Origin of the sequence: Mycobacterium sp., assembly GCF_046095365.1 — a bacterium.
Lineage (GTDB): Bacteria > Actinomycetota > Actinomycetes > Mycobacteriales > Mycobacteriaceae > Mycobacterium.
The window spans coordinates 1-43,322 of the sequence record NZ_JBJTJF010000114.1 but is presented as its reverse complement, the minus strand read 5'-3'; the positions used below and the strand labels follow the sequence as shown (position 1 = coordinate 43,322).

Annotated in this window: 41 protein-coding genes, 1 pseudogene and 1 riboswitch; of the genes and pseudogenes, 10 read left to right on the top strand and 32 right to left on the bottom strand. The window is 70.8% G+C overall.

Annotated features, from left to right (window positions below):
- From ACKOQ4_RS09585 to ACKOQ4_RS09550, 8 genes and pseudogenes are all read right to left on the bottom strand, one after another.
- A partial coding sequence (locus ACKOQ4_RS09585; protein ID WP_526291181.1) for an amidohydrolase family protein occupies positions 1–629 on the bottom strand: 629 nt, incomplete at its 3' end.
- Positions 629–2,122, bottom strand: coding sequence for an MFS transporter (locus ACKOQ4_RS09580; protein WP_526291179.1), 1,494 nt, complete (start codon positions 2,120–2,122; stop codon positions 629–631). The genes ACKOQ4_RS09585 and ACKOQ4_RS09580, both read right to left, overlap by 1 nt.
- A 39-nt stretch (positions 2,123–2,161) precedes the next feature.
- Positions 2,162–3,769 (bottom strand): annotated as a pseudogene (locus ACKOQ4_RS09575) (MFS transporter).
- Positions 3,770–3,802: 33 nt separating this feature from the next.
- A complete protein-coding gene (gene cobA, locus ACKOQ4_RS09570; RefSeq protein WP_526291177.1) occupies positions 3,803–5,038 on the bottom strand; it encodes a uroporphyrinogen-III C-methyltransferase in 1,236 nt (411 codons plus the stop codon).
- A 9-nt stretch (positions 5,039–5,047) separates the two neighbouring features.
- Positions 5,048–6,418: a cobyrinic acid a,c-diamide synthase CobB gene (locus ACKOQ4_RS09565; RefSeq protein WP_526291175.1), complete on the bottom strand. Its 1,371-nt coding sequence runs from the start codon at positions 6,416–6,418 to the stop codon at positions 5,048–5,050.
- 4 nt (positions 6,419–6,422) lie between these two features.
- Positions 6,423–7,037 (bottom strand): cob(I)yrinic acid a,c-diamide adenosyltransferase, encoded by a 615-nt coding sequence (gene cobO / locus ACKOQ4_RS09560; RefSeq protein WP_526291173.1) that lies wholly within the window; start codon positions 7,035–7,037, stop codon positions 6,423–6,425.
- A 14-nt stretch (positions 7,038–7,051) separates the two neighbouring features.
- Positions 7,052–8,896: a VWA domain-containing protein gene (locus tag ACKOQ4_RS09555; protein ID WP_526291171.1), complete on the bottom strand. Its 1,845-nt coding sequence runs from the start codon at positions 8,894–8,896 to the stop codon at positions 7,052–7,054.
- A complete protein-coding gene (locus tag ACKOQ4_RS09550; RefSeq protein WP_526291169.1) occupies positions 8,893–9,360 on the bottom strand; it encodes a GNAT family N-acetyltransferase in 468 nt (155 codons plus the stop codon). Before ACKOQ4_RS09550 ends, ACKOQ4_RS09555 begins: the two co-directional genes overlap by 4 nt.
- Before the next feature lie 111 nt (positions 9,361–9,471).
- Here ACKOQ4_RS09550 and ACKOQ4_RS09545 point away from each other — a divergent pair, with 111 nt between their 5' ends.
- Positions 9,472–10,464 carry an alpha/beta hydrolase gene (locus tag ACKOQ4_RS09545; RefSeq protein WP_526291167.1) on the top strand — a complete coding sequence of 331 codons (993 nt, stop codon included), beginning with the start codon at positions 9,472–9,474 and terminating at the stop codon, positions 10,462–10,464.
- Between the two features lies 1 nt (position 10,465).
- Here the strand turns inward: ACKOQ4_RS09545 and ACKOQ4_RS09540 are convergent, their stop codons facing one another.
- From ACKOQ4_RS09540 to ACKOQ4_RS09530, 3 genes are all read right to left on the bottom strand, one after another.
- Positions 10,466–11,974: a carotenoid oxygenase family protein gene (locus tag ACKOQ4_RS09540; protein WP_526291165.1), complete on the bottom strand. Its 1,509-nt coding sequence runs from the start codon at positions 11,972–11,974 to the stop codon at positions 10,466–10,468.
- Positions 11,975–12,040: 66 nt separating this feature from the next.
- The gene (gene nicT, locus ACKOQ4_RS09535) at positions 12,041–13,120 is read right to left on the bottom strand and encodes a Nickel transporter NicT (protein ID WP_526291163.1); all 1,080 of its coding nucleotides are present in this window, start codon (positions 13,118–13,120) and stop codon (positions 12,041–12,043) included.
- Positions 13,121–13,124: 4 nt separating this feature from the next.
- Positions 13,125–13,287: riboswitch (cobalamin riboswitch) on the bottom strand.
- Complete coding sequence (locus tag ACKOQ4_RS09530) at positions 13,270–13,725, bottom strand: Fur family transcriptional regulator (RefSeq protein WP_526291161.1); 456 nt, start codon at positions 13,723–13,725, stop codon at positions 13,270–13,272. (Overlaps the previous riboswitch by 18 nt.)
- Positions 13,726–13,857: 132 nt before the next feature.
- Between ACKOQ4_RS09530 and nicT (ACKOQ4_RS09525) the strand changes: the two genes are divergently transcribed.
- Complete coding sequence (gene nicT / locus ACKOQ4_RS09525) at positions 13,858–14,910, top strand: Nickel transporter NicT (RefSeq protein ID WP_526291193.1); 1,053 nt, start codon at positions 13,858–13,860, stop codon at positions 14,908–14,910.
- Here nicT (ACKOQ4_RS09525) and ACKOQ4_RS09520 read toward each other — a convergent pair.
- The 4 genes from ACKOQ4_RS09520 to ACKOQ4_RS09505 are packed head-to-tail and all read right to left on the bottom strand — an operon-like array spanning position 14,882 to position 19,086.
- Positions 14,882–15,655, bottom strand: a complete 774-nt coding sequence (locus ACKOQ4_RS09520; RefSeq protein WP_526291191.1) for a 3-oxoacyl-ACP reductase — start codon at positions 15,653–15,655, stop codon at positions 14,882–14,884. The two genes, nicT (ACKOQ4_RS09525) and ACKOQ4_RS09520, sit on opposite strands and share 29 nt — an antisense overlap.
- Before the next feature lie 11 nt (positions 15,656–15,666).
- Entirely contained in the window at positions 15,667–17,034 is a 1,368-nt protein-coding gene (locus tag ACKOQ4_RS09515) for an aldehyde dehydrogenase family protein (RefSeq protein WP_526291159.1), read from the bottom strand.
- Positions 17,031–17,762: a gamma-glutamyl-gamma-aminobutyrate hydrolase family protein gene (locus ACKOQ4_RS09510; protein WP_526291189.1), complete on the bottom strand. Its 732-nt coding sequence runs from the start codon at positions 17,760–17,762 to the stop codon at positions 17,031–17,033. The genes ACKOQ4_RS09515 and ACKOQ4_RS09510 overlap by 4 nt, the downstream gene beginning before the upstream one ends.
- A gap of 4 nt (positions 17,763–17,766) precedes the next feature.
- Positions 17,767–19,086, bottom strand: coding sequence for a glutamine synthetase family protein (locus ACKOQ4_RS09505; RefSeq protein ID WP_526291187.1), 1,320 nt, complete (start codon positions 19,084–19,086; stop codon positions 17,767–17,769).
- A 199-nt stretch (positions 19,087–19,285) separates the two neighbouring features.
- Here ACKOQ4_RS09505 and ACKOQ4_RS09500 point away from each other — a divergent pair, with 199 nt between their 5' ends.
- Entirely contained in the window at positions 19,286–20,842 is a 1,557-nt protein-coding gene (locus tag ACKOQ4_RS09500; protein ID WP_526291157.1) for an amino acid permease, read from the top strand.
- Here ACKOQ4_RS09500 and ACKOQ4_RS09495 read toward each other — a convergent pair whose 3' ends face one another.
- The 5 genes from ACKOQ4_RS09495 to ACKOQ4_RS09475 form a co-directional block, all read right to left on the bottom strand.
- Positions 20,843–21,406, bottom strand: a complete 564-nt coding sequence (locus ACKOQ4_RS09495) for an alpha/beta fold hydrolase (RefSeq protein ID WP_526291155.1) — start codon at positions 21,404–21,406, stop codon at positions 20,843–20,845.
- Between the two features lie 64 nt (positions 21,407–21,470).
- Positions 21,471–22,133, bottom strand: a complete 663-nt coding sequence (locus ACKOQ4_RS09490) for a hypothetical protein (RefSeq protein WP_526291153.1) — start codon at positions 22,131–22,133, stop codon at positions 21,471–21,473.
- Positions 22,134–22,137: 4 nt separating this feature from the next.
- On the bottom strand, positions 22,138–23,643 hold the full coding sequence (locus ACKOQ4_RS09485) for a cobyric acid synthase (protein WP_526291151.1): 1,506 nt from the start codon (positions 23,641–23,643) through the stop codon (positions 22,138–22,140).
- Positions 23,640–24,491, bottom strand: a complete 852-nt coding sequence (gene map / locus ACKOQ4_RS09480) for a type I methionyl aminopeptidase (RefSeq protein ID WP_526291185.1) — start codon at positions 24,489–24,491, stop codon at positions 23,640–23,642. The genes ACKOQ4_RS09485 and map overlap by 4 nt, the downstream gene beginning before the upstream one ends.
- A gap of 5 nt (positions 24,492–24,496) precedes the next feature.
- Complete coding sequence (locus tag ACKOQ4_RS09475; RefSeq protein WP_526291149.1) at positions 24,497–25,141, bottom strand: DUF1707 domain-containing protein; 645 nt, start codon at positions 25,139–25,141, stop codon at positions 24,497–24,499.
- A 113-nt stretch (positions 25,142–25,254) separates the two neighbouring features.
- Between ACKOQ4_RS09475 and ACKOQ4_RS09470 the strand changes: the two genes are divergently transcribed.
- Positions 25,255–25,644: a QcrA and Rieske domain-containing protein gene (locus ACKOQ4_RS09470; RefSeq protein ID WP_526291147.1), complete on the top strand. Its 390-nt coding sequence runs from the start codon at positions 25,255–25,257 to the stop codon at positions 25,642–25,644.
- On the opposite strand, the gene ACKOQ4_RS09465 is transcribed toward ACKOQ4_RS09470, so the two are convergent.
- The 5 genes from ACKOQ4_RS09465 to dxr all read right to left on the bottom strand — a co-directional run bounded on the left by ACKOQ4_RS09465 (position 25,645) and on the right by dxr (position 32,199).
- On the bottom strand, positions 25,645–27,453 hold the full coding sequence (locus ACKOQ4_RS09465; protein ID WP_526291145.1) for a penicillin-binding transpeptidase domain-containing protein: 1,809 nt from the start codon (positions 27,451–27,453) through the stop codon (positions 25,645–25,647). It lies immediately after the preceding gene.
- Positions 27,454–27,620: 167 nt separating this feature from the next.
- Positions 27,621–28,475, bottom strand: coding sequence for a GNAT family N-acetyltransferase (locus tag ACKOQ4_RS09460; RefSeq protein ID WP_526291143.1), 855 nt, complete (start codon positions 28,473–28,475; stop codon positions 27,621–27,623).
- 48 nt (positions 28,476–28,523) lie between these two features.
- Positions 28,524–29,714 (bottom strand): flavodoxin-dependent (E)-4-hydroxy-3-methylbut-2-enyl-diphosphate synthase, encoded by a 1,191-nt coding sequence (gene ispG / locus ACKOQ4_RS09455; protein ID WP_526291141.1) that lies wholly within the window; start codon positions 29,712–29,714, stop codon positions 28,524–28,526.
- A gap of 9 nt (positions 29,715–29,723) precedes the next feature.
- Positions 29,724–30,965 carry a M50 family metallopeptidase gene (locus tag ACKOQ4_RS09450; RefSeq protein WP_526291139.1) on the bottom strand — a complete coding sequence of 414 codons (1,242 nt, stop codon included), beginning with the start codon at positions 30,963–30,965 and terminating at the stop codon, positions 29,724–29,726.
- 10 nt (positions 30,966–30,975) lie between these two features.
- Entirely contained in the window at positions 30,976–32,199 is a 1,224-nt protein-coding gene (gene dxr / locus ACKOQ4_RS09445; protein WP_526291137.1) for a 1-deoxy-D-xylulose-5-phosphate reductoisomerase, read from the bottom strand.
- A 24-nt stretch (positions 32,200–32,223) separates the two neighbouring features.
- Between dxr and ACKOQ4_RS09440 the strand changes: the two genes are divergently transcribed.
- The 4 genes from ACKOQ4_RS09440 (at position 32,224) to ACKOQ4_RS09425 (ending at position 35,473) form a co-directional block, all read left to right on the top strand.
- A complete protein-coding gene (locus tag ACKOQ4_RS09440; protein WP_526291135.1) occupies positions 32,224–32,988 on the top strand; it encodes a fasciclin domain-containing protein in 765 nt (254 codons plus the stop codon).
- A 136-nt stretch (positions 32,989–33,124) separates the two neighbouring features.
- Positions 33,125–33,721, top strand: coding sequence for a fasciclin domain-containing protein (locus ACKOQ4_RS09435; protein ID WP_526291133.1), 597 nt, complete (start codon positions 33,125–33,127; stop codon positions 33,719–33,721).
- Positions 33,722–33,815: 94 nt separating this feature from the next.
- Positions 33,816–35,162: a cryptochrome/photolyase family protein gene (locus ACKOQ4_RS09430; RefSeq protein ID WP_526291131.1), complete on the top strand. Its 1,347-nt coding sequence runs from the start codon at positions 33,816–33,818 to the stop codon at positions 35,160–35,162.
- 44 nt (positions 35,163–35,206) lie between these two features.
- A complete protein-coding gene (locus ACKOQ4_RS09425) occupies positions 35,207–35,473 on the top strand; it encodes a DUF2631 domain-containing protein (protein ID WP_526291129.1) in 267 nt (88 codons plus the stop codon).
- On the opposite strand, the gene rlmN is transcribed toward ACKOQ4_RS09425, so the two are convergent.
- The 4 genes from rlmN to pyrH are packed head-to-tail and all read right to left on the bottom strand — an operon-like array spanning position 35,474 to position 38,809.
- On the bottom strand, positions 35,474–36,592 hold the full coding sequence (rlmN, locus tag ACKOQ4_RS09420) for a dual-specificity RNA methyltransferase RlmN (RefSeq protein ID WP_526291127.1): 1,119 nt from the start codon (positions 36,590–36,592) through the stop codon (positions 35,474–35,476).
- 17 nt (positions 36,593–36,609) lie between these two features.
- Positions 36,610–37,461, bottom strand: a complete 852-nt coding sequence (locus ACKOQ4_RS09415; RefSeq protein ID WP_526291125.1) for a phosphatidate cytidylyltransferase — start codon at positions 37,459–37,461, stop codon at positions 36,610–36,612.
- 22 nt (positions 37,462–37,483) lie between these two features.
- Positions 37,484–38,041, bottom strand: coding sequence for a ribosome recycling factor (frr, locus tag ACKOQ4_RS09410; protein ID WP_526291123.1), 558 nt, complete (start codon positions 38,039–38,041; stop codon positions 37,484–37,486).
- A gap of 24 nt (positions 38,042–38,065) precedes the next feature.
- Complete coding sequence (gene pyrH, locus ACKOQ4_RS09405; protein WP_526291183.1) at positions 38,066–38,809, bottom strand: UMP kinase; 744 nt, start codon at positions 38,807–38,809, stop codon at positions 38,066–38,068.
- 206 nt (positions 38,810–39,015) lie between these two features.
- Here pyrH and ACKOQ4_RS09400 point away from each other — a divergent pair, with 206 nt between their 5' ends.
- Positions 39,016–39,648, top strand: a complete 633-nt coding sequence (locus ACKOQ4_RS09400; RefSeq protein WP_526291182.1) for a TetR family transcriptional regulator — start codon at positions 39,016–39,018, stop codon at positions 39,646–39,648.
- On the opposite strand, the gene ACKOQ4_RS09395 is transcribed toward ACKOQ4_RS09400, so the two are convergent.
- Genes ACKOQ4_RS09395 through rpsB form a run of 3 tightly spaced genes read right to left on the bottom strand, consistent with a single transcriptional unit; the run spans position 39,627 to position 42,736 of the window.
- The gene (locus ACKOQ4_RS09395; RefSeq protein WP_526291121.1) at positions 39,627–41,042 is read right to left on the bottom strand and encodes an amidase; all 1,416 of its coding nucleotides are present in this window, start codon (positions 41,040–41,042) and stop codon (positions 39,627–39,629) included. The two genes, ACKOQ4_RS09400 and ACKOQ4_RS09395, sit on opposite strands and share 22 nt — an antisense overlap.
- Before the next feature lie 22 nt (positions 41,043–41,064).
- Complete coding sequence (tsf, locus tag ACKOQ4_RS09390; protein WP_526291119.1) at positions 41,065–41,880, bottom strand: translation elongation factor Ts; 816 nt, start codon at positions 41,878–41,880, stop codon at positions 41,065–41,067.
- 1 nt (position 41,881) lies between these two features.
- On the bottom strand, positions 41,882–42,736 hold the full coding sequence (gene rpsB / locus ACKOQ4_RS09385; RefSeq protein ID WP_526291117.1) for a 30S ribosomal protein S2: 855 nt from the start codon (positions 42,734–42,736) through the stop codon (positions 41,882–41,884).
- 264 nt (positions 42,737–43,000) lie between these two features.
- Between rpsB and ACKOQ4_RS09380 the strand changes: the two genes are divergently transcribed.
- A partial coding sequence (locus tag ACKOQ4_RS09380; protein WP_526291115.1) for a M23 family metallopeptidase occupies positions 43,001–43,322 on the top strand: 322 nt, incomplete at its 3' end.

The window sequence follows — 43,322 nt, the reverse complement described above, 5'->3', positions numbered from 1 at the left end:
GGCACCACCCCGGGCAGGAAGGCGGCCATCGCCGTGAGCGTCGCCTGGGTCTCGTAGCCGACACCGCCGGCGGTCCCGTCCGGACGGCGCGTCCAGCGGGCATCGGGCTTGTCCGGCGGAGGGATCGCGCCCTTCCAGCCGAACAGGACCGTGGCTCGGGAGTTGAAGTACAAAGCGTGGCCGGTGATGTCGAAGATGAGCACCGGGTGGTCGGGAAAGTAGGTGTCCAGGGCGGCCCGGTCGGGCATCGGGATGGACAGCAGCAGCCGGTCCAGGCCGTTGAACAGAAGCGGCTGACCGGTGGGTGTCTCCCGGCGCAATCTGGCGAACAGCGCCTCGACGTCGGCCCAGGTGGGGAAACCCACGAAGGGGGCGATCCAGTGCGCGGGCTGCTGGCAGAGCACCGCAGCCGGGACCGGGTGGTCGTGGGCCTGGATGAAACCCGGCATCAGGACCTGCGGGCCGAGATCCTGCACCGGGGCCTGCGGGGCCCGGGCCCGGCACTGGGCCAGCGAACCCACCGCCGCGATCGTGCCCGAGTCCAGGTCTACGGCGACCGCTTCGGCCCGGGGCTCGGCGGGGTTCATCGTGATCACCGACGACGGACTGAGGATCGTCCGGGCCCCCATCAGAGTTCGCCCGCCTCGACCGCCTCACGGGTGTGCTGGGCGGCGGCGATCTGACCCGCCGAGTAGCCGATGAACAGCGCGCTGATGCCGACCAGCACCGCGACCGCGGCGATCCACAGCAGCGAGTAGGTGTATCCGGCGTCGAGGGCGTCGAGTTGGGCGGGGGTCATATCGGCCACCGGGCCGGTGGTGCCGCCCAGGTAGAGCGTCCGGGAGGTCTGCACCGCCTGGATGACGACGAGCACGAGCGGGCCGCCGAGATTCTGGACCATCAGCGTGATGGCGCTGATCGGGCCGATCTCGCGCGGGCCGACGTTGGCCAGCGCGCACAGCGGCAGCGTCACCGAGATGACGCCGATGCCGAAGCCGCCGATCAGGATCGGCATCAGCAGATCGGGGAAGTACGGGATGGCGCGGTTGAGCGTCGATCCGAAGATCATCGCGCCCAGCACGAAGGCGCCGCCCCCGATGATCAGCCAGCGCGGCGCGACGTATGGGGCGATCCGCGCGGTGAGCAGGTTGCCGAAGCCCAGTGCCAGGGCGAACGGGATGAACGCGATCCCGGCGTGTAACGCCGAGTACCCCAGGACGTCCTGCACGTAGAGCCCGATCATCACGGTCAGGGCGAGCATCACCCCGCCGGCCAGGAACAGCGAGACGAACGTCGCCACCCGGTTGCGGTCGCGGAACAGCCACAGCGGCACCAGCGGGTGCTCGGCGCTGCGCTCGACGACGAAGAAGGCGATGCCCAGCAGCACGGCCGCCACACCGGCGCCGATCACCCACGGGTCCGCCCAGCCGCGCGGCGGGCCCTGGGTGAACACCAGCACCCCCGCGGTGCACCCCAGGGTGGCCAGCAGCGCGCCGGCGATATCGAGCTTGAGCCGCTCGTGTCTGGTCTCCTCCAGCCGGGTCAGCGCGATCCACACGATGAGCACGCCGATCGGGAAGTTGATCAGGAAGGCCAGCCGCCAGGAGATGACGGTGAGCGCGCCGCCTACCACCAGACCGAGCACCGAGCCCAGACCCTGCATGGCCGCCGACATGGCCATCGCCTGGTTGCGGGCCCGGCCGGGGGCGTAGGTGGTGGCGATCAGCGCCAGACCGGTGGGCGCGGCCACCGCGGCGCCCATGCCCTGAACGGCGCGCGCGGCGATCAGCAGCGTCCCGTCGGTGGCCAGGCCGCAGGCCATCGAGGCGATGGTGAAGACGCCGACGCCGGAGATGAAGGCCCGCTTGTGACCGATGGCGTCGCCGACCCGCCCGCCCAGCAGCAGCAGCCCGCCGAAGGTCAGGACGTAGGCGGTGATCACCCAACTCTTGGCGGCGTCGGAGAGGTCCAGTTCGGCCTGCATGCGCGGCAGCGCGACGATGACGATGGTGCCGTCCAGCGTCGACATCAGCTGCATGCCGGTGATCGCGATGATCGCGACGCCCAGCACGCTGGAGGCGAGGGCCCGGACCGGCCGTTCGGGAACGCTCGCGCCGGACATGGGTAGTCACCCTACCCAGGGCCGGGGGATATCTCCGGGTTAGAGCTCTCCGGCGTCGATCGCTTCCTTGACGTCCTGGGCGTGGGCGACCTGCTCTGCGGTGTAGCCGATGAACAGCGCGACCGCGCCGACGATCACCGCGACGCCGGCCACCCACAGCAGACCGTAGGTGTAACCCTGGTCCAGGGCGTGCAGCTGGGCCGGGTTCATCCGCTTCACCGGTCCGGTGGTTCCGCCCAGATAGAGCGTGCGCGAGGTGATGACGGCCTGGATCACCGCCAGCACCACCGGCCCGCCGAGATTCTGCAGCATCAGGGCGATCGCCGACACCGGCCCGATCTGGTCGACGCCCACCCCGGCGATGGCCGAGACGGTCAGCGGCACCACGATCATGCCGATGCCGAAACCGCCGACCGTGATCGGGATGACCAGGTTCGGGAAGTACGGGATGCCGGCGTCCAGCGTGGAGCCGTAGAGCATGGCGCCCAGGACCAGGATGCCGCCGGCGATCACCAGCACCCGGGGCGGGAAGAAGTTCACCAGTTGCGAGGAGGCGGCCAGGCCGACGCCCAGGGCGATGACGAACGGGATGAACCCGATGCCCGCGCGCAGCGCGCTGTATCCCATGATGTCCTGCACGTACAGCCCGATCAGCACGGTCAGGGTGAACATCACCCCGCCGGCCAGGAAGACCGCCGCGAAGGTGGCCAGCCGGTTGCGGTCGCGGAACAGGGCGAAGGGCACCACCGGGTTGACGGCGTTGCGTTCGACGGCGACGAAGGCGACGAACGCCAGCAGGGCGGCCAGGCCGGCGGCGAGCGTCTTGGGCGACAGCCAGCCGCTCTCCGGCCCCTGCGTGAAGCCGAAGACCGCCGCGGTGCATGCGACCGTCGCCAGCAGCGCCCCGGCCGCGTCCAGCCTCATCCGCTCGCGGTGGGTCTCCACCAGTGTCCGGCGGGCCAGGTAGATCATCAGCACCCCGATGGGCACGTTCACCAGGAAGGCCAGCCGCCAGGACACCTCGGTCAGCGCGCCGCCGACCACAAGTCCCATCACCGAGCCGACTCCGGTCATCGCGGCGAACACCGCGGTGGCGGCGTTGCGGGCCGGGCCCTTGGGGAAGGTGGTCGCGACCAGTGCCAGGCCGGTCGGCGAGGCGATCGCCGCTCCTACGCCCTGCAACAGCCGGGCGATCACCAGAGTGGACTGGTCCCAGGCGATTCCGCACAGCACCGAGGCGATGGTGAACAGCGCCACGCCCACGATGAAGGTCCGCTTGCGGCCGATGGTGTCGCCCAGCCGTCCGCCCAGCAGCATCAGGCCGCCGAAGGTCAGCACGTAGGCGGTGATCACCCAGCTGCGGCCGGCGTCGGACAGGCCCAGCTCGTCCTGGATCTTGGGCAGCGCCACGATCGCGACGGTGCTGTCCATGGTGGCCAGCAACTGCATGCCGCCGATCGCGACGACCGCGGCGATGAAACGCCAGGAGGTCAGCCACGCCGGGACCTTGGGAACCGGATGGCCGTCGCGCGTCGCCGGCAGGTCGGCGGACGTGTCGGCGGCGGAAGTCGAGAGCCCGCGGTAGCCGGTGCCGTGGCCCACCCGCCGGAACGGGGCCGTGCGCTCTGCGTCGTCGAGAGCCGTCATAGCCGGACAGCCTACCTCAAAATTAAGAAGACTTTAAAGTCTCGATAAAGTCTCGAAGCCCGCGACCGGCCCGATCACGATGATCGCCGGCGGCCGGATTTCCTCCTCCCGGATGCGTTCGGGCACGTCAGACAGGGTGGCACGGACGACACGCTCCGCTGAGGTGGTGCCGTTCTGGACCACCAGCACCGGCGTCTGCGCAGGTCGGCCGCCCTTAATCAGAATCTCGGCGAACAGTTCGATCCGCTCGACGGCCATCAGCAGCACCAGCGTTCCGGACAGTCGGGCCAGGGCCTCCCAGTCGACCAGGGACTCCGGGTCGTCCGGCGAGACATGCCCGCTGACCACGACGAACTCGTGGTTGACGGCTCGGTGGGTGACCGGCACGCCGGCCAGCGCGGGCACTGCGATCGCACTGCTGACCCCCGGCACGACTGTGACCGGGATCCCAGCCTCGGCGCAGGCGAGGACTTCCTCATAACCCCGGGCGAAGACGAACGGGTCTCCTCCCTTGAGTCGCACCACGAACTTGCCGGCCCGGGCCCGGTCGATGAGGACGGCGTTGATGGCGTCCTGGGCCATCGCCCTGCCGTAGGGGATCTTGGCGGCGTCGATCACCTCCACCTGCGGGGCCAGTTCGGCCAGCAGCGCCGGCGGCGCGAGCCGGTCGGCCACCACCACGTCGGCGTACGCCAGCAGGCGGCGGCCGCGCACCGTGATCAGCTCCGGGTCGCCAGGGCCTCCGCCCACCAGGGCCACCCCGCCGGGCACCACGTCGGAGGCGGTGCTGGCCACCACGTCGGGAACGATGCGTCCCTGCTGGAACGCCTCGCGGATCGCCGATCGCACCGCCGCCGACCGGCGGTGCTCCCCGCTGGCCAGCACCCCGACCATCAGTCCCTCGTAGTCGAAGGAGGCCGGGGTGACGGCGGTGCCCTCCCGGCCGGCGTCGGCCCGGACGCAGAAGATGTGCCGGCGCTCGGCCTCGGCGACGATCTCGGCGTTGACGCCCGGGTCGTCGGTCGCGGCGATGGCGTACCACGCGCCCTCCAGGTCCCCGTCGCGGTAGTCCCGCACCTCCAGGGTGATGACGGATTCCTGCTCGGCCAGGGCCTCGACGGCCGGGGTGGCCGCCCGGGCGACGATGTGCACCTGCGCGCCGTGGGAGATCAGCACCGGCACCCTGCGCTGGGCCACCGTCCCTCCGCCGACCACGACGACCTTCCTGCCGGCCAGGCGAAGGCCGACCAGATAGGCGTTCTCGGTCACCGGCCGAGCCTAGCCAGCGCCGGCCACCGAGGCGCCCTCGACGAACCGCCGGACCGCCGCGGGGTGGGCCGCAGGGTGGGTATGCAGGTAGGCGGCGTGTACCCCGGCATCGACGGCTCCGTCGCGGACCGGTGCGCCGTCGCCGCCGCGGATCAGCCAGGCCGCCTCGACGGGAGCGCTGAATTCCACCGTGGTGCGGTGGAATTCGTGGCCGGTCACCCGCTGGCCGGTAGCGAACAGCGCGGAGTCCACCGCCGCCACCGCGTCGCGGTAGCCCAGGGTCAGCCGTTCGGTGAAGCGCGCCGAACCGGACAGCACCCCGCACATCGGTTCGCCGTCGAGATCCGACATCAGATAGGTGAGCCCGCCGCACTCGGCGTGCACCGGGGCGCGGCCGGCCAGCGTCCGGATCTGCTCGCGGACCGCGTCGTTGGCGGCCAGTTCCCGCGCGTACTGCTCGGGGAATCCGCCCGGGAGCACCAGCGCGGCACTGTCCGGCGGCAGGGTCTCGGCCAACGGGTCGAATGCCGCCACCTCGGCGCCGGCGGCGCGCAGGAGCTCCGCGTGTTCGGCGTAGCCGAACGTGAAGGCCGGACCGGCGGCCACCGCCACCACCGGCCCGTCGGCCACCGGGTCGCCCACCGCCTGCTGCGGTGACCACGGCGGCGCGGCCACGGCGGAGGCGGCCAGGGCCCGCACCGCGGCCACGTCGACGTGCCGCGCGACCAGTTCGGTCATCGCCGACACGGCCGCCCGCGCCCGGTCTCCATGCTCGACGGCGGTCACCAGGCCAAGATGCCGCGAAGGCACGGCCAGGTCGTCGCAGCGCGGGAGCGCACCGAGCACCGGCATGCCCACCGCCTCGCAGGCCTGGGTCAGCACCTGCTCGTGACGGGGCGAGCCCACCCGGTTCAGGATCACCCCGGCCACCCGGACAGCGCGGTCGAGGGTTGAAAACCCATGCAGCACAGCGGCAATCGACTGGCTCTGGCCGCGTCCGTCGACCACCAGCACCACCGGAGCGGCCAGGATCGCGGCCACCTCGCCGGTGGACCCGCTCGCCGGAATGCGTAGCGGCTCCTCGATCCGGCCGTCGAACAGACCCATCACGCCTTCCACGACGGCGATGTCGGCGTCGCGCGAACCGTGCCGGTAGAGCGGGCCGACGAGTTCCGCGCCGACCAGCACGGGGTCGAGGTTGCGGCCCGGGCGGCCTGCGGCCAGCGCGTGGTAGCCCGGATCGATGAAGTCCGGGCCGACCTTGAACGGCGCGACCCGATGGCCGGCCTTGCGCAGTGCGCCGATCAAACCCGTTGCGACGGTGGTCTTCCCGCTTCCCGACGCCGGGGCGGCGACGACGACGGCGGGGACGGAGCTCACCGGCTCACCACTCGATGCCGCGCTGGCCCTTGCGGCCGGCGTCCATCGGATGCTTGACGCATCTCATCTCGGTCACCAGATCGGCGGCCTCGAGCAGGTGCGCCGGTGCGTCGCGGCCGGTGATGACCACGTGCTGGCGGCCGGGCCGGGCCAGCAGGGTGGCGACCACCTGGTCGACGTCGACCCAACCCCACTTCAACGGGTAGGTGAACTCGTCGAGCACATAGAAGTCGTGCCGCCGGGCATCGAGGCGGCGGGAGATCTCGGCCCAGCCCTCGGCGGCGACGGTGGCGTGGTCGCCGTCCGAGCCGGCCTTGCGCGACCAGGACCAGCCCGCGCCCATCTTGTGCCACTCCACCGCGGCGCCGCTGCCGTGGTCGGTGTGCAGCCGGGCCAGTTCGGCGAACGCGGACTCCTCCCCCACCTTCCACTTCGCGCTCTTGACGAACTGGAACACCGCCACGCTCAGCCCGGCGTTCCAGGCCCGCAGCGCCATGCCGAACGCGGCGGTGGACTTGCCCTTGCCGTCACCGGTGTGCACCGCGAGTACCGGCGCCGCGCGGCGCTGCCGGGTGGTCAGTCCGTCCTGCGGCACCTCCACCGGCTGACCCTGCGGCATCGCGGATCGCCTCCTCAGGCCGCCCGGCGCACCGCGTGCGCCAGCGCGTCGGCCCGCAACTGCTCCAGGCGCAGCACCGGCGCGCGCTGGTGCGCGGCGAGCTCGGCGGCCAGTCCCAGCCGGACGAAGGAGGTCTCGCAGTCCACCACCACCGCGGCGGCACCCTCGGCGGCCAGCGCCTGCGCGGCGGATCGGCTGCGCCGCAACGGGTCCCGGCCCGCGGTGGCCCGCCCGTCGGTGAGCACCACCACCAGCGGCCGGCGCGAGTCGTCCCGGGCCCGCTCCCGCACCACCAGGTCCCGGGCGGCCATCAGCCCCTCCGCCAGCGGTGTCGTGCCGCCGGTCTCGAACCCGGCGAGCCGTCGGGCGGCGGTGTGCGCCGAGGCGGTCGGCGGCAGCACCAGCCGCGCCCGATCGGCCCGGAAGGTGATCACCGCGACCTTGTCGCGACGCTGGTAGGCGTCGCGCAGCAGCGACTGCGCCGCGCCGCCGACCGCGGCCATCCGGTCGCGGGCCGCCATCGACCCGGAGGCGTCCACCACGAACACCACCAGGTTGCCCTCCCGGCCGACGCGCACGGCCCGCCGGATGTCGCCGGCATCCGGGCGCAGCGGCCCCGGGGTGTCCCGGCGCCCGGCCGCCGACAGCACGGTAGCGAACAGATGCACGCCGTGTCCGGCCTCGCCCGCCGCGGCCGCACGCACCGCCGCGCCAGCGGAGTTGCGGGCCGGTGAGCGACGTCCGGCCCGGCCGTCACCGAGGCCGGGCACGGTCAGCGTGCGGGTGCGAAAGCTCGGTGCGGGCGCAGCCGCGGGCCGGCTCTGGCCCGAATCACCCTGCCGCACCGGCGATTGCGCCGAATCATCGACGGGCCCGCCCCCGCCGGGCGGGTCCGGGTCGTCCTCCGGGCCGGCGTCGGCGGCGGCAAGCGCCTCGTCGAGCCGGTCCGGGTCGATTCCCGGTTCGTCGAACGGGTCCCGGCGGCGGCGGTGCGGTAGTGCCAGTTCGGCGGCGACGCGGATATCCGCCTCGACGACGGTGACGGGGCCTTCGCCGGCGCCCCCGCCGGCGGCGCGCCACGCGGCGTGGGCCACCGCGGTGCGGGCCACCACCAGATCGGCGCGCATGCCGTCGACGTCGAAGGCGGCGCACAGCGCGGCGATCCGGGTCAGCTCGCGGTCGGGCAGCAGCACCCGGCCGAGCAGGCCGCGCGCCCCGGCGATGCGTCCACCCAACTCGCCGTCGGCGTCGGCATACCCGGCGGCGAACCCCGCCGGATCGGCCTCGTAGGCCAGCCGGGCCCGGATCACCGCGCTGCGCACCGCCACGTCGCGGGAGGCCTGCACGTCGACGGCCAGACCGAACCGGTCGAGCAACTGCGGTCGCAGTTCGCCCTCTTCGGGATTCATCGTGCCGATCAGCACGAACCGCGATTCGTGGGAGTGCGACACCCCGTCGCGCTCGACGTGCACCCGCCCCATCGCGGCGGCGTCGAGCAGGACGTCGACGAGGTGGTCGCCCAGCAGGTTGACCTCGTCGACGTAGAGCACGCCGCCGTGTGCCCGGGCCAGCAGGCCGGGCGCGAAGGCGTGCTCGCCGTCGCGGAGCACCTTCTGCAGATCCAGAGATCCCACCACCCGGTCCTCGGTGGCGCCGATCGGCAGTTCCACCAGCCGGGCGGCGGCGTCGGCCCGGGCGAGCACGGCCGCCAGCGCCCGCACGGCGGTGGATTTCGCGGTGCCCTTCTCCCCGCGAATGAGCACACCGCCGATCTCCGGGTGCACCGCGCACAGCAGCAGCGCCAGCCGCAGCCGATCGTGGCCGACGATCGCGCTGAACGGATAGTGCGGGGGGTTCACCGGAGCGCCCCCCGCAGCATCGGCACGTGCGGGATGCCGTCCTCGACGAACTCCTCGCCGTCGGCGACGAAACCGTGCCGGGCGTACATGCCGGACAGGTAGGTCTGGGCGCTGATCCGGCAGGGCCGCTGCCCGACTTCGGCCAGCGCGGCCTGCAGCAGCCGCCCGGAGTGCCCCCGGCCGCGGTGGCCGGCCCGGGTGCAGACCCGCCCGATGCGCAGCGGGGAGCTCACGCCCGGGCTGTCGGTCATCAGTCGCAGCGTCGAAATGACCTCGCCGCCAGCCCCTTCCAGCCAGAAGTGCCGGGTCTGCGGCTCCAGATCGCGACCGTCGACCTCCTGGTAGGGGCACGCCTGCTCGACGACGAAGACACCGACCCGCAATTCCAGCAGGGCGTGCAGGACTGCCGCGTCGAGTTCGGCACCGGCGCACCGGCGCAGCGCGACCGTCGGCAGGTCCGACACGGGCACGTCCTTCGCTCGCGGTGGCCCGCTCCCGTCGCTGCGGGGCGGCTTGGGGGCTAGGTTATCCCGGCGTGCGGGGCCGCGGCCCGCGGAGCCGACTAAGGTTGGGCCGTGACGGCCGGCGGATGGTCTCGGGGTTGGTCCGAGGACGTCCTGCCCGGCTACCGGCAGACCACCTGCGCGCTGGGTCCCGATCCCGACGGTGAGGGCGAGCTGTCCGCCACCGTGGTCACCCGCGCCGACGCCGGCCCGTCGCACCGGGTGGTGCTGGCCGTGCACGGTTTCACCGACTATTTCTTCAACACCGAGCTGGTGGACTACCTCGCCGACCGCGGCTACCGCCTCTACGGCCTTGACCTGCACAAGTGCGGGCGGTCCTGGCGGAAGGGCCAGACCCCGCACTTCACCACCGACCTGGCCCGCTACGACCGGGACCTGGAGTGGGCGCTGGCGGTGGCCCGGGCGGAGAACCCCGGAGCGGCGGTGGTCGCCTACGGCCACTCCACCGGCGGGCTGGTCGTCTCGCTGTGGCTGGACCGGGTGCGCCGGCGGGGCGACACCGCCGCCCTGGGTCTGACCGGGCTGGTGCTCAACAGCCCGTTCCTGGACCTGCGCGGGCCGGCGATCCTGCGCACCCGGGTCACCTCCTCGGCGATCGGGGCGGTGTCGAGGGTGCGCAAGACCCGGGTGCTCCGTCCGCCCGGCACCGGCGGCTACGGCCTGACCCTGCACCGCGACTACCACGGCGAGTTCGACTACGACCTGCGGTGGAAGCCCCTGGGCGGATTCCCGGTGACGGTCGGCTGGGTCCGGGCCGTCCGGCTCGGGCAGGCCCGGCTGCACCGCGGACTGGACGTGGGGGTGCCCAACCTGATCCTGCGTTCGGACCACAGCGTCGAGGAGACCGCCGCCACCGAGGTGATGCAGCGCGGGGACGCCGTCCTCGACGTCGCCCACATCGCCCGGTGGGCCGGCTGCATCGGCAACCGGCAGACCGTCGTGCCGGTCGCCGACGCCAAGCACGACGTGTTCCTGTCGCTGGCCGGGCCGCGGGCCGCGGCCTACGCCGAACTCGGCCGCTGGCTGGCCGGCCTCGACGGGTGAGTCAGCGCGCGACGAAACTGCCGTGGAAGCCCTGCGGGACGTGCTGGGCGAGTTCGGCGGTGGCCACCGGCCCGCGGGCGAGATTCCTGGCGTCGAGGATCACCAGCCGGGAGGTGTGGGTGCCGGCCCGGTACTCGACGGTGAGCAGCCAGCCGTCGTCCTCGTCGGCGGCGCCGGGCCTGGGGGTGAACACCGGTTCGCAGAAGCTGTTGCCGGGTGATTCCACCGGGTAGCTGGTCTCGGTGTTGTCCGACAGGTCCAGTTTGGTCACGACGTCGAACAGCGTGCCCAGATGCTCGCGGGTGTTGAAGTAGGAGTAGCGGTGCGGCCGGCCCTCCCGGTCGGGGTGGTGTCGCGGGAACTCGCACGACCGGTCGCTCAGCTGCTCGCGGATCACCCGGCCGGAGGCGGTGACCCGGAACCGGGTGAACTCCGAGGTCGCCCGGTCCAGCGGGCTGGTGCGGAACCGCGCGATGCACTCCAGCAACTCCCCGCCGTGGTAGGTGATCGCGTCGAGTACGACGTCGCCGCGGTCGTCGAAGGCGTTGCTCAGATGGAACTGCAGGACCGCCTCGCACTCGATGCGACGGATCTTGCCTCCGTCGCGCGGGATCAGCACGAAGGAGCTGCCGCGCTCGGGCCGGTAGCGCATGCCGTCGCCGAACGACTTGAACCCCAGAGCGATCGGGATTCCGTCGGGAATGATCGGTGAAACCAGGAACACCAGGTACCGCTCGGTGATCGCGAAGTCGTGCACCATCGCCACGTACGGCAGCGACACCGAACGGTAGTGCTTGAGCGTGCCGCTCCGGTCGGTGCGGTAGACCCGGAGGTGCGGCGTGGGGATGAACTCGACGCCGAAGTTGAACATGTCCCCGCTGCTGGGACAGAAGCAGGGATGCGCGGAATACGTTCCCGTCCAGCGCAATTCCCCGCCGAACCGGCGCGGGCCCAGAGTCTCCAGGCTTTCCGGGTCGAGCTCGTGCGGTGGTCCGCCCTCCCACAGCGCGTACAGATGCCCGGCGTGTTCGACGACGTTGGTGTTGGCCAGGTTGGGTGGCAACCGGGCGATGTTGGCCAGCCAACCGCCGGCGGCGTCGGTGCCGAGGTGCCGGGTCGTCGACTTACCCAGGTAGTGCTGGGTGCGCACGTAGCGGTTGCGGTACCGGACCTCCCCCCGGTCGATGGCGAAGGCGGAGATCATCCCGTCGCCGTCGAACAGGTGGTGCAGCGGCCGGCCGGTGTGGTCCTGCCAGCGGCCCGGGCCGTTGCGGTAGAGCGTGCCGTTCAGTTCGGCCGGGATCTCACCGTCGACCTCGTCCAGGGCGTGCTCGCACTCGCTGTGTTGGGGCTCGCTCACGCCCAGACTGCGCAGGTCGGCGTCGTTCATCGACGACATCCGGTCCAGGGCGCGGGCGCGCTCGGCGGCGTCGAGGGACTGCAGGTAGTCAACGAGACCGGGCAGATCCGGGACGTCGAGAACCACTGCTGTCGAGGACTTGGCAGCCAACGGACACCCCTGACTCTTCGGACTCCCTGCAAACCTAGCCGCAAGCCGGCCGTGCGGATGCGGGTATCAGCCCTCCGGCGTGGCGGCCCACCTCTGTTCGATGCGGCCGAACCGCCACACCAGCACTGCCAGGAGCCAGGTCAACACGAACATCCCGACGATCACGAAGCCGATCACGTCGAGGTCGAGGGCGGCCACCCAGTCCCAGAGTCCCCCGCGCCAGCCCAGCTGCTCGGAGAGCAGCCCCAGCAACTCGGCGGTTCCGACGACGAGCGCGACCGCCACCGAGAGTCCGGTCACGGTGATGTTGTAGTAGATCTTGCGGACCGGGCTGGCGAACGCCCAGTCGTAGGCGGCCGACATGAAGATCCCGTCGGCGCTGTCCATCAGGCACATCCCCGCGGCGAACAACGCCGGCAGGGTCAGCACCGCCCACCACGGCACGCCGGCGGCCGCGCCGCTGCCCGCCAGGGCAAGCAGGGTCACCTCGGTGGCGGTGTCGAAACCCAGGCCGAACAGCACGCCGACGGCGAACATCTGCCGCGGACGGCTGATGCGGCGAATGACCGGGCGCAGCGCCCGGGCCAGCACGCCCCGGCCGGCCAGCTGGTCCTCCAGAGCCCTCTCGTCGAAACGGCCGCCGCGCAGCGCCACGAAGACGCGGTAGATGCCAACCAGCGCAACGAGATTGACGATGGCGATGAGGTAGAGGAAACCGCCGGATGCCAACGTCCCGGCGACGCCCAGTACCCGGCGGGTGGGCGAGGTGTCGTCGAGCAGCGTCCCGGCGTTCGTCGCGGCGCCGACCACCAGCAGGGCCAGCGCCACCACCATCGCCGAGTGGCCCGCGGCGAACCAGAACCCTACCGAGGCCGGCCTGCTGCCGTCGGCGGCGAGTTTGCGGGTGACGTTGTCGATGGCGGCGATGTGGTCGGGGTCGAACGCGTGCCGCAGGCCCAGCATGTAGGCGGTCAGGCCCAGTCCCAGGGAGAGCACCTGCGCCCCGGCCGCCTGCTGTCCCGGGCTCACGGCCAGGGCCAGGGTCCCGAATCCGACGGCGTGCAGGACCGCGACCGCGCACAGCACCCCCGCAGCGCGGGCCCGCTCCCGAGGAGTCCAGCCGCCGAGCAGCCGCGGACCCGCCATGGTGTGACCTCCGTGGGGGATTGCGCGTCCCCCGTCGTGGACGACTCGGACGGGAGGTCTGGCTACCGGCCGGGGTCCGGCCGGACACAGTGGCGCGACCGCACCGGAATCACACCGGTTTCCGCACCGTCCGACTATGCGGGAAGACACTACCCGTCGTGCGTCTGGCAGGCCGGGCACAGTCCGTGCAGCGTCAGGCCGGCCCGCTCGGAGAGGGTGAAGCTGCTGCCCTCGATCGCGTGTTCCAGGGCGGCCGACAACCGGCCGGCCGGAACCTCGATGATGGTCGCGCAGCGGGTGCACACCGCGTGGTGGTGCGGGTGGGCGGCCAGACCGTAGGTGGTCACGCCGCCTTCGACGGCCAGCGCGTGCAGCACGCCCTGGTCGACCAGCGTGGTGACGGTGCGGTACACCGTGGCCAGATCGGGGCGCTGGGCGCCGTCCGGCGTCGCGTCGAGGATGCGCTGGTGGATGTCGGCCACCGACAGGTGTCCGTCCACCGGTTCGAGCACCGCCAGAACGGCGATCCGCGACGGCATCCGGCGCAGTCCCCGGGAGCGCAGCAGTTCGCCGATGCGCTCGGCGTCGGGTGGTTCGACGGTCACCGGACCAGTGTCACCCCGGGCGGCGTGCCGGGCCAACCCCGATCCCCGGAGATTCCTGCGAATCGCTTGCACAAGGCCCCGGCGCTGAATAGCGTTCGGGGTGTGGGAACCCGCTGGGAACGGCTGCGCGAGATGCTGACCCGGCGGGAGTGGGGACGCCTCGCGGCGATGTTCGCCTTCGTCGCCGCCCTGCACGTGATCGGCTGGGGGACACTGGTGTTCCTCGTCGCGCCGCAGCATTTCGAGGCCGGGGACAGGGTCCTCGGGGTGGGCGTCGGCCTGACCGCCTACGCGCTGGGCCTGCGGCACGCCTTCGACGCCGATCACATCGCCGCGATCGACAACGTCACCCGCAAGCTGATGGCCGACGGCAGGCGTCCGCTGGGGACGGGGTTCTTCTTCTCCCTGGGGCACTCCTCGGTGGTGTTCGGGCTCGCGCTGCTGATCGCCCTCGGTGTGCGCGCGGTGATCGTCCCGGTGCAGGACGGCTCCTCGGCGCTGCGCCACTACGCCGGGCTCGTCGGCACCGGCGTCTCGGGCCTGTTCCTCTACCTCATCGCGGCGATCAACATCGCCGTGCTGGCCGGGATTCTCAAGCTGGTGCGCGGAATGCGGCGCGGGCAGTTCGACGAAGCCGCCCTGGAAGAGCACCTCGACAACCGCGGCCTGATCAACCGCCTGCTGGGCCGCCTGACCCGGTCGATCACCAAGTCCTGGCAGATGTACCCGCTGGGCATGCTGTTCGGCCTGGGTTTCGACACCGCCACCGAGGTCGCGCTGCTGGTGCTGGCCGGTTCCAGCGCGGCGGTCGGGCTGCCCTGGTACGCGGTGCTGTGCCTGCCGGTGATCTTCGCCGCCGGCATGAGCCTGCTGGACACCATCGACGGGTCCTTCATGAACGTCGCCTACGGCTGGGCGTTCGCCGCACCGGCGCGCAAGATCTACTACAACCTCACCGTCACCGGGCTGTCGGTGGCCGTCGCCCTGCTGATCGGCACGGTCCAACTCATCGGTGTGCTGCACGACGACTTCGGCTGGGTCAATCCGGTCACCGAGTGGATCAGCGCCGTGCGCGTCGACCAGCTCGGCTTCGCCGTCGTCGGACTGTTCGCCCTGGCCTGGGCGGCCGCGGCGGGCATGCGGTGGCTGCGCCCGGCTACAGCGGCGTCACATAGGCCGAACTGATCCCGCCGTCGACCAGGAACGTCGAAGCGGTGATGAACGAGGCGTCGTCGCTGGCCAGGAACGCCACCGCGGCGGCCAGTTCCTCGGCCTCGGCGAACCGGCCCAGCGGGATGTGCACCAGCCGGCGCGCCGCGCGCTCGGGGTCCTTGGCGAACAGCTCCTGCAGCAGCGGGGTGTTCACCGGCCCGGGGCACAGTGCGTTGACCCGGATGCCCTGCCGGGCGAACTGCACCCCGAGTTCGCGGCTCATCGCCAGCACCCCGCCCTTGGAGGCGGTGTAGGAGATCTGTGAGGTCGCCGATCCCATCACCGCGACGAAGGAGGCGGTGTTGATGATCGACCCCCTGCCGGCGGGCACCATGTGCCGCAGCGCCGCACGGCAGCACAGGTACACGCTGGTGAGGTTGACGTCCTGCACCCGCTGCCAGGCCGCCAATCCGGTCGTCTCGATCAGGTCGTCCTCGGGCGGGGAGATGCCGGCGTTGTTGAAGGCGATGTCCACCGACCCGTGGCCGGCCGCGGCGGTGTCGAACAGGTTGTCCACCGCGGCCTCGTCGGAGACGTCCACGGCCACAAAGGTTCCGCCGAGTTCCTCGGCCACCGGCGCGCCGGCCGCCGGGTCGATGTCACCGACGACGATGGTGGCGCCCTCGGCGCGCATCCGCCGGGCGGCGGCCAGCCCGATTCCGCTGGCCGCGCCGGTGATGACCGCGACCTTGCCGGCCAGTCGCTGGGTCAGATCCACGGTCGAGGGGGTCACTGCTGCTCTCCAATCGCGAAGAAGACGTTCTTGGTCTCGGTGAAGTGTTCCGGGGCGTCCGGTCCGAGCTCGCGGCCGAGCCCGGACCGTTTGAACCCGCCGAAGGGGGTGTTGTAGCGCACCGAGGAGTGCGAGTTGACGCTGAGGTTGCCCGACTCGACGGCGCGGGACATCCGCATCGCCCGATGCAGGTTGTCGGTCCAGATCGAGCCGGACAGTCCGTAGTCGGTGGCGTTGGCCAGCGCGACGGCATCGGCCTCGTCGTCGAAGGGCAGCACGGTCACGACCGGTCCGAAGATCTCCTCGGTGACGGTCCGGTCGGTGCGCCCCGGTGTGAGGACAGTCGGCGGAAACCAGTATCCGGCGCCGGCGGGTGCGCTTCCCCGGAAGGCCACGGGGGCGTCGTCGGGAACGTAGGCGGCCACCGACTCCCAGTGCGGCCGCGACACCAGCGGGCCCAGCTCGGTGTCGCGGCAAGCCGGGTCGCCGACCACGACACCCTTGACGGCAGGCTCGAAAAGCTCCATGAAGCGGTCGAAAACGCTGCGCTGCACCAGGATCCGGCTGCGGGCGCAGCAGTCCTGGCCGGCGTTGTCGAACACCCCGTACGGAGCGCTGGCCGCGGCCCGCTCCAGGTCGCAGTCATCGAAGACGATATTGGCGCTCTTGCCGCCGAGTTCCAGGGTCACCCGCTTGACGTGTCGCGCCGCCCCGGCCATCACCCGGATACCGACTTCCGTCGATCCGGTGAAGACCAGCTTCCCGATGCCGGGGTGGGTGACGAAGCGCTCCCCCACCACGCTGCCCTTGCCGGGCAGCACCCGGAACAGGTCGGGGGGAAGCCCCGCCTCGACGGCCAACTCGCCGAGCCGGATGCTGGTCAGCGGTGTCCACTCAGCGGGTTTGAGCAGCACCGCGTTGCCGGCCGCCAGCGCGGGGGCGAACGCCCAGGAGGCGATCGGCATCGGGAAGTTCCACGGCGTGATCACCCCGACCACGCCGATCGGCTCGTGGAACGTCACGTCCAGGCCGCCGGCCACCGGAATCTGGCGGCCGCTCAACCGCTCCGGCGCGGCGGCGTAGTACTGCAACACGTCGCGGACGTGGCCGGCCTCCCATTCCGCGGCCGACACCGGGTGGCCGGAGTTGGCCACCTCCAGGGCCGCCAGTTCGCCGAGGTGGGCGTCGACCGCGGCGGCGAAGTCCCGCAGGGCGGCGGCCCGCTCGGCGGGGGGCTTCGCCGCCCAGATCCGCTGGGCGGTGCCGGCACTGGCCACCGCGTCGTCGACGGTGTCGGCGTCGCAGAGTTCGACGGTGTCCAGCACCTCCTCGGTGGCCGGGTTGATCAGCGTCGCGGTGCTCACGTCCGCACCCCTCTCGTGGCGAAGTGGCGGGCGGCCTGCACCAGCCCGGCGAACAGGCGGAGGTCGTCGAGGGACTCCTCGGGATGCCACTGCACGGCGACCACGAAGTCCGGTCCGGGCATCTCGACGGCCTCGACCACGCCGTCGGCGTCGGTGGCGCCGACCACCAGACCCCGGCCCAGCCGGTCGATCCCCTGGTGGTGGTAGCACCGCACCCGCGCGGTCGGGCCGATCAGGCCGGCGATCCGGGTGCCGGCGGCGGTCAGCACGGTCGACGTGGCGAACACCGCGTCGCCGGCCCGGTGACCGCTGTGCCCGATCACCTCGGGAAGGTGCTGGTGCAGGGTTCCGCCGAGGGCGACGTTGAGCACCTGGGCTCCCCGGCAGATGCCCAGCACCGGCATCCCCCGGTGCAGGGCCGCGTCCAGCAGGGCGAACTCCCAGGCGTCGCGGTCGCGGGCGGGTTCCTCGGTGGCCGGGTGCGGCTGCTGGCCGTAGCAGGCCGGGTCGATGTCCTTGCCGCCGGTGATCACCAGCCCGTCCAGCGCGGCCAGCGCCCGCCCGGCGATCCCGCCGCCGACGGGCTGCGGCGGCAGCAGGGTGACGATCCCCCCGCAGCGGGTGATCCCGTCGAGGTAGACCCCGGGCAGGAAGCCGGCCTCGACGTCCCACACCCCGCTGCGGGCCCGCTGGCGGTAGGTGGTCAGGCCGATGACCGGGCCGGGCATGGCTTCAGAAACGCTCAAACCCGCGCACCCGCTCCCAATCGGTGACCGCCGCGCCGAACGCCTCGATCTCGACCCGGGCGTTGTTGAGATAGTGCTCGACCACCTCGTCGCCGAACGCCTCCCGGGCCACCTGCGAGCGACCGAACAGCGCAGCGGCCTCGGCCAGTGTGGCCGGCAGCCGCCGGGCGCCGCCGGTGTAGGCGTTGCCGGCCACCGGCTCGGGCAGCTCGAGTCCCGTGTCGATCCCGTGCAGACCGCCTGCGATCAGCGCGGCGACCGCGAGGTAGGGATTGACGTCACCACCCGGGGCGCGGCACTCCATCCGCATCGAGTGGCCGTGGCCGACCACCCTCATCGCGCAGGTCCGGTTGTCCATACCCCATGCGACCGCCGTCGGCGCGAAGCTGCCCGCCGCGAAACGCTTGTAGGAGTTGATGTTCGGCGCATAGCACAGAGCCAGCTCGGGGAGGGTCGCCAGCGTTCCGGCGAGGAAGCTGCGAAACGTCGCCGACATCCCCAGCGGCGCGGCGTCGTCGGCGAACACCGCGGCGCCGCCGGCGCCGCGCAGCGACAGATGGATGTGGCAGCTGTTGCCTTCCCGCTCGTCGAACTTGGCCATGAAGGTCAGGCTCTTGCCGTGCTGGTCGGCGATCTCCTTGGCGCCGTTCTTGTAGATGGTGTGGTTGTCGCAGGTGACCCGGGCGTGGTCGTAACGGAACGCGATCTCCTGCTGGCCGGGATTGCACTCGCCCTTGACGCCCTCGCAGTACATCCCGGCGCCGTCCATACCCAGCCGGATGTCGCGCAGCAGCGGCTCCAGCCGGGTGGAGGCGTGGATTGCGTAGTCGACGTTGTAGTCGCTGGCCTTGCTCAGACCGCGGTATCCGGCGGCCCAGGCATCGCGATAGGTGTCGTCGAACACCATGAATTCCAGTTCGGTGCCGACGAGGGCGGACAGTCCGCGCTGGGCGAGCCGGTCGGTCTGGGCGCGCAGGATGTTGCGCGGCGCGGCCGCAACGGGATCACCGTCCGGCCAATGCAGATCGGCGATGACTAGCGCGGTGCCGGGCAGCCACGGGAGCACCCGCAGAGTGTCCGGATCCGGCCGCATGACCATGTCGCCGTAGCCGGATTCCCAACTCGACATCCGGTATCCGTCAACGGTGTTCATCTCCACGTCCACGGCGAGCAGGTAGTTGCAGCACTCCGAGCCGTGTGCCGCGACCTCCTCGGCGAACAGCCTGGCCGCCACCCGCTTGCCGGTGAGCCGGCCCTGCATGTCGGCGAACGCCACGATCACGGTGTCGATGTCCCCGGCGGCCATCAGCCGGTCCAGCTCGCCCGGAGTCAGCAGGCCGCGGCGACGGCCGGTGCCCTCAGTCACATGCGCTCCTCGATTCACGACTCGCCACCAAGGTTTACACGAACGACACCCCCAAGGTGCGGCACCGTCCCGATAAACGGCTTATTGTCACGGGGACCGCCGGCCCTGCAGGCGCCGGCCGATGTGAGGAGACACCTCCGTGCCAGAGGGCCATGAACTGCTCGACGAGGACGAACTGCACCTGGCCCGGCTGGGTTACACCCAGGAGCTCAAACGCTCCTGGTCGGGTTTCAACAACTTCGCGATCTCGTTCTCGATCATCTCCATCCTCGCGGGCTGCTTCACCTCCTTCGGCCTGGGCTGGAACAACGGCGGCCCGGCGGCGATCGCGTGGGGCTGGCCGATCCTGTCGGCTTTCATCCTGCTGGTCGGGCTGTGCATGTCCGAACTGGTCTCGGCGTTCCCAACCTCCGGCGGAATCTATTGGTGGGCAGCCAGACTCGGCGGCGCGAAAGCCGGCTACTACACCGGCTGGCTGAACCTGATCGGGCTGATCGCCATCCTGGCGTCGGTGGCCTACGGAAGCGCGACCTTCCTAGACCTGACGCTGGGCACCCTCAGCGAGAGCTGGCTGTCCGGCTACAGCCTCAAGCGGGTCTTCGTGATGTTCCTGGTGATCCTCGCCGTCGTCGCCGTCATCAACATCTTCTCCAGCCACCTGCTGGCCGTCATCAACAACATCTCGGTGTGGTGGCACGTCGCCGGGGCCGCGGCGGTGATCGCCATCCTGTTCCTGGTGCCCGACCGGCACGCCGGCCTCGGCGACGTGTTCGCCAGGACGGTCAACAACAGCGGCATGTTCGGCGGCGCCACCTCCGGCTGGGGCTGGCTGCTGTTCGTGCTGCCGATATCGGCGATCCTCACCCAGTACACCATCACCGGCTACGACGCCTCCGCTCATCTGTCCGAGGAGACCCGCAGCGCCGCCGACGCCGCCGCCAAGGGCATCTGGCGCTCGATCTTCTACTCGGCGATCGGCGGGTGGATCCTGCTTCTGGCGTTCCTGTTCGCCGTCCAGGACGCCGACGGGGTGTCCAAGGCCGGCGGCGCGGTGGCGGCCATCTTCGCCCAGGCGCTGAACTCCAAGTGGGCCGCGCTGGTGCTGTTCATCTCCACCTCCGGGCAGTTGTTCTGCACCACCGCCTGCCAGACCAGCGCCTCGCGGATGCTGTTCGCCTTCAGCCGCGACCGTGCGGTGCCCGGGCACCGGCTGTGGTCGGCGGTCAACGCCAACAAGGTTCCGGCCAACGCGGTGATCGTGACCGCCGCCGTCGCCGCGCTGCTGACCCTGCCGGCCCTGGTCGAGGTCGACGTCAACGGCGCGCCGGTGCCGATCGCCTTCTTCGCGGTGGTGTCCATCGGGGTGGTCGGCCTCTACCTGTGTTTCGCGGTGCCGATCTACTACCGCTGGAGGGCCGGGGACTCCTTCCCCACCGGCGCCTGGAACCTGCGCGGCCACCACCGCTGGATGGCCCCACTGGCGCTGGCCGAGATCCTCCTCACCTCGGTCGTGGCGATGTTCCCGACGTCGCTGGGCGGGGTGCCCTGGGATCCGGGCTTCGAGTGGAAGTTCGTCAACTACACCCCGCTGGTGGTCTTCGGCGTGCTGATCCTGCTCTGGCTGTACTGGCACGCCTCGGTGAAGAAGTGGTTCACCGGGCCGATCCGCCAGATCGAGCTCAGCGGAATCGGCTGATCACCAGGTGCTGCTGCGCAGCACGATCTCGGCGGCCAGCTGAGCGGTGGCCACGTCCGCCTCGCGCCGGCCGCCGAACTCGACAAGCCGGTAGTCGCTGTAGACGAGCCGCTGGCTGGCTTTGGCCCACTTGCGGCAGGCCGGGGTGTTGACCAGTGCGGTGGTGTTGATCTCGACCGGCGGGCAGTCCGGGTCGCGGATCACCCCGTTGGGGTCGGGCACCGCCGGGTGCCCGCGGTCGATGACCACCAGCCCGGTGAACCGGTCGGGCCGGGCGGCGGCGACCTCCCAGGCCAGTTCCGCCCCGTGACGGTCCCCGACCAGCACACCGGAGGGCACGTCGAGGGTGTCGAGGATGTCCACCACCGCCTTGGCGTGCAGCCGGGGATCGGCTCCGATGACGACGGTGCGCACCGCGGCGGTGTGCAGCCGCTTGCAGAGGGTCTCGTAGGCCGCCGGGGCGTGCTGGGCTGCGGCGAGCAGCACCACGTAGGGGCCGCGCTCCGGACCGGTCACCAGCACCGGCAGGCCGAACCCGTCGACGGTCATCATCGTCGCGGGCATCGGCATACGTTACTGCCCGCCGGCGGCGGCCGACGGTGTTTCGCCGACCGTTCTCAGAGACTGCTCAGAAAGAACGGAGCTTCGCCGCCTGTTTGCCGAACACGTCCAAGAACGTCTGCGGCAGTGACGCTTTCGCTGTGATCGCCGGATCGCGCATCGGAGTGACCGAACCGAACACCGCGCGGGTGCCCACATTCTGGAAGGCCATGTAGGCGCTGCTCGAGGAACCGTTGAGGTTCATCGTTTGCTGGTATGCCAGCACCCCATCGTCCAGCCCCGGCAGCTCGGACATCGACATCGCGATCCCCTCGGAGTCCGGGTCGAAGAAGACCTCGTACTCCGCGCAGCGGCCGGCGGCGGCCTCGAGCGCGTCGAGGTCGAGGTTCCAGGACAGCACGGTCATCACGATCCGGGCCCCGTCGTAGGAGACCGCGTACTTGGCTGCGCTGCCCGGACCTCGCTCGGCGGACTGCTTGATGACGTTGGTCAGCGCGTTGGCGCACCCCTGCGGCCGGGACAGCATGGACCCGGGCTCGTGTGCGCCGTCGGGTTCGCCGGCCTGCTGAGTGATGCGGTCGTACTGCACACCGGCCGGGAGGTCCGCCTCGCCCAGGATCGCCTCCGCCAGGACCGAACCCGGCCAGGTGGGCGTACCGGCCACCGTTGCCGCGCAGCCGGAAACCAGCAGCGCCGCGGACAGCGGGACCACTCGGCGGACTCCCCTCATGGGATCAGGTTAGGCCACCGACGGTGATCACCGGGGCGGCCGAGGGCGGGTCGCCCAGCAGTGCGAGCAGGGCGCCGAGGTCGAGGTGGGCGGTCAGCAGGTCGGCCATCAGGTCCAGTTGTGCCTCGCGACGCTCGGTGACGCTGACGCCCTGCGCCAACCGGAACCCGCCCACCCCGGCCGCCTGCGCCGCTCGCACCAGCAGGTCCCGTCTGATCGCGTCGTTGTCCAGCAGCCCGTGCCAGTGGGTGCCGAACACCCCGCCGCGCACATAGCCCTGCACGGCGCCGCCGGCCTCGAACCAGGCCGCCTCGGCACAGCGCACCACCTGCCCGTGATGGATCTCGTAGCCCTCCAGCGGCCCGTCCCACCGCCGCAGCACCTTCTCGGCGGAGAACTCCACATCGGCGTCCAGCAGCCCCAGGCCTGCGACCGTGCCCCGGCCGCTCTCGACGGTGTCCTCGATGTTTCGGCACAGCATCTGCATGCCGCCGCAGATGCCGAGCAGAACCCGCCCGCCGCGGGCGTGATCGGTGACGGCGTCGGCCAGGCCGCGGTCGCGCAGCCACTGCAGGTCGGCGACGGTGGCCTTGCTGCCCGGCAGGACGACGAGGTCGGCGCCGGCGACACCGGCCGGCTCGGTGACCCACCGGACGACGACCCCCGGCTCGCAGGCCAGTGCTTCGACGTCGGTTGAGTTGGAGATCCGCGGCAGCCGGACCGCGGCCACCCGCAACCACCCACCGCCCTCCGGCGGGCCGGGGCTGCCCACGACGTCGCGGGACGTCACCGACACCGAGTCCTCGGCGTCCAGCCACAGCTCCTCGCTGTAGGGCAGCACTCCGTAGGTGGGCCGGCCGGTCAGGGCGCGCAACTGGTCCAGGCCGGGCGCCAGCAGCGCCGGGTCGCCGCGGAACTTGTTGACGATGAATCCGGCGATGAGCTTCTGGTCCGCCGGTTCCAGCACCGCCACGGTGCCGAACAGGTGTGCCAGCACACCGCCACGGTCGATATCCCCGACCAGAACGACGGGGATCTCCGCCGATCGGGCCAGGCCCATGTTGGCCAGATCGGTTGCGCGCAGGTTGATCTCAGCCGGCGAGCCCGCGCCTTCGCACAGCACCACGTCGAACTCGGCGCGCAGGCCGGCGAGTTCCTCGGCGACCACGCCGGCCAGCCGGTCGCGGTGGGTGATGTAGTCGCGCGCTCCCACGAAACCGACCGGCCGGCCTCGCACCACCAGCTGGGAGGTGCGGTCACTCCCGGGCTTGAGCAGGATCGGGTTGAAACGGATGCTCGGGGCGAGTCCGGCCGCCCGGGCCTGGACGGCCTGCGCACGGCCGATCTCCCCGCCATCGACGGTGACAGCGGAGTTGTTGCTCATGTTCTGTGCCTTGAACGGGGCGACTCGAATCCCCTTGCGCGCCAGGACCCGGCACAGTCCGGCGACCACCATCGACTTGCCGGCATCGGATGTGGTTCCGGCGACCAGCAGAGCCCCGCCTGTCACGGCAGGGTCAGGATCTCGGCGCCGTCGTCGGTCACCACGATGGTGTGCTCGAACTGGGCCGTCCATCTGCGGTCCCGGGTCGCCACCGTCCAGCCGTCCGGCCAGATCTCGTAGTCCAGCGACCCGAGGTTGATCATCGGCTCGATGGTGAAGGTCATCCCCGGCTCGAGCACGGTATCCACGCTCGGCTGGTCGTAGTGCAGGACCACCAGGCCGTTGTGGAAGGTCGTGCCGATGCCGTGGCCGGTGAAGTCCCGAACGACGTTGTAGCCGAACCGGTTTGCGTAGGACTCGATCACCCGGCCCACCACGGACAGGGCACGCCCGGGCTTGACGGCCTTGATCGCGCGCATGGTGGCTTCCTCGGTGCGCCCGACGAGCAGACGGTGTTCCTCGCCGACGTCGCCGGCCAGGAAGGTGGCGTTGGTGTCGCCGTGCACGCCGTGGATGTAGGCGGTGACGTCGATGTTGACGATGTCGCCGTCGGCGATCACCGTCGAGTCGGGGATGCCGTGGCAGATGATCTCGTTGAGCGAGGTGCAGCAGGACTTCGGATAGCCCTTGTAGCCCAGGGTCGACGGGTAGGCGCCGTGGTCGACCATGTAGTCGTGGGCGATCCGGTCGAGTTCGTCGGTGGTGACGCCCGGCGCGACGGCCTTGCCCGCCTCGGCCAGCGCACCCGCGGCGATGCGCCCGGCGATGCGCATCTTCTCGATGATCTCGGGTGTCTGCACCCACGGTTCGCCGCCCTCGGCGGCATCGGTCCGGCCGACGTACTCGGGGCGCGCGATGGACTTGGGCACCGGCAGGGTCGGTGAGACCGTCCCCGCGGTGAGGGCGCCGCGCACGTCGCTCACCGTCGCGGAATCGGCCCGCGCCGGAGTATCGGCGGCACCGGTAGCAGCGGCCGCCGGGGCCCGCGGACGGTCACCGACCCCAGCACCACCCGGCCGGTGAGCACCACGTGCGGCTTGCCCTCGGCGGGCGGGTCCTTGCGCCGGTCGCGGGCGCTGCCGCCATAGACGGTGACGTCGTCGAGAGACGCGCTGGCCCCCTCAGGCAACCGGATGTCCAGCGAACCCCGGACCATGTCCAACTCGATCACCACGACGGGCCCGGCGAACCGCGCGCTGGTCAGGTCGAGGTCCACCGATCCGACCCGCCGCACCAGCGACAGCCGGGTGGGCACCGTCCACTCCCCGCTGCGGCGCAGCGAACCCATCCAGCCGCGCAACTCCAGCCGGTCGGCCGACGACGAGGCGATGGCTCCGGTGCTGGGCAGATCCCCGACCAGCGACTCCAGTTCGGCGGGCTGCCGGGCGGTGGCGACCTGGGCCGAGCGCTCCTCGAACTCGCCGATGTCGATCAGCCCCAGCGCGACGGCGTTGTGCAGCCGCCGCAGGGTCCCGTTGCGGTCGGCGTCGGACACCCGCAGCGTGGGCGGGCTGTCGTAGCGGACCACCGCGGTGGTGTCGATCCTGTTCCCGATCTCGGTCATGACCGGTCCAATCTACCGCCGCCGACCGGCAGGTGGGCGGCGCGCCCCGGGGCAGGCCGACCCGCGACCCAACCCGCGACGCAGTGCCTATGCCGGGACTACGCTGAGAGGTCATGCCTGACATGCCGCGACGTTCGGTGCTGATCGGGGCCGCACTGTGCCCGCTGGCCGCCGGCTGCGGGAAGAAGGGTGAGCCCGCGGCGCAGCCGGCCCCGGCGGAGGGCGGGGTGCTCACCCCGGCCGCGGACGTGCCGGTCGGTCAGGCGCGGATCATCGAGGGAACCCTCGTCACCCAGCCCAGCGCCGGGGTGTTCAAGGGCTTCGTCGCGCGCTGCACGCACGCCGGGTGCGCGCTGAAGATCGAGGACGGGGCCATCGAATGCCCCTGTCACGGAAGCAAGTTCAACCTCGACGGTTCGGTGGCCCACGGCCCCGCCACCGAGGCGCTGGCGGCGCGGCCGATCTCGCTTCGCGGCAGCGAGATCGTCACCGGCCAGTTGTAGCTAAGCCAGGAAGTCCGGCGGCAACTCCTCGAGCATCTGCCGCACCATGCGCACCGCGTAGGTCGAGTTGCCGCCGCCGACGATGAGGCCCGCGAAGGCCAGATCACCCCGGTAGCCGGTGAACCAGGCGTGTGAGCCGCCGGGGAACTCCGCCTCACCGGTCTTGCCGTACACCTCGCCGATGCCGTCGATGGCCTTGGCCGTTCCGCTGGTTACCACCAGCCGCATCATCGAGCGCAGCCCGTCGAGCGCGGCCGGGTCGACCGGCGGATGGTCGCCGGTCTCCACGGTCTGCCGGCCGGCGATCAGGAACGGGGTCGGGGTCCGGCCGGCGGCGACCGTCGCGGCGGCCAACGCCATCCCGAACGGCGTGACCAGTATCTTGCCCTGTCCGAAACCGTCCTCGGTACGCTCGGCGAGATCGACTGTGGGAGGGGCACTTCCGGTGACAGTGGTCAGCCCGGCGATCGTGTAATCCGGGCCGATCCCGAACGCCGAGGCCGCCGTGGTCAGAGCCGTCGGAGTCATCCGGCTGGCGAGTTCGGCGAAGGTGGTGTTGCAGGAGTTGGCGAAAGCCCTCGCCATGGGCACCACACCGAGATCGAACTTGTCGTAGTTCGGGATGACGCGGTCACCGATCTCCATCTCGCCCGGGCAGGCCAGCATCGTGTCCGGTGTCGCCATCCTGGAATTGACGGCCGCAGCGGCGGTCACGATCTTGAATGTCGAACCCGGCGGGTAGAGCCCGGTCGTGGCGGCCGGGCCGTCGGCGTCGGCGGCGCCGTTCTGGGCCACCGCGAGGATCTCGCCGGTCGAGGGTTTGAGCACGACGAGCATGGCCTTGCGCCACTGGGTGTCCACCGCATGCTGGGCGGCGTCCTGCACCAGGCGGTCCAGGGTCAGCGATATCGCCGGCGCCGGCCTGGGGGCGACCTCGGTCAGCACATCGACGTCGGCACTGTTCTGGTTGACGCTGACCACCCGCCACCCCGCCTCGCCGTCGAGTTCGTCGAGGACCTCCTTCTTGACGGCGCTGACCACGGCCGGAGCGAAGGTGGGGTCGGTGGGCAGCATGTCGGCCTGCGGGGTGACGATCACCCCGGGCAGCCCGTCCAGCGCGCCCGCGACCCGGTCGTGGTCGGAAGGCCGCAGGGTGATCAGGTCCAGCGGACCGGTCGCCGAACTGGCCAGTTCGGCGAGTCGCTGCGGGTTGAGGGTGTCGTCGAAGCGCCGCAGGACGTCGGTGACCGCCCGGGCGGTCGACATCAGCTCGGCACCGGCCCGCGTCGCATCGAGCTGATAGCGGAAAAGGGTGCCAGGCACCAGAATCTCGGTGCCGCCGAGTTCGTTGACCGAGGCCCGCTTGGGCGGGTCGGCGCGCAGTTCGACGGTCTGGCGCTCACCGAGGTCGGGGTGCAGCGCGCTCGGCGCCCACCGCACCCGCCAGGTGCCCTCGTCGCGGATCAGGTTGAGCACGCCGTCGTAGGTCCAGGTGCGGTTCTTGGGCAGCTGCCAGGTGAAGCGGTAGTTCACGCTGCCGGTGTCCCCGGTGTAGCGGGTGCCGAGGACGGTGGCGTCGAGGTGGCCGGCCTGCAGCCGCGACCACGCCTCGTTGAGCGCGGCCTGCGCCTCGGCGGGGCGGTCGCTGAGCGCGGCCGCGGCTCGGGTGTCCCCCCGGCCGAGGTCGGCGAAGAACTCCGCCGCCGTCGGCGCGGGGCCGTCGGGACGCGGGGTGCAGGCCGACAGCGTTCCCGTGACCAGCACCAGGCCTGCGGTGACGGCTGCGACTTTTGATATGAAAGTTGCCATTGAGGCTGATGTTATGAGCCTGTGATGGTGATTCGGTGGAGGCGCACCGGCCCACCGATGCGCGGCCGACCCCGAGACTGCAACCACGCAGCAGTTCCGTCGTCGCAAAAGGGCGTGAACGCAATCTCGGCGAAACTGCGGTGGCCGTTCCCCCGCGAGCCGGCGCGTCAGTCCAGAAGAACCGTGGCGAAGGTGCCCACCTCGCGGAAGCCCACCCGGCTGTAGGCGGCCCGCGCGACGCTGTTGTAGCTGTTGACGTACAGGCTGGCGATACGGCCGGTCTGCAGCACCCCCTCGGCGACCGCGGCGGTTCCCGACGTTCCCAGACCGTGGCCGCGCCACTCCGGGTGCACCCAGACACCCTGGATCTGCCCGACCGCGGGAGACTGCGAGCCGATCTCCGCCTTGAACACCACCCGCCCGCGCTCGAAGCGGGCGAAGGCCCGCCCGGCGGTGATCAGGTTGGCCACCCGGCGGCGGTAACCGCGTCCGCCGTCGCCGGCCCGCGGGTCGATGCCGACCTCGCCGATGAACATGTCGACCGCGGCGACCAGATAGGCGTCGAGTTCCTCCAGCCGCACCCGCCGCACCGCCGGGTCGACGGCGCAACGCGGCCGGGACCTCAGGGCCATCAGCGGCTGGCACCGGCGGACGTCGCGGGCCGGGCCCCAGCCCTGCGCGAGCCGCTCCCACATCGGCAGCACGAGATCGGAACGGCCGACCACCGACGAGCATCTCCGCGGCGTGCTCAGCGCCCGGTCGGCGAAGGCCCGCAGATCGGCGGGCCCGCCGCGCAACGGAATGATGTTGGCTCCGGCGTAGCACAGCGAGTCCTCGACCCGGTGGCGCGTCCACAGTTCGCCGCCGAGTGCGGCCGGATCGGCGCCGTGGTCGGCAACCCGCGCGGCAACCATGCAGGCGGCCACCGGATCTCCGGCGAGCACCCGGGACACCGCGTCGGCGTCCCGGGCCAGCGAAACGCGCCGCCCGTCGACCGGGCGCGAGAGCGACGGAGCCGACATGGTCGTTCTTTCTTCGCGGCGGGGGTCAGCCCGGGGTGGGTTGCCCGCTCAGCTTACGGTGACCACCGGCGAACCGCCCGCAGACTCGTCGGCGGCCCGGAGCTCTTCGGCGATTCGCATCGCCTCCTCGATCAGCGTCTCGACGATCTGGGACTCCGACACCGTCTTGATCACCTCGCCGCGCACGAAGATCTGTCCCTTGCCGTTACCCGAGGCCACCCCGAGGTCGGCTTCGCGGGCCTCGCCGGGGCCGTTGACCACGCAGCCCATCACCGCCACCCGCAGCGGCACGTCGAGGCCCTCCAGTCCGGCGGTGACCTCGTTGGCCAGTTTGTAGACGTCGACCTGCGCGCGCCCGCACGACGGGCACGACACGATCTCCAGCCCGCGCGGCCTGAGGTTCAGCGACTCCAGGATCTGGTTGCCGACCTTGACCTCCTCCACCGGCGGGGCCGACAGCGACACCCTGATGGTGTCCCCGATGCCCTCGGAGAGCAGCGCGCCGAAGGCGACGGCGGACTTGATGGTGCCCTGGAAGGCCGGTCCGGCTTCGGTGACGCCCAGGTGCAGCGGGTAGTCGCACTTCTGCGCCAGCAGCCGGTAGGCGGCCACCATCACCACCGGGTCGTTGTGCTTCACGCTGATCTTGATGTCGCCGAAACCGTGTTCCTCGAACAGCGAGGCCTCCCACAGAGCGGACTCCACGAGCGCCTCGGGGGTGGCCTTGCCGTACTTCTCCAGGAAGCGCTTGTCCAGCGATCCGGCGTTGACGCCGATACGGATCGGAATGCCGGCCGCCCCAGCGGCTTTGGCGACCTCGCCGACCCGGCCGTCGAACTCCTTGATGTTGCCCGGGTTGACCCGGACGGCGGCGCAGCCGGCGTCGATGGCGGCGAAGATGTACTTGGGCTGGAAGTGGATGTCGGCGATGACCGGGATCTGGCTCTTGCGGGCGATCTCGGCGAGCGCGTCGGCGTCCTCCTGGCGCGGGCAGGCGACCCGGACGATGTCGCAGCCGGTCGCGGTCAGTTCGGCGATCTGCTGCAGCGTGGAATTGACGTCGTGGGTCTTGGTGGTGCACATCGACTGCACCGAAATCGGCGAATCGCTGCCCACGCCGACGCCGCCCACCGTGAGCTGACGGGTCTGACGGCGGGGGGCGAGGGTCGGCGGCGGGGCCGCCGGCATTCCCAGGCCGACCGAGGGGCCGGCGGACGGACCGACTGAAGCGCTGGACATGTGAATCTCCTACTGGAACAACCGGATCGGGTTCACCAGGTCGGCGGTGACGGTCAAGGCCATGTAGCCGACCACCAGGACGAGGATGACGTAGGTGGGGGGCATGAGCTTGCCGTAGTCGACCGGGCCCGCGGGCAGCAGCCCGCGGGCCGCGCGCAGCATGTTGCGCAGCTTCTCGAACACCGCCACGGCGATGTGTCCGCCGTCGAACGGCAGCAGCGGCACCAGGTTTACCGCGCCGAGGACGAAGTTCAGCTGGGCGAGGAAGAACCAGAACGCCACCCACAGACCGTGGTCGACGGTGTCGCCGCCGATGATGCTGGCTCCCACGACGCTGATCGGCGTCTCCGGGTCGCGTTCCCCGCCCCCGATAGCCTCCACCAGCGCACCGACCTTGGTGGGGATCGCCGCCAGGGACTTGCCGAGTTCGACGGCCAGGTCGCCGGTGAAGGCGAAGGTGGCCGGTACCGCCGCGAGCGGGCTGTACCGGGTCGGGGGGTACTGGGCGGCGATGATCCCGATGGCTCCCACGTCGGAGGGCCCGGTGGCCTCTCCGCCGCCTGCCGGTGTGACCCAGCGCTTCGTCGAGGTGACGTCGACCACGGTGTCGAAGGTGCTCGTCGTCCCGTCGACGGTGCGCTCGACGACGAACGGCGTCTGCCCGGAGGACTTCTGAACCGCGGCGACCATCTCCTCGAAGGTCTTCACGTCGGTGGTTCCGACCTTGACCACCACGTCGCCGGGCCGGATCCCGGCGGCCGCCGCGGGCCCGCCGCCCGAGCAGTCCCCGAGCTGCCCCCTGGCGACCTCGGCCTTGACGCAGCTGGTCTCGCCGACCACGGCGGCGGTGGACGGGTGCAGGTTCGGCAGGCCCCAGACGATCGCGATCCCGTAGACCAGCACCAGCCCGATGATGAAGTTCATCGCCGGCCCGGCGAAGAGCACCGCCACCCGCTTCCAGGTGTCCTGCTTGTACATCGCGTGCGGCTCGTCCTCCGGCGGCAGGTCCTCGGCCGTCGTCATGCCGGCGATGTCGCAGAAGCCGCCGAGTGGGATCGCCTTGAGTCCGTACTCGGTCGAGCCCAGCCTGTTGGGCCGCGTGGTCGACCACAGCGTGGGCCCGAAACCGACGAAGTAGCGGCGGACCTTCATGCCGGTGGCGCGCGCAACCCACATGTGGCCGCATTCGTGCAGCGCCACCGAGACCAGGATGGCCAGCGCGAACAGGACGATGCCCAGCACGAACATCATGAGTCCACCCTCATCGGTGTGAAGCGACCTCCTGTGCGGCGACGTCGACGGCATCGCGGGCACGCTGCCGGGCCCATCGCTGGGCGTCGAGTACGTCCTCCACGGTAGCCGGTTCGGCAGCCCACTGGCCTGCCGCGCCCAGCACGTCGGCGATTGTTCTCACGATGGCCGGGAACCGGATGCGCCCTGCCAGGAACGCCGCGGCGGCCTCCTCGTTGGCGGCGTTGTACACCGCGGTCATGCATCCGCCGGTCTCCCCGGCCTGCCGGGCCAGGTCGACGGCGGGGAACACCGCGGAGTCCAGCGGCTCGAACTCCCAGGTGGAGGCGGCGCTGAAGTCGCAGGCGGCGGCCGACCCGGGCACCCGTTGCGGCCAGCCCAGGGCCAGCGAGATGGGCAGCTTCATATCCGGCGGGCTGGCCTGCGCGATCGTCGAGCCGTCGCAGAAGGTGACCATCGAGTGCACCACCGACTGCGGGTGCACCACGACCTCGATGCGCCGGTAGGGGATGCCGAACAGCAGATGCGTCTCGATGAGTTCGAGGCCCTTGTTGACCAGCGATGCCGAGTTCAGGGTGTTCATCGGGCCCATGTTCCAGGTGGGATGCGCCCCGGCCTGTTCGGGCGTCACCGACTCCAGGTCGGCGGCCGTCCGGCCGCGGAACGGACCCCCGGAGGCGGTCAGCACGAGCTTGGCCACCTCCTCGGGACTGCCGGCGCGCAGGCACTGGGCCAACGCGGAGTGCTCGGAGTCCACCGGTACGATCTGTCCCGGGCTGGCCGCCTTGAGCACCAGCGGCCCGCCCGCCACCAGCGATTCCTTGTTGGCGAGAGCCAGTCGCGCACCGCCGGCCAGCGCGGCCAGGGTCGGTTCCAGGCCGAGTGCGCCGACCAGCGCGTTGAGCACGACGTCGGCCTCGGTGTCGGCGACGAGGCGGGTCACCGCGTCGGGACCGGAGTAGGTGACATCCCCCACACGTTGCGCGGCGGCCGGGTCGGCCACCGCGATCCGGGTGACGCCGGTCTGGGCGCGCTGGCGGGCCAGCAGATCCGGGTTGCCCCCGCCGGCGGCCAGGCCCACCACCTGGAAACGGTCGGCGTTCTCGGCGATGACGTCCAGGGCCTGGGTTCCGATCGAGCCGGTGCTGCCTAGGATCAGCACGCGCAGGCGGTCGGTTGAACTCACCGGACCATTCTGTCGTGTCGGAGTCGTGCCGTGTCGGGTAGGAGGCATGTCATGTCGTGCAAGAGTCGTGTCGTGACGACGGATAGCAGGCGGGCCGTCAGCGCCCGGCGATCCTCCATCGCCGCCGCGGGCCTGGCCGTGGCCGCCGCGCTGTCCGTGCCGGGATGTTCGGCCGGCGGCGATCAGTCTCCTGCCGCCGGGCCGGCCGGTCCGTCCAAGCCGTCCGCGCCGGCTGCCGCCACCGCGGCCACGACGGCCCCGACGACGACCACGTCCGCACCGAGGCCCGCGCCGGCCGGCATGTCCGGTCTCGGCTGCACCGGTTACCAGGACAAGGTGCCCGCCGGGCCCGGCTCCCTGGAGGGCATGAGCCGGGACCCCTTGACGGTCGCGCTGGCCAACAGCCCGATGCTGACCACCTTCGCCGGTGCGCTGTCGGGCCGACTCAACTCCGAGGTCGATCTGGTCGAAACCCTCAACAAGGACCAGTACACCGTGTTCGCCCCCACCGACGACGCGTTCGGCCGGGTCGATCCGGCCACCGTCGACAAGTTCAAAACCGACTCCAAGCTGCTCACGTCGGTGCTTGGGTACCACATCGTCTCCGGCCAGACCGACCCGGAATCACTGGCCGGTGAGCACAAGTCGCTGCAGGGCGACACCCTCAACGTGAGCGGTTCCGGAGAGGACCTCAAGGTCAACGGGGCAGCCGTGGCCTGCGGGCCGATCAGAACGACCAACGCCACCGTGTATCTCATCGACACCGTGCTCATGCCGCCCACGCCCGCGGCGGCCACCACGTCGGGCTCCCCGACCAGCACGACCACCGCGCCCTGACGGCGATCCGAACCGCCTGCCGGGAAGTCGTGTCGCGCGGCGTGTGGCGCAACTCACCAATCCGGCCGGCCGGCGGGTACGAATCGCAGTCGTAACCGCACCCGCGATCGGGTGCTCCCATACCGAAAGGACGACGATGAAGGACTCCACGAAGGCTTCGAGGGCCCTGCCGGTGGCCGGACTGGCGGCGGCCGCGATGAGCCTCGCGCTGGTCGTGTCGCCCACCGCCGCGGCCGACACCCACCTGGTGGGACCCGGCTGCACCGGCTATGCCCAGCAGGTACCCACCGGGCCCGGTTCGGTCGGCGAACTGGCCAAGGTCCCGGTGGCGACCGCCACCGCCAACAGCCCGGTGCTGACCACCCTGGCCGCCGCGCTCTCCGGCCAGCTCAACCCGCAGGTGAACCTGGTCGACACCCTCAACGGCGGGCAGTTCACCGTCTTCGCGCCGACCAACGACGCGTTCGCCAAGATCGACGCGGCCACCCTCGACAAGCTCAAGACCGACGCCAACCTGCTGTCGTCGATCCTGACGTACCACGTCGTGTCCGGCCAGGCCGGGCCCGACCAGGTGGTCGGCACGCACAAGACGGTCAACGGCGCCACCCTGACGGTCAGCGGCAGCGGCGACCACCTGATGGTCAACAACGCCAGCGTGGTGTGCGGCGGCATCGCGACCACCAACGCGACGGTGTACCTCATCGACACGGTGCTGCTGCCCCCGGCGGCCTGAGCCGGCGGCGCCCGGCGCGGCACGTCATCAGACGGCCAGGGGTCGTGTCCCCCTACACGCCCCTGGCCGTCTGCCCATACGGCAGCATGGGGGCATGCCGACCGTTCTGTGGTTCCGACGGGATCTGCGGCTTGGGGATCTCCCGCCACTGCTGGCCGCCGTCGAGGCCGGTCCCGAGGTGCTGGCCTGCTTCGTCCTCGACCCGCGGCTGGAATCCTCCAGCGGCGCGCGCCGGCTGCAGTTCCTCGGCGACTCGCTGCGGGAACTCAACGCCGCCCTCGACGGCCGGCTGCTGGTCACCCGCGGCCGTCCCGATGAGCTGCTGCCGCGGATCTGCGCCGCAGTCGGCGCCGGCAGCGTTCACATTTCCGCCGACTTCAGCCCCTTCGGACAGCGCCGCGATGCCGCCGTCACCGAAATCCTCTCCGCGGCAGGCGTTTCCGTCTTCGCGACCGGGTCGCCATACCTCGTGTCGCCGGGCCGGGTGACCAAGGACGACGGCAACCCGTACAAGGTGTTCACGCCGTTCTTCCGCCGCTGGCGCGAAGTCGGCTGGCGCGGCCCCGCGCAGTCCGGCGCGCACAGCGCGGTATGGGTCGACCCGGCCGGGGTCGCCGGACTGCCCGATCGGGTCGAGGCCCCGGATCCGGGAGCGGTCCTGGACATGCCCGCCGGCGAGGACGCCGCGCGCCGGCAGTGGTCGGAGTTCCTGGCCGGCGGTCTACAGACCTACGCCACCGACCGCGATCGCCCCGACCGGCCGGGCACCAGCCGGATGTCGGCACACCTGAAGTTCGGGACCATCCATCCGCGGACCATGGCCGCGGACCTCGACACCGGCGAGCCCGGGGCCGCGGCCTATCTGCGCGAGCTTGCATTCCGGGACTTCTACGCCGCCGTGCTGCACCAGTGGCCGGCGAGCGCGTGGAGCAACTGGAATCCGGCCTTCGACGCCATCGAACTCGACACCGGCTCGGAGGCCCGGGCCGCGTTCGAGGCGTGGAAGCAGGGCCGCACCGGCTTCCCCATCGTCGACGCCGGCATGCGCCAGCTCAGCGGGAGCGGCTTCATGCACAACCGGGTCCGCATGATCGTGGCATCCTTTCTGGTCAAGGACCTGCACCTGCCGTGGCAGTGGGGGGCGCGCTGGTTCCTCGAACAACTCGTCGACGGCGATATGGCCAGCAACCAGCACGGCTGGCAGTGGTGCGCCGGCACCGGGACCGACGCCGCGCCGTACTTCCGGGTGTTCAACCCCACCGCACAGGGCGAGAAGTTCGACCCGGCAGGCGACTACGTCCGCCGCTGGGTACCCGAGCTGGCCGGGACTCCCGACCCCCACCGGCTCAAGGGCGGACCGCCACCGGGATATCCGGAGCCGATCGTGGACCACGCCGCCGAACGCGCCGAGGCACTGCGCCGGTACGGCCTTCTGAGCTGAGCCGGATATGCCAGAATGACCCCAGCCGAAAGACAGGAGCCGCCATGGGCAACACCGGGGCCAACACCGAGGTCGAGCGCTACGCCGGCGTCGATACCGCTGACGTGCCATCGGCGGCGTGGGGCTGGAGCAAGATCCACCACCGCACCTGGTACGGGCTGGGTATCTTCATCATCCTGTTCCTGGTGGGCATGCTGCACGGCAACCACGTCGGCCATGTCGAGGACTGGTTCCTGATCGCCTTCGCCATCATCATCGCCATCGTGATGCTGCGCGATGTGATCATGCGCAAGCGCGGCCTGCTGCGGTAGCTACCCGCCGGCGGCCAGTTGTCCGCAGGCGGCCGCGATCTCGCGGCCGCGGGTATCCCGCACTGTGCAGGACACACCCTGGGCGCGCACCCGTCGCACGAATTCCCGCTCAACCGGTTTGGGACTGGCGTCCCACTTGCTGCCCGGCGTCGGATTGAGCGGGATGAGGTTGACGTGTGCCAGCGGCCCGAGCGCCCGGTGCAGCTTCTTTCCCAGCAGATCGGCCCGCCAGGGCTGGTCGTTGACGTCGCGGATCAGTGCGTACTCGATCGACACCCGACGCCCGGTGACGTCGCCGTAGTAGCGGGCGGCCTCGAGGACCTCGCTGATCCTCCATCGGTTGTTGACAGGCACCAGGGTGTCCCGCAGTTCGTCGTCGGGTGTGTGCAGTGACACGGCCAGCGTCACGCCGAGGTGTTCGTCGGCCAGTTTGCGGATGGCCGGGGCCAGGCCCACCGTCGACACCGTGACCGACCGGGCCGAGATGCCGAAGCCGTCCGGCGGCGCGGCGGTGATGCGACGCACGGCGGCCACCACCCGGGCGTAGTTGGCCAGCGGCTCCCCCATGCCCATGAACACCACGTTGGAAAGCCGGTCGCCACCCGGCCCCTTGCGTGGATGCTCGCGAAGTGTCAGCGCCGCGGCACGAACCTGCTCGAGTATCTCGGCAGTGCTCAGGTTGCGGGTCAGGCCGACCTGCCCGGTGGCACAGAACGGGCAGGCCATCCCGCAGCCGGCCTGCGAGGAGATGCACACCGTATTGCGGTCGGGATAACGCATCAGCACCGATTCGAAGGTGGCGCCCCCGGGACTGCCGGGGTGGCCTCGCCACAACGTCTTTCGGGTATCGCCGGCGTCGCACTCGACCTCGCGCACCACCGAGAGCAGCGGCGGGAACAGAGCTTCGGCCACGGCTTGGCGCACCGCGGCGGGCAGGTCGGTCATCTGCTGCGGGTCGGCGAGCAGATGCCCGTAGTAGTGGGTGGCCAACTGCCTGGCCCGGAACGCCGGCAGCCCCAGTTCGGTGACTGCGGCGACCCGTTGCGCGGCGTCGAGGTCGGCGAAGTGCCGGGGGGGCAGGCCCCGGCGCGGGGCGTCGAACACCAGGTCCTGCGTCACCACGTCAGTATCGGCGATCAGCGGGCCAGCAGGCTCAGCACGATCCAGGTGGCCACGGCCGAGGGGAGTGCCCCGTCGATGCGGTCCATCAGACCCCCGTGTCCGGGCAGCAGGGTGCCCATGTCCTTGATGCCCAGATCCCGCTTGAACTGCGACTCCACCAGATCTCCCGCGGTGGCGGTGACGACCAGCATCAGGCCCAGCGGCACCCCCACCCACCACGGCTCGTGCATCAGGAACACCACGGCCAGAACAGCGGCCGTCGTCCCGCAGACCAGCGATCCGGCCAGGCCCTCCCAGGACTTCTTCGGGCTGATGGCCGGGACCATGCGGTGCTTGCCGAACAGCACACCGGCCGCGTAGCCGCCGATGTCGGAGAACACCACGGCCAGCATGAAGGTGAACACCCGCGCCCACCCGTCCTCGGGATAGACCAGCAGCGCGCCGAACGCCGCGAACAGCGGGATCCAGGTGGCCAGGAAGATCGTGACGGCGACGTCGCGAAGGTAGTTCACCGGCTGGCTGTCCAGACCCTGGCTCAGCAGCCGCCAGATCAGACAGACCAGTACCGTTCCGCCGTAACCCCCCAGAGCGCCCGCGGCGCCGAACGGCCAGGTCAGCCAGATCATCGCCTGCCCGCCGATGAGCAGCGGGATCAGCGGGATCGAGTAGCCCGCCTCCCGCAGCCGCTTGACCACCTCGTGGGTCGCGATCGCCATCGCCACCGACAGGATCACCACCCAGCCGCGCGGCGCGAAAATCAGGGTGGCGATGACCATCCCGCCGAGCAGCAGGCTCACGGCGATCGCGGCGGGCAGGTTGCGCCCGGCTTTCGACTTGTTCGCCGGCGGCGATTCGGTGTCTGCCACGTCGGGGGTCCGTGCCGGGTCCTCAGACCTCGAGCAACTCCCCTTCCTTGTGCTTGACCAGGTCGTCGATCTGGTTCACGTATTGCGCGGTGGACTTGTCGAGGTCCTTCTCGGCGCGGCTGACCTCGTCCTCGCCGGCCTCCCCGTCCTTTTTGATCCGGTGCAGCTCCTCCATGGCCCGGCGCCGGATGTTGCGCACCGAGACCTTGGCGTCCTCACCCTTGGCTTTGGCCTGTTTGACCAGTTCGCGGCGGCGTTCCTCGGTGAGCTGGGGAATCGACACCCGGATGATGGTGCCGTCGTTGGTCGGATTGACGCCCAGATCGGAATTGCGGATGGCCTCCTCGATGGGCCGCAGCTGGGCGGCTTCGTACGGCTTGATCACCACCATCCGCGCTTCGGGGACATTGACGCTCGACATCTGGGTGACCGGTGTCGGCGTGCCGTAATAGTCCACGAGGACGCGTGCGAACATGCCGGGGTTGGCGCGACCGGTCCGGATGGACGACAGGTCGTCACGCGCGACGGAGACCGCCTTCTCCATCTTCTCCTCGGCGTCGAAGAGCGCCTCGTCAATCATTCCGCCGTTCCTCCATCGTCCCCGTCAGGTGGTGACCAGTGTCCCGATCTTCTCACCGGCGACCGCCCGGGCGATATTGCCATCCGTGAGCAGGTTGAAGACCAGAATCGGCATTCCGTTGTCCATGCAGAGACTGAAGGCGGTGGCGTCGGCCACCCGCAGTTCCCGGTCGATGACCTCCCGGTGGCTGACCTCGGTGAGCATTTCGGCCTGCGGGTTGGACCGCGGATCATCGGTGAACACGCCGTCGACGGCCTTGGCCATCAGCACCACCTCGGCCCCGATCTCCAGTGCCCGCTGGGCGGCGGTGGTGTCGGTGGAGAAGTACGGCAGGCCCATGCCGGCGCCGAAGATGACCACCCGGCCCTTCTCCAGGTGCCGGCGCGCCCGCAGCGGGATGTAGGGCTCGGCGACCTGGCCCATGGCGATGGCGGTCTGGACCCGGGTGTCGATCCCCTCTTTCTCCAGGAAGTCCTGCAGCGCAAGGCTGTTCATCACGGTGCCCAGCATGCCCATGTAGTCCGAACGGGTTCTCTCCATGCCGCGCTGCTGCAGCTGCGCTCCCCGGAAGAAGTTGCCGCCGCCGATGACCACGGCGACCTGGACGCCGCTGCGCACCACGTCGGCGACCTGCCGGGCGACCAGGGCCACCACGTCGGGATCCAGGCCGACGGCGCCCCCGCCGAACATCTCCCCACCCAGCTTCAGAACCACCCGCGAGTACCTGGGCCGCCCGCTGCCGTCGGGCAGGAGTGCCGGTTCGCCCATCGAACTCCTCACCTCGTCGTCACCATCGTTCTGCCGTGTCATCCTGCCTCATCGGGAATCCCGGGCCCCGCCCGCCCCGCCGTCCCGGGCTGGTTGCGGCCTGTCCCGCCCGCGGTGGTACTACACTCATGTCTCGCACGACCTGGGCAAGCAGCGCCCGCGACAATTACCCAATCTGGAACCCCGGGAGTTGATCAACGGTGGCTATGCAAGCGCGGGCGGAGGCGACACGTCAGCGGATCCTCGACTCCGCGGTGGATCTGTTCAGTGAGCTGGGTTACGGCGAGACCGGACTCGCCGACGTGCTGCAACGGGCAAGGGTCAGCAAGGGCGCCTTCTACTACCACTTCACCTCCAAAGAGTCACTCGCGGCGGCCATCATCGAGGACTTCCGCGGCCGGGTCTCGGTGATGCTGCAGACCGAGACCGACGCGTCCGCCTCGCCGCTGGAGCAGTTCGTCGCGGCCAGCTTCGCCTCGGCCGCGATGATCAGGTACGACAAGACCGCGCGGATCGGCAACGAGTTGCTGCAGGCCCTCAGCCAGATCAGCACCACCGCGACCCAGACCTACGCCGAGTGGACCGAGCGCTTCGTCAAGGGCTTCAGCCGCGCTGTCGCGGGCATGGACCTGCCGGCGCACCGGGACGTCACCGAATTGGCGCAGGGCGTCTGGGCGGGCGTGCTGGGTAGCCATCTGCTGTCAGGCGCCCTCGGCGACGACCCGTTCGAGCGGCTGGCCAACACCTGGCGGGCGATGCTGTACCCGATCTCACCGGCCGACCTCGACCAGATGCTCGATCGCATTCAGCGGCGCTATCAGGCCGTCGCCGCGTCCTGAATGCGCGGCCACGGTCTGGCTGCCTCGAGTTCATAGGACAGTTCGAGCAGTCGGCGGTCCTGGCCCAGCGGCGCGCTGAAGAGCATTCCGACCGGCAGACCCCCGCCGGACTGGGCCAACGGCAGGGAGATCGACGGCTCACCGGTGGCGTTCTGCAGCGGGGTGAACGCCACCCAGTCCACGAGCCTGTCGATGACCTGCCGATAGTCGGCCATGGGGTCGAGATGTCCGATGGGCGGAGTGTCCTCGGCCAGCGTCGGGGTCAGCAGCACGTCGTAGTCGCTGTAGAACCGCTCACTGATCCGTCGCAGCCGGCGCAGCCGGGCTATCGCGGCCGGCAGCCGGTGGATGTTCCGGGTCGCGTGGCGGTCCAGGCCCAGGGTCAGGTTGTCCAGCCGGCTGCGGTCGAAGCTCGGGCCGAAGGTGCGGCGCCCGGTGCGCACCAGTGTCATCGCCAGCGACGACCAGTACAGCAGGAAGTCGTCGGCGAACGACGCCGGGACCGGACTGGCGTCGAGGTGGCTCACACGGTGTCCCAGCTCCTCGAGCAGCGCCGCGGTCTTGAGGGTGTGCTCGCGCATGGCGGGGCTGGAGTCGCGGTTGACCGACCGGGTCATCACGGCTATCCGCAGCCGTTCCCGGCCGGGACCGGTCACCGCACCGACCGGCGCCAAAGACCTGTTGCGCCATACCCTTTCGGCCTCGCGGTAGAACGCTGCGGTGTCACGGACCGACCGGGTCAGAACACCGTCGTGGACGATCTTCACCGGCATCTGACGGGACAGCTTGTCCTGGGGCAGCCGCCCGCGCGAGGGCTTGAGTCCCACCAGGCCGTTGCAGGCGGCCGGGATGCGGATGGACCCGCCCCCGTCATTGGCGTGGGCCAGCGGCACCACCCCGGCGGCGACGAACGCCCCCGATCCCGACGACGACGCCCCGGCGGTGTAGTCGGTGTCCCACGGGTTGCGGACCGCGCCGATACGCGGATGCTCGGCCGATGCGCTGAACCCGAACTCCGAGAGCTGGGTCTTGCCCAGCGGGATCAGGCCGGTGCGCAGGAAGAACCGGGCGAAGTCGCCGTGCTCCCGCACCGGCCGCGGCGTCCAGGCGTCGGTGCCCTGCATCGTCGGCATCTCGGCGACGTCGACGTTGTCCTTGATGAACGTGGGCACGCCGTCGAAGTAGCCGCCGGACTTCTCCTCCGCGCGGGCCCTCGCCGCGGCGAACGTCTCGTGCGCAAGGCCGTTGAGCACCGGGTTGACCGCCTCCGTCCGGGCGATCGCCGCGTCGACCAACTCCGCCGCCGACACCCGGCCGGTGCGGATCGCCTCGACCATCCCGACGGCGTCGAGGCCGCCGAGCGCGTCGTCACCGAAGGCGTTGACCTGACGCATGGGGGTCCGTGGCCTCGGGCCGCTAGGCCTGGCCGACCTCGAAGCGGACGAAGCGGGTGACGGTCACACCGGCGTCGTCGAGCAGCGCCTTGACGGTCTTCTTGTTGTCGGCCACCGACGGCTGCTCGAGCAGCACGACGTCCTTGAAGAACCCGTTGACGCGGCCCTCGATGATCTTGGGCAGCGCGGCCACGGGCTTGCCCTCGGCCATGGCGGTCTCCTCTGCGACACGCTTCTCGGCGGCCACCAGGTCGGCGGGCACCTCGTCGCGGGTCAGGTACTTGGCCTTGAGCGCCGCGATCTGCAGCGCCACCGCATGGGCGGCGTCGGTGTCGGAGCCGGTGAACTCGACCAGCACTCCGACGGCCGGCGGCAGGTCGGCGGCCCGCTTGTGCAGATAGGTCTCGACGTTGCCGTCGAAGAACTGCACCCGGCGCAGTTCCAGCTTCTCACCGATCTTGGCCGACAGCTCGGCGATGGTCTCCTCGACGGTCCTGTCGCCGATCTTCGCGGCCTTCAGCGACTCGACGTCGGTGGCCTTGGCGGCCAGCGCGGCGTCGACGACAGCGTCGGCGAGAGCCTGGAACTCGGCGTTCTTGGCGACGAAGTCGGTCTCGGAGTTGAGCTCGATCAGCGCGCCGCCCTTGGCCGCGACCAGACCCTCGGCGGTGGCCCGCTCGGCACGCTTGCCGACGTCCTTGGCGCCCTTGATGCGCAGCGCCTCGACCGCCTTGTCGAAATCGCCGTCGGCCTCGGCCAGGGCGTTCTTGCAGTCCAGCATCCCGGAGCCGGTCAGCTCGCGGAGCCGCTTGACGTCGGCGGCGGTGTAGTTAGCCATGTCAGCCTTCCGTGACGGTGACGGTGGTGGATTCGTCGGCGACCGGCCCGGCCGCCGGAACATCCCCCGTGGGGGCGGCGTCGATGGCCGCGCTGGCCAGCAGTTCCTGCTCCCACTCGGCGAGCGGCTCGGCCTCGACCTCGGCGCCGGCCTCGGTGCGTCCGGCCTGGCCGCGGGCCTGCAGGCCCTCGGCGACGGCGGAGGCGATGACCTTGGTCAGCAGCGCCGCCGACCGGATGGCGTCGTCGTTGCCCGGGATCGGATAGTCGACGAGGTCGGGATCGCAGTTGGTGTCGAGGATCGCGATGACCGGGATACCCAGTTTGCGGGCCTCGCCGACCGCGATGTGCTCCTTGTTGGTGTCGACGACCCACACCGCGCTGGGCACCTTCTGCATGTCCCGGATACCGCCGAGGCTGCGCTCGAGCTTGTTCTTCTCCCGGGTCAGACCCAGGATCTCCTTCTTGGTGCGTCCCTCGAAGCCCCCGGTCTGCTCCATCGCCTCGAGTTCCTTGAGGCGCTGCCGCCGCTTGTGCACGGTGGCGAAGTTGGTGAGCATGCCGCCCAGCCAGCGCTGGTTGACATAGGGCATGCCGACCCGCTTGGCCTCCTCGGCGATGGACTCCTGGGCCTGCTTCTTGGTGCCGACGAACAGCACGCTGCCGCCGTGGCCGACCGTCTCCTTGACGAACTCGTAGGCCCTGTCGATGTAGGTCAGGGTCTGCTGGAGGTCGATGATGTAGATGCCATTGCGGTCGGTGAAGATGAACCGCTTCATCTTGGGGTTCCAGCGCCGGGTCTGATGCCCGAAGTGGGTGCCGCTGTCGAGCAGCTGTTTCATGGTCACAACAGCCATGATTTGGCCAGTCCTTGTGGAGTCGTCGGTTGTCGCCCGGCGTCGGGTGAGGCCGGGCCCTGGCGTCTGCGCGCACACCGACCCGCCTTTCGGCGGGACCAACCGGTGGGCGCGGCATGTGCCGGTTTCGGCACAGCACTCAAACGCGCGAAGTCAGCCCGCTTACGCAGGCTGCACCGGGGAGTTTACACACAACACCGGGTTGATCCCCAATCGCCGATCGCCGGCAGGCGCGGACCGCGCGGCCCGCGGTGAACTGGGCGAATGCGTGCCGTCGCCATGCTTGCCGGGTTGCTGGTGTTCGCCCCGCTCGTGCGGGCCGACGACGTGCGACTCCAGTGGCCGCTGCAGCCGGCGGCGGTGACGCGGGCGTTCGACGCGCCGGTGCCCGACTGGCAGCGCGGGCACCGCGGGGTGGATCTGGCCGGACGGCCGGGCCAGCCGGTCTACTCCGCCGGCCCGGGGACGGTGGTGTTCGCCGGCTCGCTGGCCGGGCGCCCGGTGATCTCGGTGGCGCACGAGGGCGGGTTGCGGACCAGCTACGAACCGGTAGAGGCGGCGGGACTGGCCGGGCTGCGGGTTGTCG

Excerpts from the sequence above, each read along its gene's own strand:
- ACKOQ4_RS09580 (WP_526291179.1), bottom strand. The coding sequence starts at position 2,122 with ATGTCCGGCGCGAGCGTTCCCGAACGGCCGGTCCGGGCCCTCGCCTCC.
- cobO (WP_526291173.1), bottom strand. The coding sequence starts at position 7,037 with ATGCCGCAGGGTCAGCCGGTGGAGGTGCCGCAGGACGGACTGACCACC.
- nicT (WP_526291163.1), bottom strand. The coding sequence starts at position 13,120 with ATGGCGGGTCCGCGGCTGCTCGGCGGCTGGACTCCTCGGGAGCGGGCC.
- nicT (WP_526291193.1), top strand. The coding sequence starts at position 13,858 with ATGCTGACCCGGCGGGAGTGGGGACGCCTCGCGGCGATGTTCGCCTTC.
- ACKOQ4_RS09510 (WP_526291189.1), bottom strand. The coding sequence starts at position 17,762 with ATGCCCGGCCCGGTCATCGGCCTGACCACCTACCGCCAGCGGGCCCGC.
- ACKOQ4_RS09505 (WP_526291187.1), bottom strand. The coding sequence starts at position 19,086 with ATGGCCGCCGGGGACATCGACACCGTGATCGTGGCGTTCGCCGACATG.
- ACKOQ4_RS09495 (WP_526291155.1), bottom strand. The coding sequence starts at position 21,406 with ATGCCCGCGACGATGATGACCGTCGACGGGTTCGGCCTGCCGGTGCTG.
- ACKOQ4_RS09490 (WP_526291153.1), bottom strand. The coding sequence starts at position 22,133 with ATGAGGGGAGTCCGCCGAGTGGTCCCGCTGTCCGCGGCGCTGCTGGTT.
- ACKOQ4_RS09475 (WP_526291149.1), bottom strand. The coding sequence starts at position 25,141 with ATGACCGAGATCGGGAACAGGATCGACACCACCGCGGTGGTCCGCTAC.
- ACKOQ4_RS09470 (WP_526291147.1), top strand. The coding sequence starts at position 25,255 with ATGCCTGACATGCCGCGACGTTCGGTGCTGATCGGGGCCGCACTGTGC.
- ACKOQ4_RS09465 (WP_526291145.1), bottom strand. The coding sequence starts at position 27,453 with ATGGCAACTTTCATATCAAAAGTCGCAGCCGTCACCGCAGGCCTGGTG.
- ACKOQ4_RS09460 (WP_526291143.1), bottom strand. The coding sequence starts at position 28,475 with ATGTCGGCTCCGTCGCTCTCGCGCCCGGTCGACGGGCGGCGCGTTTCG.
- ispG (WP_526291141.1), bottom strand. The coding sequence starts at position 29,714 with ATGTCCAGCGCTTCAGTCGGTCCGTCCGCCGGCCCCTCGGTCGGCCTG.
- ACKOQ4_RS09450 (WP_526291139.1), bottom strand. The coding sequence starts at position 30,965 with ATGATGTTCGTGCTGGGCATCGTCCTGTTCGCGCTGGCCATCCTGGTC.
- dxr (WP_526291137.1), bottom strand. The coding sequence starts at position 32,199 with ATGCCTCCTACCCGACACGGCACGACTCCGACACGACAGAATGGTCCG.
- ACKOQ4_RS09435 (WP_526291133.1), top strand. The coding sequence starts at position 33,125 with ATGAAGGACTCCACGAAGGCTTCGAGGGCCCTGCCGGTGGCCGGACTG.
- ACKOQ4_RS09430 (WP_526291131.1), top strand. The coding sequence starts at position 33,816 with ATGCCGACCGTTCTGTGGTTCCGACGGGATCTGCGGCTTGGGGATCTC.
- ACKOQ4_RS09425 (WP_526291129.1), top strand. The coding sequence starts at position 35,207 with ATGGGCAACACCGGGGCCAACACCGAGGTCGAGCGCTACGCCGGCGTC.
- frr (WP_526291123.1), bottom strand. The coding sequence starts at position 38,041 with ATGATTGACGAGGCGCTCTTCGACGCCGAGGAGAAGATGGAGAAGGCG.
- pyrH (WP_526291183.1), bottom strand. The coding sequence starts at position 38,809 with ATGGGCGAACCGGCACTCCTGCCCGACGGCAGCGGGCGGCCCAGGTAC.
- ACKOQ4_RS09400 (WP_526291182.1), top strand. The coding sequence starts at position 39,016 with ATGCAAGCGCGGGCGGAGGCGACACGTCAGCGGATCCTCGACTCCGCG.
- ACKOQ4_RS09395 (WP_526291121.1), bottom strand. The coding sequence starts at position 41,042 with ATGCGTCAGGTCAACGCCTTCGGTGACGACGCGCTCGGCGGCCTCGAC.
- tsf (WP_526291119.1), bottom strand. The coding sequence starts at position 41,880 with ATGGCTAACTACACCGCCGCCGACGTCAAGCGGCTCCGCGAGCTGACC.
- rpsB (WP_526291117.1), bottom strand. The coding sequence starts at position 42,736 with ATGGCTGTTGTGACCATGAAACAGCTGCTCGACAGCGGCACCCACTTC.